The organism is Allobosea sp. ASV33, assembly GCF_016428755.1.
Lineage (GTDB): Bacteria > Pseudomonadota > Alphaproteobacteria > Rhizobiales > Beijerinckiaceae > Allobosea.
Genome location: NZ_JAELTI010000027.1, coordinates 1 through 53145, shown reverse-complemented (window position 1 = coordinate 53145; position 53145 = coordinate 1). Strand labels below are relative to the sequence as shown.

Annotated in this window: 43 protein-coding genes; 26 read left to right on the top strand and 17 right to left on the bottom strand. The window is 67.1% G+C overall.

All coding sequences use genetic code 11. The features are described from left to right. Positions 1-960: asparaginase (locus JHD80_RS10855; protein WP_199086931.1), on the bottom strand; the 960-nt coding region annotated here is incomplete at its 3' end. A gap of 137 nt (positions 961-1097) precedes the next feature. Between JHD80_RS10855 and JHD80_RS10850 the strand changes: the two genes are divergently transcribed. The 5 genes from JHD80_RS10850 to JHD80_RS10830 all read left to right on the top strand — a co-directional run bounded on the left by JHD80_RS10850 (position 1098) and on the right by JHD80_RS10830 (position 7620). Beyond that, a complete protein-coding gene (locus JHD80_RS10850) occupies positions 1098-1922 on the top strand; it encodes an alpha/beta hydrolase (RefSeq protein ID WP_199086929.1) in 825 nt (274 codons plus the stop codon). Positions 1923-1974: 52 nt separating this feature from the next. Next, complete coding sequence (locus JHD80_RS10845; RefSeq protein ID WP_038361355.1) at positions 1975-2211, top strand: Lrp/AsnC ligand binding domain-containing protein; 237 nt, start codon at positions 1975-1977, stop codon at positions 2209-2211. Between the two features lie 254 nt (positions 2212-2465). Continuing rightward, entirely contained in the window at positions 2466-4766 is a 2301-nt protein-coding gene (locus tag JHD80_RS10840; RefSeq protein WP_199086928.1) for an NADP-dependent malic enzyme, read from the top strand. Positions 4767-4910: 144 nt separating this feature from the next. Continuing rightward, on the top strand, positions 4911-6509 hold the full coding sequence (locus tag JHD80_RS10835) for a peptide ABC transporter substrate-binding protein (RefSeq protein WP_199086926.1): 1599 nt from the start codon (positions 4911-4913) through the stop codon (positions 6507-6509). A gap of 253 nt (positions 6510-6762) precedes the next feature. Then, the gene (locus tag JHD80_RS10830; protein ID WP_199086925.1) at positions 6763-7620 is read left to right on the top strand and encodes a D-amino-acid transaminase; all 858 of its coding nucleotides are present in this window, start codon (positions 6763-6765) and stop codon (positions 7618-7620) included. A gap of 232 nt (positions 7621-7852) precedes the next feature. Here JHD80_RS10830 and guaD read toward each other — a convergent pair whose 3' ends face one another. Beyond that, positions 7853-9163 (bottom strand): guanine deaminase, encoded by a 1311-nt coding sequence (gene guaD / locus JHD80_RS10825; RefSeq protein ID WP_349237251.1) that lies wholly within the window; start codon positions 9161-9163, stop codon positions 7853-7855. A gap of 117 nt (positions 9164-9280) precedes the next feature. On the opposite strand from guaD, the gene xdhA reads away from it, so the two are divergent. From xdhA to JHD80_RS10775, 10 genes are all read left to right on the top strand, one after another. Continuing rightward, positions 9281-10771, top strand: coding sequence for a xanthine dehydrogenase small subunit (xdhA, locus tag JHD80_RS10820; RefSeq protein WP_199086923.1), 1491 nt, complete (start codon positions 9281-9283; stop codon positions 10769-10771). Further along, positions 10764-13124 (top strand): xanthine dehydrogenase molybdopterin binding subunit, encoded by a 2361-nt coding sequence (xdhB, locus tag JHD80_RS10815; protein WP_199086921.1) that lies wholly within the window; start codon positions 10764-10766, stop codon positions 13122-13124. Before xdhA ends, xdhB begins: the two co-directional genes overlap by 8 nt. 226 nt (positions 13125-13350) lie before the next feature. Then, complete coding sequence (gene xdhC, locus JHD80_RS10810; protein ID WP_199086919.1) at positions 13351-14193, top strand: xanthine dehydrogenase accessory protein XdhC; 843 nt, start codon at positions 13351-13353, stop codon at positions 14191-14193. Beyond that, positions 14177-15721 (top strand): ABC transporter ATP-binding protein, encoded by a 1545-nt coding sequence (locus JHD80_RS10805; protein WP_199086917.1) that lies wholly within the window; start codon positions 14177-14179, stop codon positions 15719-15721. Before xdhC ends, JHD80_RS10805 begins: the two co-directional genes overlap by 17 nt. Next, positions 15714-16778 (top strand): ABC transporter permease, encoded by a 1065-nt coding sequence (locus tag JHD80_RS10800; RefSeq protein ID WP_199086915.1) that lies wholly within the window; start codon positions 15714-15716, stop codon positions 16776-16778. The genes JHD80_RS10805 and JHD80_RS10800 overlap by 8 nt, the downstream gene beginning before the upstream one ends. A gap of 166 nt (positions 16779-16944) precedes the next feature. Next, positions 16945-17868 carry an ABC transporter permease gene (locus JHD80_RS10795; protein ID WP_248311486.1) on the top strand — a complete coding sequence of 308 codons (924 nt, stop codon included), beginning with the start codon at positions 16945-16947 and terminating at the stop codon, positions 17866-17868. A gap of 32 nt (positions 17869-17900) precedes the next feature. Continuing rightward, positions 17901-18980, top strand: a complete 1080-nt coding sequence (locus JHD80_RS10790) for a BMP family ABC transporter substrate-binding protein (RefSeq protein WP_199086913.1) — start codon at positions 17901-17903, stop codon at positions 18978-18980. A gap of 324 nt (positions 18981-19304) precedes the next feature. Continuing rightward, entirely contained in the window at positions 19305-19577 is a 273-nt protein-coding gene (locus JHD80_RS10785; RefSeq protein WP_210339860.1) for an HU family DNA-binding protein, read from the top strand. A gap of 146 nt (positions 19578-19723) precedes the next feature. Continuing rightward, complete coding sequence (locus JHD80_RS10780) at positions 19724-20899, top strand: vWA domain-containing protein (RefSeq protein ID WP_091855760.1); 1176 nt, start codon at positions 19724-19726, stop codon at positions 20897-20899. Positions 20900-20910: 11 nt separating this feature from the next. Then, a complete protein-coding gene (locus tag JHD80_RS10775) occupies positions 20911-21504 on the top strand; it encodes a hypothetical protein (RefSeq protein ID WP_199086911.1) in 594 nt (197 codons plus the stop codon). A gap of 3 nt (positions 21505-21507) precedes the next feature. Here JHD80_RS10775 and JHD80_RS10770 read toward each other — a convergent pair whose 3' ends face one another. The 3 genes from JHD80_RS10770 to JHD80_RS10760 form a co-directional block, all read right to left on the bottom strand. Further along, positions 21508-21930, bottom strand: a complete 423-nt coding sequence (locus JHD80_RS10770) for a universal stress protein (RefSeq protein WP_199086909.1) — start codon at positions 21928-21930, stop codon at positions 21508-21510. Between the two features lie 261 nt (positions 21931-22191). Further along, on the bottom strand, positions 22192-22512 hold the full coding sequence (locus tag JHD80_RS10765; RefSeq protein ID WP_199086907.1) for a 2Fe-2S iron-sulfur cluster-binding protein: 321 nt from the start codon (positions 22510-22512) through the stop codon (positions 22192-22194). A gap of 85 nt (positions 22513-22597) precedes the next feature. Further along, on the bottom strand, positions 22598-22936 hold the full coding sequence (locus tag JHD80_RS10760; RefSeq protein WP_199086905.1) for an Hpt domain-containing protein: 339 nt from the start codon (positions 22934-22936) through the stop codon (positions 22598-22600). Between the two features lie 262 nt (positions 22937-23198). On the opposite strand from JHD80_RS10760, the gene JHD80_RS10755 reads away from it, so the two are divergent. Next, entirely contained in the window at positions 23199-29333 is a 6135-nt protein-coding gene (locus JHD80_RS10755; RefSeq protein ID WP_199086903.1) for an apolipoprotein A-IV repeat region-like domain-containing protein, read from the top strand. Positions 29334-29621: 288 nt separating this feature from the next. Here the strand turns inward: JHD80_RS10755 and JHD80_RS10750 are convergent, their stop codons facing one another. From JHD80_RS10750 to JHD80_RS10730, 5 genes are all read right to left on the bottom strand, one after another. Beyond that, positions 29622-30335, bottom strand: coding sequence for a DNA helicase (locus JHD80_RS10750; RefSeq protein ID WP_199086901.1), 714 nt, complete (start codon positions 30333-30335; stop codon positions 29622-29624). 359 nt (positions 30336-30694) lie between these two features. Beyond that, positions 30695-31300, bottom strand: coding sequence for an ABC-type transport auxiliary lipoprotein family protein (locus JHD80_RS10745; protein WP_199086899.1), 606 nt, complete (start codon positions 31298-31300; stop codon positions 30695-30697). 4 nt (positions 31301-31304) lie between these two features. Further along, positions 31305-32447, bottom strand: a complete 1143-nt coding sequence (locus tag JHD80_RS10740) for an MlaD family protein (protein ID WP_199086897.1) — start codon at positions 32445-32447, stop codon at positions 31305-31307. Between the two features lie 3 nt (positions 32448-32450). Then, positions 32451-33281, bottom strand: coding sequence for an ABC transporter ATP-binding protein (locus JHD80_RS10735; protein ID WP_465246516.1), 831 nt, complete (start codon positions 33279-33281; stop codon positions 32451-32453). A 2-nt stretch (positions 33282-33283) separates the two neighbouring features. Then, positions 33284-34426, bottom strand: coding sequence for an ABC transporter permease (locus JHD80_RS10730; RefSeq protein WP_199086893.1), 1143 nt, complete (start codon positions 34424-34426; stop codon positions 33284-33286). Between the two features lie 311 nt (positions 34427-34737). Between JHD80_RS10730 and JHD80_RS10725 the strand changes: the two genes are divergently transcribed. Next, on the top strand, positions 34738-35595 hold the full coding sequence (locus tag JHD80_RS10725; RefSeq protein WP_199086892.1) for a hypothetical protein: 858 nt from the start codon (positions 34738-34740) through the stop codon (positions 35593-35595). Between the two features lie 18 nt (positions 35596-35613). Here the strand turns inward: JHD80_RS10725 and JHD80_RS10720 are convergent, their stop codons facing one another. From JHD80_RS10720 to JHD80_RS10710, 3 genes are all read right to left on the bottom strand, one after another. Beyond that, on the bottom strand, positions 35614-36489 hold the full coding sequence (locus tag JHD80_RS10720) for an ABC transporter permease (protein ID WP_465246515.1): 876 nt from the start codon (positions 36487-36489) through the stop codon (positions 35614-35616). Further along, positions 36486-37250 carry an ABC transporter ATP-binding protein gene (locus tag JHD80_RS10715; protein ID WP_349237250.1) on the bottom strand — a complete coding sequence of 255 codons (765 nt, stop codon included), beginning with the start codon at positions 37248-37250 and terminating at the stop codon, positions 36486-36488. The genes JHD80_RS10720 and JHD80_RS10715 overlap by 4 nt, the downstream gene beginning before the upstream one ends. Positions 37251-37435: 185 nt before the next feature. Continuing rightward, a complete protein-coding gene (locus JHD80_RS10710) occupies positions 37436-38467 on the bottom strand; it encodes an ABC transporter substrate-binding protein (RefSeq protein WP_248311485.1) in 1032 nt (343 codons plus the stop codon). Positions 38468-38614: 147 nt separating this feature from the next. On the opposite strand from JHD80_RS10710, the gene JHD80_RS10705 reads away from it, so the two are divergent. Then, positions 38615-39415 carry a creatininase family protein gene (locus tag JHD80_RS10705; RefSeq protein ID WP_199086888.1) on the top strand — a complete coding sequence of 267 codons (801 nt, stop codon included), beginning with the start codon at positions 38615-38617 and terminating at the stop codon, positions 39413-39415. Between the two features lie 161 nt (positions 39416-39576). On the opposite strand, the gene soxR is transcribed toward JHD80_RS10705, so the two are convergent. Beyond that, positions 39577-40032: a redox-sensitive transcriptional activator SoxR gene (soxR, locus tag JHD80_RS10700; RefSeq protein WP_199086886.1), complete on the bottom strand. Its 456-nt coding sequence runs from the start codon at positions 40030-40032 to the stop codon at positions 39577-39579. A gap of 75 nt (positions 40033-40107) precedes the next feature. Here soxR and JHD80_RS10695 point away from each other — a divergent pair, with 75 nt between their 5' ends. Together JHD80_RS10695 and JHD80_RS10690 are read left to right on the top strand one after the other, a co-directional pair. Further along, complete coding sequence (locus JHD80_RS10695; protein WP_199086884.1) at positions 40108-40701, top strand: NADPH-dependent FMN reductase; 594 nt, start codon at positions 40108-40110, stop codon at positions 40699-40701. A 98-nt stretch (positions 40702-40799) separates the two neighbouring features. Continuing rightward, on the top strand, positions 40800-41564 hold the full coding sequence (locus JHD80_RS10690; protein ID WP_199086882.1) for an MBL fold metallo-hydrolase: 765 nt from the start codon (positions 40800-40802) through the stop codon (positions 41562-41564). A 108-nt stretch (positions 41565-41672) separates the two neighbouring features. Here JHD80_RS10690 and JHD80_RS10685 read toward each other — a convergent pair whose 3' ends face one another. The 3 genes from JHD80_RS10685 to otnK all read right to left on the bottom strand — a co-directional run bounded on the left by JHD80_RS10685 (position 41673) and on the right by otnK (position 45977). Next, positions 41673-43202 carry a malonate--CoA ligase gene (locus JHD80_RS10685; protein ID WP_199086880.1) on the bottom strand — a complete coding sequence of 510 codons (1530 nt, stop codon included), beginning with the start codon at positions 43200-43202 and terminating at the stop codon, positions 41673-41675. Positions 43203-43318: 116 nt separating this feature from the next. Then, positions 43319-44647 carry a malonyl-CoA decarboxylase gene (locus JHD80_RS10680; protein ID WP_210339859.1) on the bottom strand — a complete coding sequence of 443 codons (1329 nt, stop codon included), beginning with the start codon at positions 44645-44647 and terminating at the stop codon, positions 43319-43321. Positions 44648-44711: 64 nt separating this feature from the next. Then, positions 44712-45977: a 3-oxo-tetronate kinase gene (gene otnK, locus JHD80_RS10675; RefSeq protein WP_199086876.1), complete on the bottom strand. Its 1266-nt coding sequence runs from the start codon at positions 45975-45977 to the stop codon at positions 44712-44714. 292 nt (positions 45978-46269) lie between these two features. Here otnK and JHD80_RS10670 point away from each other — a divergent pair, with 292 nt between their 5' ends. The 6 genes from JHD80_RS10670 (at position 46270) to JHD80_RS10645 (ending at position 53098) form a co-directional block, all read left to right on the top strand. Continuing rightward, positions 46270-47775: an ABC transporter substrate-binding protein gene (locus JHD80_RS10670; RefSeq protein ID WP_199086874.1), complete on the top strand. Its 1506-nt coding sequence runs from the start codon at positions 46270-46272 to the stop codon at positions 47773-47775. A gap of 115 nt (positions 47776-47890) precedes the next feature. Continuing rightward, positions 47891-48835 carry an ABC transporter permease gene (locus JHD80_RS10665; RefSeq protein WP_199086872.1) on the top strand — a complete coding sequence of 315 codons (945 nt, stop codon included), beginning with the start codon at positions 47891-47893 and terminating at the stop codon, positions 48833-48835. Then, positions 48835-49716 (top strand): ABC transporter permease, encoded by an 882-nt coding sequence (locus JHD80_RS10660; RefSeq protein ID WP_199086870.1) that lies wholly within the window; start codon positions 48835-48837, stop codon positions 49714-49716. The genes JHD80_RS10665 and JHD80_RS10660 overlap by 1 nt, the downstream gene beginning before the upstream one ends. A gap of 17 nt (positions 49717-49733) precedes the next feature. Next, positions 49734-51533 (top strand): gamma-glutamyltransferase family protein, encoded by a 1800-nt coding sequence (locus JHD80_RS10655; RefSeq protein ID WP_199086868.1) that lies wholly within the window; start codon positions 49734-49736, stop codon positions 51531-51533. A 162-nt stretch (positions 51534-51695) separates the two neighbouring features. Then, the gene (locus tag JHD80_RS10650; RefSeq protein WP_199086866.1) at positions 51696-52424 is read left to right on the top strand and encodes a DUF1028 domain-containing protein; all 729 of its coding nucleotides are present in this window, start codon (positions 51696-51698) and stop codon (positions 52422-52424) included. An 83-nt stretch (positions 52425-52507) separates the two neighbouring features. Further along, on the top strand, positions 52508-53098 hold the full coding sequence (locus JHD80_RS10645) for a hypothetical protein (RefSeq protein WP_199086864.1): 591 nt from the start codon (positions 52508-52510) through the stop codon (positions 53096-53098). Positions 53099-53145: the final 47 nt, after the last annotated feature.

Here is a 53145-nt window from a genome sequence, read left to right as displayed (position 1 = left end):
GTTCCAGTTCTTCAGGACGGTCTCGCGCAGCGGCGCGAAGGCAGCCTGCGTGGCATCGTCCATCGGCAGGAAGCGCGCGATCAGGGCGCCGAGCGCGACTTCGGCGGCGCGGCCGGCGCCGTCATCGCATTTCAGGGCGATGCCGTAGCCCAGCTCGGGGAGCGCGGCGCAATAGACGCCCTCGGCCCCGGTCTTGGTGAAGGCGCGCGCGCCGAGCAGGTCCATCAGGCGCGTGTCGTAGCGACCGGTGCCGGCGACCATGAAGGGATGCGCCGCTGCAGCCGCCCGGATGCGCGCCGCCGCCTTCGCCCGCTCTGGCCCGAAGCCGCGGCCGGTGCCGAGCCGGGCGAAGCCCAGCGCCAGCGCCGAAAGCGGCACGGCGTAGGACGGGATCGAGCAGCCGTCGATGCCCATCCGGTCGGCGCTGTGGACAGCCCCGGTCACGGCCTCCAGCGCGCCGCGCACCGCCTGCTGCACGGGATGGCTCGCCTTCACATAGCCCGCCGGGTCCTCGTCCATGTTGCAGGACAGGCAGACGAAGCCGGCATGCTTGCCGGAGCAGTTGTTGTTGAGGGCGCTCGGCTCGGCACCCGACTTGGCGAGGGCGCGGGAGACGAGTTCGTTCGAGGGCCAATGCGCGCCGCATTCAAGGCAGCCCGCGTCGCGGCCGGCCTTGCGCAGCATCGCCAGCGACGTCTGGGCATGGAGCGGCTCGCCGGAATGCGAGGAGACGGCGAGCGCGATCTCGGCCTCGGTCAGCCCGTAGCGGTCGGCGGCGCCGCTCTCGATCAAGGGCAGGCCCTGGATCGCCTTGACGGCCGAGCGCGGGAAGACCGGGCGCTCGACATCGCCTGCGGAGAACACCACGCCGCCATCGGCATCGACGACGATCGCCGCACCGCGATGGCGCGATTCGACGACATTGCCGCGCGTGACCTCGGCGAGAACGGGATTTTCCATGGCGACCTCCGTTGCCCATTGCGATGGGCTTGCCGCCTTTTGGCGCCGGAGCAGGGTCCTGTCAAAAGCGCTGGCGCGAAACCCGCCGGGCTGCCACGGTGCGGCCCAACCAAACGCCCCTCAGCGATGGACGATCGATGTCGCAGGACTACGAGACCGAATACAACAACCGCGCCCGCGTGCCGGAACATCCCGGCATCATCGCCGGCTGGCAGAGCGATGCCGCCGCCTACCGCAGCGAGGCCCTGTGCGAGCTGGACGTCTCCTATGGCGAGGGCGCGCGCCAGGCCTACGACCTGTTCAAGCCCGATTCGATCCGGGGCAATGCGTTGGTGATGTTCATCCATGGCGGCTATTGGCAGGCGCTGGACCGCAGCTATTTCTCGCATATGGCGCGCGGGCTGAACCGGCTCGGCCTGCCGGTCGCGGTCGTCGGCTACGATCTCTGCCCGCAGGTCCATCTCGGCCATATCGTCTGGGAATTGCAGCAGGCGGCCGCGGCTCTGTGGCGGCGCTTCGGCCTGCCGGTGGTCGCGACGGGCCATTCCGCCGGCGGGCATCTCAGCGCCTGCACGCTCGCGACCAACTGGAAGAATGTCGACCCCGACCTGCCCGATCAGCTTGTGCCCGCCGCCTATGGCATTTCCGGCCTCTACAACCTGAAGCCCCTCACCGAGACCAGCATCAACGATGCGCTGAATCTCGGCCTCGCCGCCGCGGAGCTGGAAAGCCCGCTGTTCTGGCCGGCGCCTTCGCGATTGACGATGGACGCGGTCGTCGGTGGCGCCGAGAGCGACGAGTACCACCGGCAGAGCCGCCGGCTCGTCGATGTCTGGGGTCTGGAAGGCGTGACGACGCGCTACGAGGAAATCCCCGGCGCGAACCATTTCACAGTGATCGCCGGGCTGACCGATCCGGAAAACGCGATGACACGGCGCATCGCCACGCTCGCGGGCGCTTGATCTTTCCACGCCGAGGGCTCTATCCAGACCTGACAGAGTTTCGGAGCGCGCGATGCAGACCTTCTTCGTCGAGATCAAATGCAAGCTCGGCAAGACCTACGAGGTCGCCAGCGAACTGGCGGATCGCGAGATCGCCTCCGAGATCTACTCGACCGCCGGCAATTACGACATCCTGGCCAAGTTCCACGTCGCGGCCGATGTCGATATCGGCCATTTCGTGGCGCAGAAGGTGCAGTCGATCCCCGAGATCGCCGATACCCACACGATCATCACCTTCAAGGCGTTCTAAGCACCCGCGCAGGCGCCGGGCGAGTTGTCGAATCATTTCCGATGTTTGTGCGCGGCTCCTCGCGTGCCGATTCAACGCCTTGCCAAACTGATTCAAGTTGCGGTGCCCGGAGGCGCTCGATTACGGCCGGGCGCCATCGCCGCCGCGCCATCCTTTCCGCCGCGGCGAAACTGCTTGCAACGCCTCGACGGCTTGACGGGATGGGGCCTTTCGCGCGACCAGCATTGCTCGTACTGCGGGGATGAAAGCGCGCCATGAAAAGCACCCTCTCCACCGATCTGCGCTCGGGCGCGCTCGTCTATCATCGCCATCCTCGGCCCGGTAAGCTCGAGATCCAGGCGACCAAGCCGCTCGGCAACCAGCGCGACCTCGCGCTCGCCTATTCGCCCGGCGTCGCCGCCGCCTGCGAGGCGATCGTCGACGATCCCTCCGAAGCTGCCGAGCTGACCTCGCGCCAGAACCTCGTCGCCGTCATCACCAACGGCACGGCGGTGCTCGGCCTCGGCGATATCGGCCCGCTGGCCTCCAAGCCGGTGATGGAGGGCAAGGCCGTCCTCTTCAAGAAATTCGCCGGGATCGACTGCTTCGATATCGAGGTCGAGCAGAAGAACATCGAGAAATTCGTCGAGGTCGTCGCCGCGCTCGAGCCGACCTTCGGCGGCATCAATCTCGAGGACATCAAGGGGCCGGAATGCTTCGAGATCGAGGAGCAGCTCAAGGCCCGGATGAAGATTCCGGTCTTCCATGACGACCAGCACGGCACGGCGATCATCGTCTCGGCCGCCGTCCTGAACGGGCTCGACCTCGCGGGCAAGAAGATCGCCGACGTCAAGATCGTCGTCTCCGGCGCGGGTGCCGCGGCGCTGGCCTGCACCAACCTGCTGGTCGAGCTCGGCGCGCAGCGCAAGAACATCTGGGTCACCGATATCGACGGCGTGGTCTACAAGGGCCGCAACACGCTGATGGACCGCTGGAAGGAGGTCTACGCGCAGGAGACCGACGCCCGCACGCTCAACGACGTCATCGGCGGCGCCGACATCTTCCTCGGGCTGTCCGCAGCAGGCGTGCTGAAGCCCGAGATGGCCAAGCAGATGGGGCCCAAGCCGCTGATCCTGGCTCTCGCCAACCCCAATCCCGAGATCACGCCGGAGGACGCGCTCGCTGTCCGCCCCGACGCGATGATCTGCACCGGCCGCTCGGACTATCCGAACCAGGTCAACAACGTCCTGTGCTTCCCCTATATCTTCCGCGGCGCGCTCGACGTGCAGGCGACGACAATCAACGAGGCGATGAAGCTCGCCGCCGTGCGCGCCATCGCCGCGCTCGCCCGCGAGGCGACCTCCGACATCGCGGCCCGCGCCTATGGCGGCGAGGCCTCGACCTTCGGCGCGACCTCGCTGATCCCGAACCCGTTCGACCCGCGCCTGATCATGCGCATCGCGCCGGCCGTCGCCGAGGCTGCGATGGCGACCGGCGTCGCCCGCAAGCCGCTGGTCGATGTCGAAGCCTATCGCGAGCAGCTCTCGCGCTTCGTCTTCCGCTCCGGCTTCCTGATGAAGCCGCTGTTCCAGAAGGCCAAGGCGAATCCCAAGCGCGTGATCTATGCCGAGGGCGAGGACGAGCGCGTGCTGCGCGCCGCCCAGATCGCCCTAGAGGAAGGGCTAGCGATCCCGATCCTGATCGGCCGCCCGAGCGTGATCGAGACGCGCATCCAGCGCTTCGGCCTGTCGCTGAAGCCGGGCGTCGATTTCGAGGTGGTGAACCCCGAGGACGACCCGCGCTATCGCGACTATGTCCAGACCTATCTCGACATCGCCGGCCGGCGCGGCATCACCCCGGAAGCCGCCCGCGCGCTGGTGCGCACCAACAACACCGTGATCGCGGCGCTGGCCGTCGCCCGCGGCGATGCCGATGCGATGATTTCCGGCCTCGAAGGCCGGTTCATGTCGCGGCTGCGGCATATCAAGGACATCATCGGCCTGGCGCCGGGCGTCTGCGATCTCGCGGCGATGACGCTGATCATCACCAACAAGGGCGCCTTCTTCCTCTCGGACACGCATGTGAAGCATGATCCGACGGCGGAGGAGATCGCCGACATGACCGTGCTCGCCGCCGACCATGTCCAGCGCTTCGGCATCGATCCCAAGATCGCGCTGCTCTCGCATTCCGATTTCGGCGCGGCCGACACGCCCTCCTCGCTCAAGATGCGCAAGGCGCTGAAGCTGATCCGCGAGCGGGCGCCGCATCTCGAATGCGACGGCGAGATGGAGGCCGACACCGCCCTCGTCCCGATGATCCGCGAGCGCGTCCTGCCCTCCTCGACGCTGAAGGAGATGGCGAACGTCCTGATCTTCCCGAATCTCGACGCCGCCAACATCTCCTACCAGTTCGCCAAGGTGATGGCCGATGCGTTGCCTGTCGGGCCGATCCTGATCGGCACGGCCAAGCCCGCCCATATCCTCACCGGCTCGGTGACGGCGCGCGGCGTGGTCAACATGACCGCCGTCGCCGTGGTCGAGGCGCAGGAGAGCGCGGCCGCAGCGGCCGGCCGCTGAGCCTGTAGCCAGCTCCTGACAACCAAGGAGCGAAAACGGCGACGGCGTCGTCGTTTTCGCGCTTGGCAGACTCGATCCGACAGGGTCTACTTCCCTTCAAGTCGGGCATCGCTCGCAACGACGCCCGATTCGAGGGAGGTTGCCATGCTCGACGTCACGCGCCGCCGCGCGCCCTTGGCATTCGCCGCCATCCTGGCCGCGACCCGCGCCGCCGCCTCCCAGGGCCGCATCGTTTTCCATCGCGGCAATGACGGCGATCCCGAGACGCTCGACCCGCACAAGACCTCGACCGTCGCCGAAGCCCATCTGCTGCGGGACCTGCGCGAGGGCCTCGTCATCCACGACATGAAGGGCGAGGTCGTGCCCGGCGTCGCCGAGAGCTGGACGATGAGCCCGGACGGCAAAAGCTGGCGCTTCAAGCTGCGCGGCAACGCGAAATGGTCCAATGGCGACCCGGTCAAGGCCTCGGATTTCGTCTATTCCTTCCGGCGCATCGTCAATCCGGAAACCGGCGCCAAATACGCCAACCTGCTCTTCCCGATCCGCAATGCCGAAGCCATCCACAAGGCGACAGCCGGCTCCTCGCTCGAAGCGCTTGGTGTAACCGCTCCCGACGAGAGCACGCTGGAGATCGCGCTGGAGCAGCCGACCCCCTATCTGCTGGAGCTGCTGACCCATCAGAGCACCCTCCCCGTGCACCCGGCCAGCGTGGCCAGGGCCGCGCAGGAGCCCGGCCGGCCGGAAAACTGGATCACCAACGGCCCCTACATGCTCAAGGAGCTGGCGCCGAACTCGCATATCCGGCTCGACCGCAACCCGCATTTCCATGCCGCCGCCGAGGTCAAGATCGACACCGTGATCTTCTATCCGGCCTCGGACCTCGCAGCGGCGGCACGGCGCTTCCAGGCCGGCGAATTGCACCTGACGACGGACATCCCGGCCGACCAGTTCAAGAGCCTGAAAGACAAGCTCGGCGATCAGGTCCGGATCGGCCCCTATCTCGCGACCTATTTCCTGATCATCAACAGCGCCAAGGCCCCCTTCGACGACGAGCGCGTCAGGCGGGCGCTCTCGCTGCAGATCGACCGCGAGTTCATCGCCGACCGGGTCTGGGGCGGCACGATGCTGCCGGCCTATGGGGTGATACCCCCGCATATCGGCAATTATGGCGAGCGAGCCGAGCTCGATTTCCGCCATGCCTCGATCCTAGAGCGCGAGGACGAGGCGAAACGCCTGCTCGCCTCGGCCGGTTTCGGCAGCGTGCCGCTCCAGATCGAGTTCCGCTTCAACACCACCGACAACAACCGCCACACCGCCGAGGCGATCGCCGAGCAGTGGCGCGCCATCGGCGTGGAGACCCGCTTCGTCGAAACCGATTTCCGCACGCATTTCGCCTATCTGCGCGATGGCGGCGATTTCGACGTCGCGCGCTATGGCTGGATCGGCGACTATTCCGACCCGCAGAACTTCCTGTTCCTGTTCGAGAGCGACAATGCCGGCTTCAACATCGGCAAATACAAGAACGCCCAGTTCGATGCCCTGATGAAGCTCGCGACCGAGGAGCTCGACATCGCGCGGCGCGCCGCGATCCTGCGCGAAGCCGATAGCATCGTGATACGCGAGGAACCCTGGATTCCGGTGCTGCACTACTCGACCAAGAACCTGGTTTCGCCGAAGCTCGTCGGCTTCGAGCAGAACCTGCGCGGCGTGATCCCGACCCGGTTCCTGAGCCTGAAGGCCTGAAGCGGCCATTGATTCCGAAGCCCTCATCCTGAGGAGGCCTGCAGGGCCGTCTCGAAGGATGCTCCAGGAGGCTCCCGAACCATCTGGAACATCCTTCGAGACGCGCCTTCGGCGCTCCTCAGGATGAGGGCTCCGGAAATTGACTATGCCCTGCACCAGACGCCGAGCCGTTTCCCCGCCTTGAGGCTCGCAAGCAGCGCGAAGCTTCGCTAGGAAGGTCCGGCGTTCCCTTCCAATCAGCGAGTCCGCATCGATGAGCCGCATCGTCTACGTCAATGGCGCCTATCTTCCCGAGGAAGAGGCCAAGATCTCCGTTTTCGATCGCGGTTTCATTTTCGGCGACGGCATCTACGAGGTTTCGGCCGTGATCGGCGGCAAGCTCGTCGATTGCGAGGCGCATCTGGCCCGGCTCGAGCGCTCCTGCGGCGAAATCCGTCTTGCCCTGCCCTGGTCGAAGGCTGAGCTCGTCGCTGTTCATGAGGAGCTGATCAAGCGCAACGCTCTCGACGAGGGCGGCATCTACCTGCAGGTCTCGCGCGGCGCGGCCGATCGCGACTTCCCCTTCCCGAAGGATGTCCAGCCGACGCTGGTGATGTTCACCCAGGCCCGCAACTTCGTGAACGCGCCGGGCGCCAAGACCGGCATCAAGGTCGTCTCGACGCCGGACCTGCGCTGGGCCCGCCGCGACATCAAGAGCGTCAACCTGCTCGCACCCGTGCTCGCCAAGCAGTTCGCGCTGGAAAGTGGCGCGCAGGAAGCGTGGCTCACCGAGGACGGCGTGGTGACCGAGGGCGCCTCCTCCACCGCCTGGATCGTCAAGGGCAAGACGCTGATCTCGCGCCCGCTCTCCAACAAGGTGCTGCCGGGCATCACCCGCAAGGCGGTGCTGGCCTATCTCGCCGAATCCGGCTTCAGCTTCGAGGAGCGCGAGTTCACCCTTGAAGAGGCTCTCGACGCCGAGGAGGCCTTCATCACCTCCGCAACCAGCCTCGTCATGCCGGTGACCACGATCGACGGCCACACGATCCATAACGGCGCGCCCGGCCCGACCGCGCTGCGCCTGCGCGAGATTTATATCGACTACGCCCGCAAGGGCGGCGTTCTGGGCTGAACCCGTTCAACAGCCGTCATGGTCGGGCTTGACCCGACCATGACGGAAACCAGCCTTCTCGGCCTTGGCTACCGAAGCAGGCAATAGAGCTGCTTCTTGCCTCGGAACCACATCGTCATCCCGGACAAGCGGCCAAGCCGCGCAGATCCGGGATCCATCGTAGGGCGCAGAGCCTTACGGTGGATCCCGGGGCACGCCCGGGATGAAGGCGCAACGCGAAAGCCGAAGAGCTTTACGCGCCACCCGAAGCCAACTCCCCCATCACATAGGTCGCGGTGACATTGCGCTCGTCGCCCAGCGTGACGAGCACGAACAGTTCCTCCGCGAGATCGCGCACCGTTTCCAGGCGATGCGCCATCGCCCGCGTCGCGCCGGTATCGAGCACGACGATATCCGCCTCGCGGCCGGGCTCGAAGCTGCCGATCCAGTGATCGAGGCCGAGCGCCACGGCGTTGCCGCGCGTGATCGCATGCAGGGCTGCAAAGGCCGGCAGGCTTTGCCCTTGAAGCTGCAGCACCTTGTAGGCTTCGGCCATGGTCCTGAGCATCGAATAGGACGTGCCGCCACCGATATCGGTGGCGACCGCGACCTTGACGCCGCGCTGCCTTGCATGGGCCCAGTCGAAGAGCCCCGAGCCGAGAAAGAGGTTCGAGGTCGGGCAGAACACCGCGACCGCGCCGGTCTCGGCGAAGGCCTGCCATTCATTATGGGTCATGTGGATGCAATGGCCCATCAAGCTCTTCGGTCCGAGCAGACCGGAGCCGCGATAGATATCGGCGTAGTCGGCTGCGGCCGGGTAAAGCTCGCGAGCGAAGGCGATCTCAGCCCGGTTCTCGTCGATATGGGTCTGGACATGGCAGTCGGGATGCTCGGCTGCCAGCTTCCCCGCAGCCGCCAGTTGCTCCGGCGTCGAGGTGATCGCGAAGCGCGGCGTGATCGCATAGAGCTGCCGGCCCTTGCCGTGCCAGCGCGCGATCAGCGCCTTCGAATCGCGATAGCCGCTTTCGGCGGTGTCGGTCAGCGCCTCCGGCGCGTTGCGGTCCATCATCACCTTGCCGGCGATCATGCGGGTGTTGCGACGCTGCGATTCGGCGAAGAAGGCCTCGGCCGATTGCGGATGGACCGAGCAATAGACCGCCGCCGTCGTCGTGCCATTGGCCAGCAATTCGTCGAGGAAGAAGCGCGAAAGCTTCTCGGCATGGCCCTGCTCGCCGAGCTTCTGCTCCTCGACGAAGGTGTATTTGTTCAGCCATTCCATGAGCTGGGCGCCATAGGAGGCGACGACCTGCGTCTGCGGCATGTGGATATGGGCATCGATGAAGCCCGGCATGATCAGATGCGGGCGATGGTCGACGATTTCGGCATCGGCCGGCAGCGTCCGCAGCAAATCCCGGACCTCGCCCGCCGCCTTGATCAGCCCGTTCTCGATGACGAGCAGGCCATCCTCGACATAGCGATGCGCCGCCTCGCCTGCGGCCTGTGGATCATCCACGAACCAGAGCAGGCGACCACGCAGGGCGCGCAGGACGGTGGATGCAGTCACGTCGGGCAGCTCCGGCACAATTCCACATCACATCTGCACCAAATCGAAGCTTCCGGCCAAGCGCGGATCGTGCCTAATCTGCGGGCATGATTTGGCTTTGCGAAGGAAGTGGGCAGGATGCGTGAGAGCTTGCGCTTCCTGCTCGGCGACAGGCTGGTTGAGATCGACCGCTGCGACCCGACCCTGACGGTGCTCGACTGGCTGCGCCTCGACCAGCGCATGACCGGCACCAAGGAAGGCTGCGCCGAGGGCGATTGCGGCGCCTGCACCGTCGTGGTCGGGCGGCTGGATCGCGGAAGGCTGCGCTACGAGGCGATCAATGCCTGCATCCGATTCCTGCCGACATTGGACGGCTGCCAGATCCTCACTGTCGAGCATCTGAAGGGCGCTGATGGCTCCTTGCATCCGGTCCAGCAGGCGATGGTGGAATGCCACGGCTCGCAATGCGGCTTCTGCACACCGGGCTTCGTGATGTCGCTCTTCGCGCTCAGGCTCAACGAGGCGACCCCAGACACCGGCCGCATCGAGGATGCGCTCGCAGGCAATCTCTGCCGCTGCACCGGCTACGAGCCGATCATCGCCGCCGGCCGCCGCATGGACGAGATTGCTCCGCGCGAGGCGGATCGCTTTCTGGGGGAGCGCGAGGCCGTCGCAGTGCGCCTTGCAGAGCTGAATGATCCCGAGACGCTGGTCCTGCGAGGCGAAGCCGGGAGTTTCTACGCTCCCGCCACCATCGAAGCGCTGGCAGACTTGGTCTCAGCCCATCCGCAAGCGACGCTGGTCGCCGGGGCGACCGATGTCGGGCTCTGGGTCACCAAGGCGATGAAGCGGCTCGATCCGGTGATCTATCTCGGGCGGATCGGGGCATTGCGGACGATCAGCGACGAGGGCGATCATTTGCGCTTTGGCGCGATGGCCAGCCATATCGACGTCAGAACGGCGCTGGCCGCCCTCTCCCCACAGCTCGACGAATTGATGCGCCGGTTCGGCGGCGAGCAGGTGCGCAATGCCGGCACGATCGGCGGCAACATCGCCAACGGCTCGCCGATCGGGGACCTGCCGCCCGCGCTGATCGCGCTCGATGCGACGCTGGTGCTGGCACGGCGCTCGGAGGCCGGAATCGAACGCCGCAGCATCCCGCTCGAAAGCTTCTTCATCGAATACCGCAAGCAGGACCGGCACCCCGGCGAATTCGTCGAGGCCGTTCTGGTGCCGAAGCTGTCCGATGGCGTCCTGTTCCACGCTTCCAAGGTCTCGAAGCGCTTCGATGAGGACATCTCCGCCGTCTGCGGCGCCTTCCGGCTGACGCTCGGCAGCGATGGCCGCATCCACGAAGCCCGCCTCGCCTATGGCGGCATGGCCGGGATCCCGAAGCGGGCGGCAGCGGCCGAAGCCGCGCTGATCGGACGGCCGTGGGATGACGCCGCCGTCGCCGCCGCCGTCGCCGCCCTGCCGCAAGATTTCACCCCGCTCGACGACATGCGCGCCTCGGCGCAATATCGGCTCAAGATCGCCGGCAACCTGCTGCGGCGTTTCCTGATCGAGACGACGCAAGCTGAAACACAGACGCGGGTCGCCGGCCTGCTGGCGGAGGCCGCCCATGGCTGACGCGCGCCGCAAGCTCGATATCGGACTGGAGAGCGGGCCGGTCGGCAGCTCCCGCATCCATGATTCTGCGCCCAAGCATGTCGCGGGCGAAGCGCTCTATATCGACGACATCGCCGCGCCCGAGGGGCTGCTACACGCCTATCTCGGCACGGGCATGATCGCCCGTGGCCGGCTGCTCTCGCTCGATCTCGATGCCGTGCGTGCCGCACCGGGCGTCGTCGCCGTGCTGACGGCAGCGGATATCCCCGGCGCCAACGACATCTCTTCGACGCATCTGCATGACGAGCCGGTCTTCGCGACCGAATCCATCCTGTTCCACGGCCAGCCGATTTTTGCGGTGGTCGCCGAAACCCGCGGGCAGGCGCGCCATGCCGCGACGCTGGCGAAAGCCGACTATGCCGAGGAAGCGCCGCTGATCGATATTGCCGCCGCGCGCGAAGCCGGTGGCAAGCTGGTCACCGCCCCGCTCAAGCTGGAACGCGGCGACATCACCGCAGCCATGGCAGCGAGCCCGCGCCGGCTGAAAGGCACGATGACGATCGGCGGGCAGGAGCACTTCTACCTCGAAAGCCAGATCGCGCTCGCCATCCCCGGCGAAGACGAGGACATGGCCGTGCTCGTCTCGACCCAGCATCCGAGCGAGGTCCAGCATATGGTCGCCGCCGTGCTCGGCGTCGGCTCGCATGCGGTCACCGTCGAGGTCCGGCGTATGGGCGGCGGCTTCGGCGGCAAGGAGACGCAGGCCAATCTCTTCGCCTGCGTCGCCGCCATCGCGGCCCGCAAGCTGAAGCGACCGGTCAAGCTCCGGCCCGATCGCGACGACGACATGGCGATCACCGGCAAGCGCCACGATTTCGTCTGCGACTACGAGATCGGCTTCGACGACGAGGGCCGCATCCATGCGCTCGACGCCGTCTATGCGGCGCGCTGCGGCTGGAACGCCGATCTGTCGGGACCGGTGACCGACCGCGCCCTGTTCCACATGGACAATTGCTATTTCTACCCGGCGGTGCGCGCCCGCTCTGAACCGCTCTTCACCCATACCTGCTCGAACACCGCCTTCCGCGGCTTCGGCGGCCCGCAGGGCATGGTGGGCGCCGAGCGCTTCATCGAGGAGGTCGCCTACGCGACCGGTCTCGACCCGCTGGAGGTGCGCCGGCGCAATCTTTATGGCGGCCAAGCTTCCGGTGAAGGTCTTCGCCGCGACGTCACGCCCTATCACCAGACGGTCGAGGACAATATCGCGGCCGAGGTGATCGCCGAGCTGGAGCGGCGCTGCGATTATCAGGCCCGTAAGGTGGCGATCCGGGAGGTCAACAGGACCAGTTCGATCGTCAAGCGCGGCATCGCGTTGACGCCGGTGAAGTTCGGCATCTCCTTCACCGCGACTTGGTTCAACCAGGCCGGCGCGCTGGTGCATGTCTATACCGACGGCACGGTCGCGCTGAACCATGGCGGCACCGAGATGGGGCAAGGGCTCTACGTCAAGGTCGCGCAGGTGGTGGCGCATGCCTTCGGCATCGGGCTAGACCAGATCAAGATCACCGCGACGACGACCGGCAAGGTTCCCAACACCTCCGCCACCGCCGCCTCCTCCGGCTCCGACCTCAACGGCATGGCGGCTCTCGATGCCTGCGAGACGATCAAGAGGCGTTTGACAGAATTCGCCGGGAAACATTGGCAGGAACGGCCGGAGGACATCGCCTTCCTGCCGGGTCGGGTGAAGATCGGCGCCCGCGAGATCGCCTTCAAGGACCTGATCGCGGCGGCCTATATGGCCCGCGTCCAGCTCTCCGCGACAGGCTTTTACGCAACGCCCAAAATCCACTGGGACCGCAAGGCCGGGCGCGGCCACCCGTTCTACTATTTCGCCTATGGCGCAGCGGCGGCCGAGGTCGCGATCGACACGCTGACCGGGGAGTACAAGGTCGAGCGCGTCGATATTCTGCATGATTGCGGGCAGTCGCTGAATCCCGCGATCGACAAGGGACAGATCGAAGGCGGCTTCGTGCAGGGCATGGGCTGGCTGACGACAGAAGAACTGGTCTGGGATAAAAAAGGCCGGCTCTGGACCCATGCGCCCTCGACCTACAAGATCCCCGTCGCCTCCGACCGTCCGCGCATCTTCAACGTGCATCTGCTGGAAAGCGCGCCCAATCGCGAGCCGACGATCCATCGCTCCAAGGCCGTCGGTGAACCACCCTTGATGCTGGCGATCTCGGTGCTTCACGCGCTGTCGGACGCGGTGGCGAGCGTCGGCGACCACCGGATTTGCCCCCGGCTAGATGCACCCGCGACGCCGGAGCGGGTTCTGGACGCAGTCGAGCGGGTCAGGGCGGAGGCCGGACGATGAGGAGGCTTCGCCGCATCCTTCACCGAGAAAAGCGCGGGGAACCCTCTCCCATAGGGAGAGGGCAGGGTGAGGGGTCGGTCCTCGGACGCTTTGGCGGCGCCCTCCCCGCAGCGCCCCTGCAAATCCACCGCTTTACTGGTCCAGCGGACTACACCTCACCCCTGCCCCTCTCCTTACAGGAGAGGGGTTCCCCGCGCCCTTCGGGACAACCTCGCGGGAGAGCGACATGACCCTCGCGGCCTTCCTCACCGCCTATCACCGCGACGGCATCGTTCTCGTGCGGATCGAGGGCACCGAAGGCTCGACGCCGCGCGAGGCCGGCGCCTGCATGGCCGTCAGCCCAGGTGCCATCGCGGGGACCATCGGCGGCGGGCAGCTCGAGTTCCACTGCATCGACCTCGCCCGCCACATGCTGAGCGAGGGCGCCGAGGATCAGTTGCTCGACATCCCGCTCGGCCCGCAGATGGGGCAGTGCTGCGGCGGGCGCGTGCGCGTGTCGCTGCGCCACGCCGGCGCGGCCGAGATCGCTCTGTTCAGCGCCCGCGAGAAGGCCGAAGCCGCGGCGCGGCCGCCCGTCCTGATCTTCGGTGCCGGCCATACCGGCCGGGCTCTCGCGCAGGCGCTGGCGCCCCTGCAGTTCACCGTGTCGCTGATCGACGATCGCGACGACGTCATGAGCGGGCTGCCGGCGGCGGTCACCTGCATCCGCATGGCCGATCCCGTCGATGCGATCGCCAGCACGCAGGCGAATGCCGCTTTCGTCGTGCTCTCGCATAGCCACGCGCTCGACTACCGGCTGACGGAGGCGGCGCTGGCGCGCGGCGATGCCGCCTATGTCGGCATGATCGGCTCGGCCACGAAGCGCGTCCGTTTCGAGGCGAGCTTCCTGCGCAGCGGCGGGCGGCGCGAGACGCTGACCCGGTTGACCTGTCCGATCGGCGGTTCGGATGTGGACGACAAGCGGCCGGAGGTGATCGCGGCCTTGACGGCGGCCGAGCTGGTGCGTTGCTTGCTTGGCCGCCGGGAGCCGGCGAAAGGGAGACGGTCGCGACATGAATCAGCCGCGTGAGCAGGATGTGCCGCCGCGGCTGGCGCTCGCCCATGTTTCGAAGAGCTTTCCCGGCGTCAAAGCCAATGAGGACATCAGCCTGAGCGTCCAACCCGGCGAAATCCACGCCCTGCTCGGCGAGAACGGCGCCGGCAAGTCGACGCTGGTCAAGATCATCTACGGCGTCCAGCAGGCCGACGAAGGCACAATCTCCTGGAACGGCTCGCCCGTTGCGATCCCCTCGCCCACGGCCGCGCGCAAGCTCGGCATCGGCATGGTCTTCCAGCACTTCTCGCTGTTCGACGCGATGACGGTGATCGAGAACATCGCGCTCGGCCTCGACGAAGCCGTCGATCGCGAGAAGCTCAAGAGCCAAGTCGCTGCGATCCTGCAATCCTATTCGCTGCCGCTCGATCCGGAGCGGGAGGTGCATACGCTTTCGGTCGGCGAGCGCCAGCGCATCGAAATCGTGCGCTGCCTGCTGCAGAAGCCGAAGCTGCTGATCATGGACGAGCCGACCTCGGTTCTGACGCCGCAGGAGGTCGAGCGCCTGTTCGCGACGCTCAGGCAGATCGCGACTGAGGGCTGCTCGATCCTCTACATCTCGCACAAGCTGCACGAGATCAAAGCGCTCTGCGACAGCGCCACCATCCTGCGCGGCGGGCGCGTCGTCGCGACCTGCGATCCCAAGATCGAGACGACCAAGCGCATGGCCGAGCTGATGATCGGCGCGGAGCTGCGCAAGATCGAGCACAGCAAGACGGCGACCTCGGGCGCCGTCCGGCTGGAGATCAAGGGTCTCTCGCTCCCCGGCGAGCCGCCTTTCGGCACCGACCTGGAGAGTGTTTCCTTCGAGGCGCGGGCCGGCGAGATTCTCGGCGTTGCCGGCGTTGCCGGCAACGGGCAGGCCGAACTCCTGACCGCGCTCTCGGGCGAACAGCTCGCAGCCCATGCCGAAGCGATCAAACTCGACGGGAAAGCTGTCGGCCTGGAAGGCGCAGGCGCGCGCCGGGGGCTCGGCCTCGCCTGCGTGCCCGAAGAGCGCAACGGCCATGCCGCGGTGCCGGATTTCTCGCTCGCCGATAACGGCATCCTGACGGCGCGCCATCGCCTGCCGCTGGCGCCGCACGGCTTTATCAGCACGGGCGCCGTCCGGCGTTTCGCCGATGGGGTCATCAAGCTCTTCGACGTCCGGACCACCGGCAATGCTGCGCTCGCCCGCTCGCTCTCGGGCGGCAACCTGCAGAAATTCATCATGGGCCGCGAGATCGGCCAGCAGCCGGCCGTGCTCGTCGTCTCGCAGCCGACCTGGGGCGTCGATGCCGGTGCCGCCGCCGCGATCCGGCAGGAACTCGTCGACCTCGCCGCCAAGGGCTCGGCCGTGGTGGTGATATCGCAGGACCTCGACGAATTGCTGGAGCTTGCCGACCGGCTCTGCGTCATCAACGAGGGGCGTTTGTCGGCGCCGCGCCCGGTCGCCAGCCTCGGCATCGACGAGATCGGCCTGATGATGGGCGGCGTCCACGGCACGGAGGCAGCCCATGCTTGAATGGCGCCGCCGCCGCGAACCCAGCATGCTGATGCTGGCCTTGAGCCCGCTGATCGCGATCGCTCTCACCATGCTGATCGGCATGATCGTCTTCACCGCCATCGGCTATGACGGCTTTCACGCGGTCGAGAGCATCTTCCTGACGCCCTTCCTGGAGCCGCAGCGCTGGGGCGATATCGGGGTCAAGGGCGCGCCGCTGGTGATGATCGCGCTCGGTCTCGCCATCGGCTTCCGGGCCAATGTCTGGAATATCGGCGCCGAGGGGCAATACGTCATGGGCGCCATCGCCGGCACCGGCGTCGCGCTGCTGACCTATGACATGACGGGCTGGTGGATCCTGCCCGCCATGGTGCTGGCCGGCATCCTCGGCGGCATGGCCTGGGCGGCGATCCCGGCCTTTCTGCGCGTCAAGCTGCAGGTCAGCGAAATCCTGACCAGCCTGATGCTGACCTATGTCGCCGTGCAGTTCCTGTATTTCCTGGTGCGTGGCCCGTGGAAGGACCCGGGCGGCTTCAATTTCCCGCAGACGCGGATGTTCACGGCGGACCAGACGCTACCGACTGTGCTGGAGGGGACACTCGTCCATCTCGGTATCCCCGCCGCTCTCGCGCTCGCGGTCATCGCCTGGCTGCTGATGGAAAAGACCACCGCGGGCTATGCGATCAAGGTCGTCGGCCTCGCGCCGGCCGCGGCGCGCCATGGCGGCTTCAGCGCGGCGCGGACGACCTGGGCCACGATGCTGATCAGCGGTGCGCTAGCGGGCCTCGCCGGGTTGTTCGAGGCGGCCGGCCCGTTCGGCCAGCTCACGCCGCAATTCCCGGTCGGCTATGGCTTCACCGCGATCATCGTCGCCTTCCTCGGGCGGCTGAACCCGCTCGGCATCGTCTTCGGCGGCATCGTGCTGGCTGGAACCTATGTCGGCGGCGAGATCGCGCAATCGACGGTCCGGCTGCCGCAGGCCGCGACCGGCCTGTTCCAGGCGATGCTGCTGTTCATGCTGCTCGCGACCGACGTGCTGGTGAGGTGGCGGATCGTATTCAAGCGGAGGGCGGCGTGACAGCTTCGATGCGCACCCACCTTTGTCATTCCGGGGCGTCGCGGAGCGACGAACCCGGAACCTACGACCGGGTGGACCCTTTCAAACGGATGATCGCGAACGCTCGCCCAGTCGTGGGTTCCGGGTTCGCGCCTGCGGCGCGCCCCGGAATGACAGGGGACCAGCCATGACCTCCGCGATGCTCGTCTCCATCCTCATGACGCTGATCGCGGCTTCGACGCCGCTGCTGCTGGCCTCGCTCGGCGAGCTCGTCGCCGAGAAGGCCGGCGTGCTCAATCTCGGCGTCGAGGGCATGATGCTGTGCGGCGCGGTCGCGGGCTTCGCCGTGGCCTTCTCGACCGGTAGCACCGGCGTCGGCCTCGTTGCGGCGGCCTTCGCGGGCGTCGCTGCCTCGATGATTTTCGCGGTGCTCGCGCTCTCGCTGACAGCCAATCAGGTCGCGACGGGGCTCGCACTGACGATCTTCGGCATCGGCGCGTCGTCGCTGATCGGCGCCGGGTTCGTGGGGCGCACCATCACGCGGCTCCAGCCGGTGTTCCCGGCGGCGCTCTCCGACCATCCGATCCTGCGCGTGATCTTCGGCCACGATATCCTGGTCTATCTATCCTTCGCCCTGGTTGCGGGCGTGAGCTGGTTCCTGCGCCGGACGCGGCCGGGGTTGATCCTGCGCGCCGTCGGTGAGAACGACGCCTCGGCCCATGCGATCGGCTATCCGGTGGTCGCCATCCGCTATGCGGCGGTCGCCTTCGGCGGTGCGCTTGCTGGGCTCGGCGGCGCCTATTTCTCGCTGGCGCTGACGCCGATGTGGGCGGACCGGCTGACGGCGGGGCGCGGCTGGATCGCGCTGGCGCTGGTCGTGTTCTCGGCCTGGAAGCCGGGGCGCCTGCTGCTCGGGGCCTATCTCTTCGGTGCCGTCATGACGCTCGAATTGCAGCTCAAGGCAGCCGGCGTCAACTGGCTCGCGCCGGAGGTTCTGGCAATGGCCCCCTACCTTGCGACGATTGCAGTTCTGACCATGATGTCGCTAGGACGGAAGACCGGCCGGCTCGACGCGCCCGCCTGCCTCGGCAAACCTTTCTCGGCGTCCTGACGCCGCAACCCACAACGGGGAGTTCTTTGGAAATGACCAGCATCATCACCCGCCGCAAGCTGACCTTCGGCGCGGCCGCCGCCTCCACCTTGCCGATCCTCGGCCGCGGCGCCTCGGCGCAGGCCCCGCTCGGCGTCGGCTTCGTCTATGTCGGCCCGATCGGCGACCACGGCTATACCTGGACGCATAACCAGGGCCGGCTCGCGCTGGAGAAGGAATACGGCGCCAAGATCAAGACCAGCTTCATCGAGAACGTCGCCGAGGGCCCGGATGCCGCCCGCGCCATCCGCCAGCTCGCCCAGGCCGGCAACCAGCTGATCTTCACGACCTCCTTCGGCTTCATGAACCCGACGATCCAGGTCGCCAAGCAGTTCCCGAAGATCCATTTCGAGCACGCCACCGGCTATATGCGCGCCGAGAATGTCGCGACCTACGATGCGCGCTTCTATGAGGGCCGCGCGGTGATCGGCACCATCGCCGGCCATATGTCGAAGACCGGCCAGGCGGGCTATGTCGCCTCCTTCCCGATCCCGGAAGTCGTGATGGGCATCAACGCCTTCCACCTCGCCGCCCGCAAGGTGAACCCGAACTTCAAGACCAAGGTCGTCTGGTGCTCGACCTGGTACGACCCCGCCAAGGAGGCCGACGCGGCCAAGGCGCTGATCGACCAGGGCGCCGACATGATCACCCAGCATACCGATTCCGCCGCCCCGCTCCAGGCGGCCGAGCAGCGCGGCGTCTTCGCCTTCGGCCAGGCCTCGGACATGAGGTCCTTCGCGCCCAAGGCCCATCTCTCGGCCATCGTCGACGACTGGTCGGGCTACTACATCAAGCGCGTCAAGGACGTCATGGACGGCAACTGGAAGAGCGGCGCCGTCTGGCACGGGCTGAAGGAGGGCATGGTCAAGATCGCGCCCTATAACGACGCCGTCACCCCGGCTGCCCGCGCCGCCGCCGACGAGGTGACCAAGGGCATCATCGCCGGCACGCTCCACCCCTTCACCGGCGAATTGAAGGACCAGAAGGGCGAAATCCGCCTCAAGGCCGGCGAGAAGGCCAGCGACGAACTGCTCTCGAAGATGGACTGGTACGTCGACGGCATCCAGGCCTGAGGACGTTCCTCTGCCATGGTGGCGGCCCTGCCCGCCGCCATGGCGATTCGCAGGCTCGGAGCGCCTGACCTTGGTCAATCGCCACGCATCAGATTGCTTTGGTTCTCAACTGGCCACGTATCGGCCCAAAAACGGACGGAACGAAGCCGTTTCCTGTGCGTATCTACCGCCGTGGGCATCGTCTTTCCACGATAACCGTGGCAACTGCGTGAGTTGCGCGCCGCGAATGTCATCCATGTGTCGCGGTCGCTCGTGTCGGAAACGAGCATGAACGGCCGTCATCCAGCACGCGACGCCTGAAGCACCTTCTCAAGGAGGATTTTCATGACCAAGAACGAACTGATTGCCGCCATCGCCGAAGAGACCGGCAAGACCAAGGCCGACGTCTCGGCCATCCTGACCTCTCTCGGCGCGACCGTCGCCAAGACCCTGAAGAGCGGCGACGACGTCACGCTCGGCGGCATCGGCAAGCTCTCCGCCGCCAAGCGCGAGGCCCGCGAGGCCCGCAACCCGTCGACCGGCGCGACCATCAAGGTGCCCGCCAAGACCGTCGTGAAGTTCAAGGTCACCAAGGACCTCGCCGACGCGGTGGCGTAACAGCCAACGTTCGGGTTCGAGCAGCGTCTGCACCTAAAGCGCGGACGCTGCTTGAGGCTCGTCGTCATGCTCGGGCTTGACCCCGGCATCTCTTCGGCGAGATTCTCGGGTCCACGCTTCGCTCCGCCCGAGAATGACGCCGTCTCATGTTCCTTCGCCTCTTCACCGATCTGCGCGCCGCCAAGGTCCCGGTGACCTTGCGCGAATACCTGACGCTGCTCGAAGGGGTCGAGGCCGACCTCGCCGAGCATCGGGTCGACGAGTTCTACTATCTCGCCCGCGCCACCCTGGTGAAGGACGAGCGCCATCTCGACAAGTTCGACCGCGTCTTCGCCCAGGTCTTCAAGGGCATGGAGACGCTGCAGCAGGCGATCGAGGAAGCCGGCATTCCCGAGGAATGGCTGCGCAAGCTCGCCGAGAAATTCCTGACCGACGAAGAGAAGGCCCAGATCGACGCGATGGGCTGGGAGAAGCTCTGGGAGACGCTGAAACAGCGGCTCGACGAGCAGAAGGGCCGCCATCAGGGCGGCAACAAGTGGATCGGCACCGCCGGCACCTCGCCCTATGGCGCCTATGGCTACAATCCCGAAGGCATCCGCATCGGCCAGGACAAGAACCGCAATTTCCGCGCGGTGAAGGTCTGGGACAAGCGCGAGTTCAAGGATTTCGACGATACGCGCGAGCTCGGCGTGCGCAACATGCGGATCGCGCTCCGGCGCCTGCGCCGCTTCGCCCGCACCGGCGCGGCCGAGGAACTCGATCTCGACAACACGATTTCCGAGACCGCCCGGCACGGCTATCTCGACGTCAAGCTGCGGCCTGAACGCCGCAACGCCGTGAAGGTGCTGCTCTTCCTCGATGTCGGCGGGTCGATGGACTGGCATATCGAACTGGCCGAGGAGCTGTTCTCGGCGGCGCGGGCCGAGTTCAAGCATTTCGAGCATTTCTACTTCCATAACTGCCCCTATGAGCGGGTCTGGAAGGAGAACCGGCGCCGCCACGACCAGCAGATCGCGACCTGGGACGTGCTCCGGACCTACCCTTCCGACTACCGCCTCGTCTTCGTCGGCGACGCCTCGATGAGCCCCTATGAAATCGCGATGCCCGGCGGCTCGGTCGAGCACTGGAACGAGGAGGCCGGCGAGGTCTGGATGGAGCGTCTGGCGACCAAGTTCCCGAAATCGGTCTGGCTCAACCCGGTGCAGCAGAATCTCTGGAACTACACCCAGTCGATCCGCCAGATCGGCGGGCTGATGGGCGGGCGCATGTTCCCACTGACGCTCGACGGGCTCGATGGCGCGATGAAGGTTCTGGCGCGGTGACGCATACGATCATGACCGAAGACGACGACGGCCCTGCCCCGAGCTGGCGCCAGCGGCCCAAGCCTGTCGGCTTCGAAATCGCCTACAAGCTCGATGGCGAGACGCTGGAGGTCGACCGGACGCGCCGGGTCGACAGCATCCGCCTCAGCGCGGTCGAGCAGGTGCGCTTCGTCTATGCGCCCGGCAACATCTCGTCGAAGGGCTACAAGACGCAGCTCAGGCTCAGCGACGGACGGACGGTGACCTTCGGCAACCTGTCCTGGCGCTCGCTCACCGATATCGACCGCGACGATCCGCGCTATCATCGCTTCGTCACGGCGCTCTCGGCCGCGATCGCGCGGGCCAATCCGCGCGCGCGCTTCGTCGCTGGGCGGCCGAAGCCGATCTGGCTCGGCGTCGCCGTCGTCGGCGCGCTGTCCTTGCTGATGCTCGCGGCCTTCACGCTGCGCGCCTTCCAGCAGGGCGCGACCAATGCCGGCCTGCTCGGGGTGCTGTTGATCGCCGCCTCGTTCTGGCAGGTCTGGCCGCTGGTCAAGCTCAACCGGCCGCGCGAACTCGCGACCGGCGAGGTGCCCGACAGCCTTGTCCCGGGCGGGACAGCCTGAGGCTCAGCGGACGACCAGCACCGAGCATTTCGCCCGGCGCACGATCGCAGAGGCGTTCGAGCCGATGACATAGGCGAGCATGCCCGGCTCATGCGAGCCGATGACGATGAGGTCGATCCCGCCGGCATCGGCCTCGGCCAGGACCTCGCCATGGACCGAGCCGATCAGCACCTTGGCCGAGACCTGCTCGGCCGGGAGATCGACCTTCGCCGCGATCTCGGCGAGCTTCGCCTCGGCATCCTCCTGCTGCTCGGAATCGAAATCGGCCGGTACGAATTCCATGTAGGTGACCGGGACGAGCGAGCGGACATAGACCAGTCGCACGCGCCCGCCCGAAATCTTGGCGAAGGATACGGCTGCCGCGATCGCCGGCTGCGCCAGCTCGGCCTCGGCGAGATCTACGGGGACCATGATCGATCTATACATCGCATCCTCCTAGGCTGGTTGTGCAACCATCATGGAGTTTGCCAGCACCCGCGCCATGATCCAGCGCAAAATGCACGGTGCGGCGCAGCGCCGCGCGGCGGAGCCTGAAGCTAGCCGGTTTCTGGTAGAAGCATGCCGTCATCCCGGACGAGCTGCGCAGCAGCGCCGATCCGGGATCCATCGTAGAGCTCCGGAGGCCTTCGATGGATCCCGGGGCAAGCCCGGGATGACGAAGCGGTTCCGGTGGAAGTCAGTATGGCTTCAGCCCTGGCGCGCGGGCGTGCGGACCACGAGCCCGTCGAGATCGGCGCGGATGCGGATCTGACAGGAGAGGCGCGAGTTCGGGCGGACGTCGAAGGCGAAGTCGAGCATATCCTCTTCCATATGCTCGGCTGGGCCGACAGCGGCAGTCCAGGCATCGTCGACATAGACATGGCAGGTGGCGCAGGCGCAGGCGCCGCCGCATTCCGCCTCGATGCCGGGCACCGCGTTGCGGATCGCCGCCTCCATCACGGTCGAGCCGACTTCCGCCTCGACGGTGCGGCTCTCTCCATGAGCGTCGATGAAGGTGATGTTCGGCATGGGAAACTCCGGCGGCACGATCTTCGGCACCGCTTAGAGCATTTCAAAGCGGCACGGAACGGGATTTCGCGCCGCAGCCGCCTGCTCAGGCGGCACAATCGAAGCGGGCGATGACCGCCCTCGCCTCCGCCGCGGCCAAAGCCAGGGCATCGAGCGCGGTTTCGCTCGCCTTCTGCTCCGGACCGGCGAGCCCCTCCTCGATGCGGTCGGCGGCCTCTGCGACCTGCCAGGCGCCGATGGCCCGCGCCGCCCCCTTCAAGGTGTGGGCGGCATCCATCCGCACCTGCCGGTCGGCCGCGGCATGGATGGTCCGCAGATGGGCGACGCATTGCTGGGCGAAAAGCGCGAGCAGTTCGCGCTCCAGCTCGTGGTCGCCGGCAGTCTGGCTGGAGAGATAGGCGAAATCGATGGCCTTCTCGGTCATGTCCGGAGCTCTTGGAAACGGGTCATCACATGGCCGCCTGGGTCGGTCTCTTGCTCCTCAGGAAGCGCCCGGATGGTAAACGAGGCGTTAACGACGTTTGTGAATCGCGCAGTCAAATGGGTTTCCAAGGGTCCTGGGGTCCACTACCCTTCCAATTGGTAAATGATGGGCGCAGTGTCTCCGTTCACCCGGCCAGAGGCGGCATGGGGCAGCGGATATCACCTTATGCGCCCATGTTCAGTAGCGTGGCGAGGCGGCAACGATGAATCGACCCAAGAAGCTCCAGGATCCCACTGAAGCTGCGATGTCGGCGATCGAAGAGGCGCTTCGCCTTGACCAGCCCAAGGACAGCACAGAGACGCCGGTCGAGACCGAGCCCAGGCTGCCCGCGACCAGCGAGAACGACCTGAAGCTCGAGCTGCCGCGCGTCGAGCCGGCTCCGGCCTCGCCTCCGCCCGCCTCCGCTCCCGCCCAGCAGCAGCCCGCGCCGCCGCGCGCCGCGATCGCGCCCGATACCAGCCGCGTCGCCAATGACGACCGCCGCGATTCGAGCTCGCTTGTCCAGGCCTTCGCCGTGCGCCCCTCGCGCAAGCCCTATTGGTTCGCCGCACTCGCCTCGCTCGCCTGGCTCGGCGGCGCCGCCTTCGTCCTGCTCGGCCGCTACGGCTCGTTCAGCAACGGCCTGCCCGAGCCTGTCGCCAGCTTCGGCATCGGCGAGTGGACGCTGCTCGCGCTCTCGATCGGCGCGCCGGTCGTGTTCTTCTTCGTCCTGGCGGCGCTCTATCGCCGCACCCAGGAGATGCGCCTGATCTCGCGCGCCATGACCGAGGTCGCGCTGCGCCTGGCCGAGCCGGAGGTTGCCGGCGCGGATTCCGTGCTGTCGCTGAGCCAGACCATCCGCCGCGAGGTCGCCGCCATGGGCGACGGCATCGAGCGTGCGGTGGCGCGTGCCGGCGAGCTGGAAACCATCGTCCGCGGCGAAATCTCGACGCTCGAGCGCGCCTATGCCGACAACGAGATCCGCCTGCGCTCGCTGATCGACGAGCTCGTCACCCAGCGCGAGGCCGTGGTCGGCAACGCCGAGCGCGTCAAGCTTGCCATCAGCGGTGCCCATGACGGGCTCGCCAAGGACCTCGACAGCGCCAGCCGCGCCATCGCGGAAGCGGTCTCGCAGGCCGGCGACCGCGTCACCGGCTCGCTCGGCGCCAAGGGCGACCAGATCACGCAGGCGCTCGGCCGCGCCGGCGAGAAGATGATCGAGGAGATCAGCGGCCGCAGCCACGACCTCGTCGAGCGCCTGCAGATCACCTCCGGCGAAGTTTCCGAGCGCCTGGCCGGCGCCAGCGGCAACCTGTCGGAGATGCTCGATGGCCGGGCCAAGGAGATCGCGAGCTCGCTGGAGCGCACCGGCGCCGTCCTCACCGAGGGCCTGACCGCCGGCGCCCAGGACGTCACCCGCGCCATCAGCGAGACCGGGAACCAGGTCGCGGAAACGCTGACCGGCCGCGTCGAGACCGTCAACGAACTGCTCAAGAATACCGGCGAGACGCTCGCCCGCGACATCTCGGCGCGCGGCACGGAAGCCGCAGAGCGCTTCGAGGTCAGCAGCCGCAACATGGTCGCGCTGATCGAGAGCCAGAGCGAAGCCCTACAGGCGCGCCTGGCGGAATCCGGCGAAGCGCTGCGCAGCGCCCTGTCCGACGAGGGCGAGAGCGTCACCACCCGCCTCGCCGAGGTCGGGCGCGGGGTCAATACCCTGCTCATCCGCCAGAACGAGGCCATCGCCACCCGCCTGACCGAGGTCGGCGAGAGCGTCCACGGCCTGATCGGCACGCATGGCGACACGCTGGTCAGCCGCCTCAACGAAACCGCCCGCACCGTCGACGACGTGCTGCGCGAGCGCAGCGAGGCGATCATCCTACGCGTCAACGACGCCAGCCAGTCGCTCAGCGAATCCGTCGCGCAGCATGGCGACATGCTCACCGGCCGCATCACCGATGTCGCGGGCCAGGTGAACGGGCTCTTCACCGAGCAGGGCAGCAAGCTCGTCGACCGCCTCAACGAGACCGGCCAGACCGTCCACACCCTGCTCGACCAGCAGGCCGAGAAGCTCGTCGGCCGCGTCTCCAGCGCCGGCAACGAGCTCGCCGATCTGGTCGGCCAGCAGAGCGACGGCGTCGTCGAGCGCGTCGCCGAAGCCGGCCGCAACCTCGCCAGCCTGATGGGCGAGCACAGCGACGCCACGGTCGCGCGCGTCTCGAACGCCGGCGCCGATATCGCCAAGCTCCTGTCGGAGCGCAGCGAGGCGCTGGTCTCCAGCGTGTCGGGCGCCGTCAATACCGTCGAGACGCGCCTGCGCGACGAGAGCGAGCTGCTCGTCAGCCGCCTGACCCAGGCCGGCCAGGAGGTCGGCGTCATCGTCGGCAACGAGAGCGAACGCCTGATCACCGGCCTCTCCGAGACCGGCATGCGCGTCAGCGCCCTGCTCGAGGAGCAGGCCGGCGCGATGACCGTGAAGGTTTCGCAGGCCGGGCTCGAGATCAAGGACCTGCTCGGCAACGAGAGCCAGGCCCTGGCCAGCCGCGTCGCCGATGTCGGCCGCTCGGTGCACGGCATCCTGGCGGAGCGCTCGAACGCGCTGATCACCCGCCTCGCCGAGACCGGCGCCGGCATCGACCAGCAGCTCGACGAGCGCGGCGCGACGCTCGCCGCCCAGGTCACCGGAAGCATCGAGGCGGCCAAGAACGCCCTCGAACAGCAGCAGACCGGCTTCCTCGCCAGCGTCAGTGACACCGCAGAGAAGGTCGGCGCCCTACTCGGCGAACAGCGCGAGACCATGGTGCGCGACCTCGTCAGCACCGGCCGCGAGGTCCATACCCTGCTCGGCGAGCAGAGCGAGGACCTGGCGCGCCGCATGACCGAGGCGACCCGCACGCTGACCGAGACGATCAATGTCGACGGCCGCCATGTCGCCGACCGCGTCTCCGAGGCGACGCAAGGATTGCGCGACACCTTCACTGTCCATGCCGAGGACGCCCGTACCATGCTCGCCGGCACCGGCCGCGAGATCGTGCTGGCGCTGACCCAACAGGGCGGGCGCGTCAACGAGGCGCTCTCGGCCAATGCCGAGTCGATGCTGCGTTCGGTCGAGGGCCGCGCGCAGGCGCTGAACGAGGCGCTGGCGCTGCGCCACGACGCGCTGACCAGGCTCTTCGACGAGCGCGGGCACGAGATCGAGACGGCGCTCGGCGGACGCCTGGCGGCGTTCTCGTCCCTGTTCGATACCCAGGGCCGCGATGTCGAGAATGCGCTGGCCGCGCGTCTCGGCGCCTTCGAGGATCTCATCGTCAACCAGGGCGGCACGCTGACCGCCAAGATTTCCGGCGACGCGCAGCAGCTCACCGCCGCGCTCCATGCCGGCATCGCGCAGGTCGAGAAGCTGATCTCCGAAGACAGTGTCGTGCTGGCCGACAAGGCCGGCGCCCGCGCGCTGGAAGCGGCCGAGCTGCTCGCCACCCGCACCCGCGAGGCGGCGGAGGCGATGGAGAGCCAGATCAAGCTGTTCGAGGACCGCTCGGGCGCCAAGAGCGCCGAGATCGCGGGCACGCTCGACAGCCTGATCGCGCGCATCGACGGCAGCCTGGGCTCGCGCGCCACCGCCCTCAACGAGGCGCTGGTCGAGCGCACGGTCGATATCGCCCGCGTGCTCGCCGAAGGTGGGCGCGAGGTCACCAAGGCGCTCGCGGCCAAGGCCGACGAGATCGGCGAGGTCGTCACCTCCAAGAGCGAGTCGCTCACCCGCACGCTCAGCGACAAGGCCGACACGATCAACGCGACGCTGGGCGGCCGCGCCCTCCAGATCGCCGATACGCTCGACCAGAGCGTGGCCCGCTTCGAGGAGCGCGTCGTCGGCCGGCTCGACACCGTCTCGCACACGCTCGACACCCGTGGCGACGAGATCGCCGCCACGCTGCAGGGCCGTTCGGAGGCCATCGCGGCCGTTCTCGCCGAGCGGGCGCAGGAACTGCGCGCCCTGTTCGACGACCAGGGCGGCGGCATGGTCTCGGCGCTCGCCGGCCAGAGCGAAGCCATCGCGGCGGCGCTCTCCGAGCGCGCCGAGCAGTTGCGCACCCTGTTCGACGATCGCGGCCTCGGCATCGTCGCGGCGCTCGGCCGCCGCGGCGACGCGATCACCGGCGCGCTCGACCAGCGCGCAGAGCAGTTGCGCGCGATCTTCGAAGGCCAGGGCGCCGGCATCGTCACCGCGCTGGAGCGGCAGGGCACGGCGATCACGAACTCGCTGGACGAGCGGACCGACGCCATGCGCGCCGCCTTCGACGCCAAGGGCCACGGCCTCGTCGAATTGCTCGGCCGCCAGGGCGAGACGATCACCCAGTCGCTCGATGAGCGCGTGGAAACTTTGCGCGGCGTCTTCGAGGCCAAGGGCAGCGGCCTCGTCGCGGCCCTCGGCGAGCAGGGCGCGACCTTCACCCAGGCGGTCGACGAGCGTGTCGAGGCCCTGCGCGCCGTGTTCGACGCCAAGGGCAACGGTGCCGTCGAGGCCCTGAACGAGCGCGGCGAAGCGCTCGCCAGCGAGTTCGCCTCGGTCGGCGAGACCGTGGTGCGTGCCCTCGAAAGCCGCGGCAACGCCATCGTCGCCGGCCTGCGCGACCGTGGCGCGGCCATCGCCAACGCGGTCGAGGCTTCGTCCAATGCGCTGCGCGAGACGCTCGAATCGGGCTCGCGCCAGTCGATCGACGCGCTGGTCGGCACCAACGAGCAGCTCCGCGAAGAGCTCGGCGGCATGCTGGGACGCCTCGGCGAAGCCAACAAGCTGATGCAGCAGATCGTCAACGGCGCGAACAAGAACCTCGCCGCCGTCGAGAACAGCCTGTCGACCCGCGTCGGCGAATTGCAGACCGTGATCGGCACCGTGATGTCCGAGGCCGGCTCGGCCTCGCAGCAGGTCACAACGCAGATCGCCGAGCTGAAGAGCTTCTCGGAAGGCACGCTGCGCGAGACCGCGGCGCTGGTCGCCCAGCTCGACGATCGCGGCACCTCCCTGAACGAGGTGACCCAGGCAAGCAGCGCGGCGCTCAACGCCGTCGCCGGCCGGTTGGAGCAGATCGAAGCGCGCGTCGGCAAGGCCCTCTCCGAGCGTCGCGAGGCGCTGGAGCAGTTGCACGGGCTGATTGCCCACCGCACCGACGATGTCGAAACGATCACCCGTTCCTTCGCCTCGCTGATCGACGACTCGCTCAGCACGGCGGAGGCGCGTGCCCGCCAGATCGGCACGGTTCTCTCCGACTCGGCGGAATCGACCACGAACGCCATCGCCCAGCAGTTCGAGGCGATCCGCTCGGCCACCGGCCAGGAGCGCGAGCGCACGGCGGAAGCGCTGCGCGCGGCCTATGCCCAGGTCTCCTCGGAGATCGGCGGCGAGATCGCCAAGGTGACCGAGCGCTTCCAGAAGGCGGCGCAGGAGATGCGCGGCATCACCGGCGATATCCAGCGCGAGCTGGAGGCGACCCGCGCCGAATTGAAGCGCGGCGTGCTCGAGCTGCCAGCCGAAGCCCAGGAATCGACCTCGGCCATGCGCCGGGTCGTGGCCGAGCAGATCAAGGCGCTGAACGACCTCACCGAGATCGTGACGCGGGCCGGCCGCCGCGGCGACGTCTCGCTGCCGATCGACCATGTCGCCAGCCGGCGGCCTGTCGCGGCTGCGGCCGTCGCCGCCCCTGCCCAGGCGGCTCCGGCACGGCCCGCGCAGACGTTCACGCCGGCTCCGCAGCCTGCGCCCGTCGCGGAAGAGCCGCTGCTGCGGCCGTCCATCGACGCGGCGAGCGAGCCCGAGCAGCCTGCTGCGCCGCGCGCGAATGCCCGGATCGAAACGGCGACCGTGCCGACCCGCCCGGCGCCCGTGCCGGAGGCGCAGCGCCGTCAGCCTGAGCCTGCCCCGCAGCAGCAGCCGGCCAAGGCCGGCTGGCTCTCGGACCTGCTGACCCGCGCCTCGCGGGAGGACAAGCAGCCCGAGCCGAGCAAGCCGACGACGCATTCGATCGAGAAGCTCGATTCGCTCTCCGTCGACATCGCGCGGATGATCGACCATGACGCCGCCGTCGAATTGTGGGACCGCTACAAGCGCGGCGAGCGCAACGTCTTCACCCGCCGGCTCTACACGCTGCAGGGCCAGCAGACCTTCGACGAGATGCGTCGCAAGTATCGCCGCGACGCCGAGTTCAAGGACACGGTCGACCGCTATATCGACGAGTTCGAGCGTCTCCTCGGCGAAGCCGCCAAGGACGACCGCGATTCGATGGTGGCCAAGACCTACCTGACCTCGGAGACCGGCAAGGTCTACACGATGCTGGCCCATGCCAGCGGCCGCTTCGAGTAAGCTCTGCACTCAATCGAAACGAGAAAGGCCGCCCAAAAGGGCGGCCTTTCCTTTTGGTGGGATGCATAAGGGGCCTGCGGCCGCCTGGCGGGTACTGGATTTTCACGGAAGCACCGCCGTCATTCCGGGGCTTCGCGTTAGCGAAGAGCCCGGAATCCAGAACCGATACCGCTCTAAATTCGATGGTAACCCGATCCCAGCCCGTTTTCCGGAAAGGGCATCGGTTCTGGGTTCCGGGCTCAGGCCTGCGGCCTGCCCCGGAATGACGAGGAGACGGTCCAGCAGACCCTAAGCCGCCGCCCGGAAGCGCGCCTCGCCTCTGCTCATGAAGCAGGCCTTGTCGAACAGGGCGAGGTCGAGCGGGTTGGGCAAGCGCACATCCGCGATCTCGGGAAACGGCTTGCCCGAGCCCTCATAGGAGCGATCGATCTGGGAGAGAAAGACGAGGATCAGGCCCCTCTGCCGCGCGAAAGCCTTCAACGTTCCGACCTGCTGCGCCAATTCGGGCGTATCGCGGCGCTGGTCAAGCAATTGGAGGTAATCGATGACCGCAACGGTGCCACGAGGCGCATCGGCCAGCCTTGCGGCGATATAATCGGCGCTGATCACGTCCGAGCAATCGCATTCGAACCGATCCGCGAACTCCGCCGGCTCGATCTGGAGGGCGCGCAGGCGGGAGAGAACATCCGCCGGCGTGTACTCCAGCGTGAGGAAGACGCCTCGGCGGCCGGCTCGCATGGCTTCCGCCAGTAGCGCGAGACCAGCCAGCGTCTTGCCCTGTCCCGGACGTCCCGCCATCAGCATGAGATCGCCCGGGTCCGGCAAAGGCCAGAGCGCGCGCATCGATGCCATTCCCGGCTGCTTGGCGGCGAGCAGACTCCAGCTGCGATAGCCTTCCTCGCTTGCGACACGGTCGAGCGCGGCGTGGAGCGGGATACGCTCTGCCCGGCTCAAGAGCCGCGCTTTACGCTTCAACCGATGGATCGGGGCCGACAACATCATGACGTGAACCTCCTATCGCGAGCAGCTGGCGCAATCCCTCCTCATGCGTGATGCCCGGACAGTCGGTCGGTTCGTCGGAAATGCCCCGCATGATGATGCTGCCCCGGCTGTAGGGGGGAGGCTCGGGCCGAGCCGGAATCACAGCCTAGCGCAGCAGCGAGCGGAAGAAAATCACCGGTGGCAGCCGGACGCGCTCCGAGCCTGTTTGGAAACTCCCCAAGCCCTCATCCTGAGGAGCCATTTCGTCAGAAATGGCGTCTCGAAGGATGCTCCCGAAGTTTCGGATGCCCGCTGGAACATCCTTCGAGACGCCGCTATCGCGGCTCCCCAGGATGAGGGCTGCATTTCCAGACGGGCACTCAGCGCGCCCAGCGCACGATCTCGACGAGAACCTGCGACAATGCCCGGTCGAGCGCCTGGGTCGCGCCCGGCCCGTCGACCGCGCCGGCCGGCACGCGCGCAGCGAACAGCCGCGCCCGCTGGATCTGCCCGGTCCGGTCGCCGACGATCCGCGCCGTGATCTCGACCACCGCCGTCCCGCTCGCTGCCTCGATGTTGAAGCTGCGGATATTGGTGTTGAGCTGGACGTCGGGGGAGATGCGCTGGCCCGGACCCGAGACCGAACCGACGCGGCCGGCATTCTCGAAGGTCTGAATCAGCCGCGCCTGCACCAGCGCCGGAACCCGGTCGGCCCATTGCGCGCCGCCGACGAAGGAGAGCGCGCCGCTCGAATCCTTGACGATGACGCGGTCGGAATCGAGCGCCTGGACGGCCGTCGGCTCGGCCACGACCATCGCGCCCCGCGAGCCGCCGACCTTGCCGAACCCGCCCGGCGCCGAGAGGTCGAAGGTGGTCGGCGTCGCCCCGCCGCCGCAGCCGGCGAGCAATGCGGCCGAAGCCACGGCCAGGACCGGAAGGAAGCGGCGTATCCGGCGTGCCGAAGGAAGGCGAAGCTCGGTCGTCATGGGGCTAGCGCGATCCATTGTATTGGGGAAGCGGCGGCTTGCCGCCGAAAATGAACTGCTGCGGGTTGCGTTCGAAATTCCGCAAGGTGCGGTTGAGTTCCGTCAGGGTCTTCCTGCCGTCCGATGCCAGCGTCTCGACATCGCGCAGCCCCGGCCCGGTAAAGCGGCTGATGCCGGCGGTAATCTCGGCGGTGCGCTTGTCGAGATTGTCCGCGAGCGTGCGGATCGACTTGGCGGCGTCCGCGACCTCCTGGAAGGCGCTGCGGCCATCAGGTCCCGATCCGGATTCGAGGAAGCCCTTCGCCGCCTGGAGCACGCCTTCGACCTGATCGGCGGCGCGGTCGAGCTTGGCCGAGATCGAGGCCGCGTCCTTCACCACCTTGGCGACATCGGCGCTGGAGCCGCCGAGCGCGCCGGTGAACTTGTCGACATTGTCGATGATGCTGGCGACCTTGTTGCGGTCGACCGAACGGACCACGCCCGTCAGCTCCTCGCTGAGCGATTGCAGCTTCTGCGAGAGCGGCTGGATCGTCTCGGCGATGTTGCCGAAGCCGGCCATCAGCTTGTCGAGCCCGGCGGCATTGTTGCCGAGCGCCTGCGAGAATTTCTCGACATTGCGGACGGTGTTGTTGATCGGCTCGCGGTTCTGCTTGATCAGCCCGTCGAGCGAGGTGAGCATCCCGTCCGCCCTCTGCGCCACGTTGCGCACGGTCTCGATGATGTCCTGCAGTTCGGAGCGCTCGGCGATGATCGTCGGCATCGGCTCGCCCGGCTTGGCCTTCAGGACCGGTGCGCCGGGATCACCGCCGATGAGCTGCAGGGCGACCACGCCCGCCAGCCCCTGCGCCTCGATCCGGGCGCGCGTGTCCTCGCGCAATGGCGTGGTGTTGGCGACCTGGACCACCGCGTAGATGCGGCGCGGATCGTCCGACTGGAGCTCGATGCTGGTGACTTCGCCGACGCGCAGGCCGTTGAAGAGCACGCTCGACCCGCGCCCGAGCCCGGTCACCGTGCCGGTGAAGATGACGCGGACGTTCTCCTTGCGCCCGCTCCCGCCGCTGTTGAACCAGTAGACGAAGCCGAAAGCCGCCGCGAGGACCGCGAGCGTGAACAGACCGACGAGTGCGTAATTGGCGCGCGATTCCATGGTCTAGCCGCTTCGTCCCTGCTCTCCCGCCGGCAGCCTGGCCATGGCGCGCTCCCCGCCGAAATAGGCCTTCAACCATGGATGATCGGACGCCAGCATCGTCGCCAGCGTGCCGACCGCGATCACCTTCTTGTCCGCCAGAGCGGCGATTCGGTCACAGGCATGATACAGGCTGTCGAGATCGTGGGTTACCATGAAGACGGTGAGACCCAGAGTTTGCTTGAGGGTCATGATCAGATCGTCGAACTCGGCAGCACCGATCGGATCCAGGCCCGAGGTCGGCTCGTCCAGGAAGACGATCTCGGGATCGAGCGCGAGCGCGCGGGCGAGCGCCGCGCGCTTGATCATGCCGCCCGAGAGTTCCGACGGCGCCTTGTCAGCGGCGTCGCGCGGCAGGCCGACGAGATCGAGCTTCACCATCGCCAATTCGTCGAGCAGGTCGGGCGAGAGATGGAGGTACTCGCGCATCGGCACCTGGATGTTCTGCTTGACCGTGAGCGCGGAGAACAGCGCGCCCTGCTGGAACATCACGCCGAAGCGCCGCTCCAGCACCCGCCGCTGCTGCTGGTTGAGCTCGTCGACATCCTCGCCGAAGACCTCGATCGTGCCGCGCCGCTTGCGGACGAGGCCGAGGATCGTGCGCGTCAGCACCGACTTGCCCTGGCCGGAACCGCCGACGAAGCCGAGGATCTCGCCGCGGAGCACGTCGAGATCGAGCCCGTCCATGATCACCTTGTCGCCGAAGGCGACCTTGAGGTCGCGGACGCGGATCACGGCCTCCGGCTCGCCGGGGGGCTGAGTGCGATCGGTATGGGAGAGGTCCTGCTGCATCATCCTCAGAACGCGATCGAGGCAAAGAACATGGCGAAGAGTCCGTCGACGACGATGACCATGAAGATCGCCTTCACCACCGAGGCCGTGACCTGACGGCCGAGCGATTCCGCCGAGCCCTTGACCGCGAGCCCCTCGATCGAGGCGATCAGCCCGATCACGAAGGCCATGAACGGCGCCTTGATCAGGCCGACGGCGAAATGCTTCCAGGTGATCACCGATTGCAGGCGCGCGAGGAAGGTGTCGACGCCGATGCCGCCATAGAGCCATGACACGAGCCCGGCGCCGACAAGGCCGGCCATGGCCGAGATGAAGCTCAGGATCGGCAGCGAGATGATCAGCGCGAGGATGCGCGGCACGATCAGCACCTCGATCGGGTCGAGCCCCATCACGCGCAGCGCATCGATCTCCTCGCGCATCTTCATCGAGCCGATCTCGGCGGTGAAGGCGGAGCCCGAGCGGCCGGCGATCATGATCGAGGTCAGCAGCACCGCGAGCTCGCGCAGGATCAGAATGCCCGTCAGGTTCACGACGAAGGCGGAGGCGCCGAACTGCTGCAACTGGAAGATGCCCTGCTGCGCGACGATGCAGCCGACGAGGAACGAGATCAGCATGATGATCGGCGCGCCGTTGAAGGCGATCAGCTCGATCTGGTTGACCAGAGACGGCCCCCGGAACTTGCGCGGGCCAAGGACGACGCTGGCCGAGCCGACCACGACCTCGCCGAGGAACATCGCGCCGCCCACCATGTCGCGGCCGAAGCGCACGACGCTCTCGCCGATATCGACGAGGATGTCGACGACGCCGACATGCCGGTGCGGCTTCGGCGGGTCGTCGTCATGAACCTGGACTTCCGCCAGGAGGAGGCCGTGCTCGGGCTTGCTGCTGACGAGCTCGACATCGACGCCGTCCCGCTCCTGCCGGGCCTTCAGGCGGTTGAGAACATAGGCGCCTAGCGTGTCGAGCCGCGTCACGCCGGAGAGGTCGATCCGGGCGCCGGCCTGCGTGAGGCTTTTGGTGATCTCGCCGACCAATTCCTCGATGCGCGGCGCACGGTCGGCGCTCCACGACCCCGCCAGCGCTACCGCGAGAGCGCCCGCATCATCGCGGATGGTCGCCTGCGGTTCGGCGGTATCGACGCTCGCCATGTCGCCGTGAGGTCCTTGTTCCCCTGGCCGTAACGGCCTTGCAGCCGGGCGCGACCGCAGATCGTCGATCGCACCAGCTTCCACCCCCAGCCCTGTATTGCCGCGCCGCGCCTGCTTGGCAAGCACCGGCCGCTCCAACGGTTCCGGCTGCGCCGCAGAAGCCACGCCAGAGCCGAGAAAGGCGGCTTTGCCGACCGATTGTTCCAATTCGGGGCGAAGACAGCAATTCCTTAAGAAATCGCAAGGCAGGCTCGAACCATACCGCCACGACCGCCCGCTGATTCGGCCGGTCCTTCGAAAGCAGATCCGTCATGGGCGATGCGCGCTCGCTGACTCCGCTGAGCCAGGCCGACTACGAGGCGATCGAAGCCGCGGTGATGGAGACGGCGCGCGGCCGCTGGTTCATGGTCGAATATGCCAAGCGCAACCGGCAGGCGGACACGCTGCAACTGCTCGGCGCCATCCAGCGGATCGAGCGGGTCGTCGGGCTCGGCGTGCAGGAGACAAGCCGCGAAACCAACCTGATCGAGGCGGCCGCGCTGATCAGCGACCTGCGCACCGATCTCGAACGGATCAGCGGCAGGGCCGAGACACGCTCCTCGGGGCTCGCAGCCCAGATCGAGAAGGCGGCGGGCACCGTGCTCGCGGCGTCCGAAAGCATCCAGGAAGCCGCCTGGGGCCTGCGCGAGGCCGGCGCGGACCAGGAAGCCTGCGATGCGCTCGACCGCCGCGCCGCCGAAATCTCGACGGCGATCGGCATCATCGACGGCGTGGTCCAGCGCATCGACAAGATCGCCGATACGGTCGCGATGCTGGATTCGAGCCTGCGGGCCTTCGGCGAGGTCTCGCGTGAGAGCAGCGTCAGCTTCGCCGCCATGGCGGCCAGCGCGGAAACGCTGACCGTGCCACCGCCTTCCGGCGCGCCGCGGCATTACGACGACCTAGAGATCGCAAGCGACGGCCGCCGGCCCGTTCCGCTCGAACGCAACGACCGGCCGGCGGATGAGGCGCGCCTCGCCACCGCCCCGCTGCTGGACGACGATATCGTCTTCAGCGATGCCGATATTCCGATGCCCGAAGCGATGCGCCTGGCGGCGAGCCCGTCGGAGACCGCTCTGCGCGAGATCGACGCCCTGCCGGCCGAGCGCAAGCTCGCCTATTTCGTCTAGGCTCCCCGCCCCGACCGCTCAGTTCTCGCGGCGGATGGCGCTTTCGTGCCAGCGGCGCAGCAGCAGGTACGAGATCAGGCTCGTCGCCAGGAAGATCGCGATCCCCGACAGCGAGATCATTACCAGCGCCGCGAAGACGCGCGGGATCTTGAGCTGGTAGCCCGCTTCCAGAATGCGATAGGCCAGCCCCGAGGCACTGCCGCCGGTGCCCGCGACGAATTCGGCCACCACCGCGCCGATCAGCGCGAGCCCGCCCGAAATCTTCAAGCCTGCCAGGAAATAGGGCAAGGCCGCCGGCAGCTTGAGATAGCGCAGCGTCTGCCAGCGCGAGGCGCCGTAGAGCTCGAACAGGTTGACGAGGTTATGGTCGGCCGAGTTCAGCCCGAGGATCGTGTTCGACAGGATCGGGAAGAAGGCGACGATCCAGGCGCAGATCAGCAGCGACAGGTCGATATCGTTGGCCCAGATGATGATCAGCGGCGCGATGGCGACGATCGGCGTGACCTGCAGGATGACCGCATAGGGCAGGAGCGCCATCTCGAGCCATTTCGACTGGCTGAACAGCACGGCAAGCGTGACGCCGACGACGACAGCAGCCGCCAGCGCCATGAAGGTGATTTTCAGCGTCACCCAGAGCGAACCGGAGAGCGTGCCCCAGTCAGCGATCAGCGTCTGGCCGACAAGGATCGGCCCGGGCAGCACGTAATGCGGGATATCGTTCCAGCGGACCGCGAACTCCCAGAGCGCCAGCACGATCACGCCGATCACGATCGGGGCGAGGATGCGCGGCCAGATGCTGGCCGGCAGGCCGAGGATGCGGGCCTCCGCCATCGCGACGGGCAGCGCCTGCGCATCGGTGCCATCGGAGCGAAGCGTTTCGACGGGCGCGCTCATCGGCCGATCGCCTCCTTCAGCGTGGTGGAGGCGACGCGGCAGAGACGGGCGTATTCGCCGGAGGTCCGGAACAGCTCGTCACGGGGATAGGCGGCATCGACCGAAAGATCGGCCATGACGCGGCCGGGCCGGGCCGCCATCACCACGATGCGCTGCGAGAGATAGACGGACTCGAAGACCGAATGGGTGACGAAGACAGCAGTGAAGCGCTCGCGCTCCCACAGCGCCAGGAGGTCGTCGTTGAGGCGGTGGCGGGTGATCTCGTCGAGCGCGGCGAAGGGCTCGTCCATCAGCAGGATCTTCGGCCGCATCACCAGCGCGCGGGCGATCGAGACGCGCATCTTCATGCCGCCGGAAAGCTCGCGCGGATAGGATGTCTCGAAGCCCTTGAGGCCGACCAGCGCCAGCATCTCGGCGGCCCGCGCCTCGGACTCGGCCCGGGCCACGCCCTTGAGCTTCAGCGGCAGCATGACGTTGGCCAGCGCATTGGCCCAGGGCATCAGCGTCGGGTCCTGGAAGACGAAGCCGAGATCGCGCGCGCCACGGCCGGCGCTGCCTTGCGCGGCGCCGGTCTCGCCCGGCCAGGCGATCGTGCCGGAGCTCGGTGCGCCGAGGCCCGCGATCATGCGCAGCAGCGTCGATTTCCCGCAGCCGGAGGGGCCGAGCAGGCTGATGAACTGCCCTGCCCCCAGTTCGAGATCGACGTCGCGCACGGCGAGCGTGCCGTTGGCGAAGCGCTTCGAGACCTGCCGGATCGCCACCAGCGGGGTGCCGGCGCTTTGGTTGCCCGGGGGTGTGCTTAGATAGGCCGTGTCCAAAGCCTGATGATCCGATCTACGAAATGCCGTCATTCTCGGGCGAAGCGGAGCGCAGACCCGAGAATCTCATGACGAGAGCGCGCTGGTTTCCGAGATGCTCGGATCAAGCCCGAGCATGACGCTACCCCTCAGCCCTTGCCGATGCCCTTGTTGACGAAGTCGAGGCTGTAGGCCTTCTTCACGTCGACGCCGGCCGGAACGACGCCCGCCTCGCTCATCGTCTTGTAGAAGCTCGCCCAGCGCGCATCGGTCATCGCGCCGATGCCGAGCGTCTTGGCGTCGCCGGAGACGACGATGCCCCGCTCGTTCATCACCTTGAGCGCGTAATCGATCTTCTCCTGATCCATGTCGGGATTGTCCTTCAGGATCTGGGCATTGGCGGCAGCATTGCCGGGGCCGCCCTTCATGTATTCGGCCCAGCCTTCCAGCGTCGCATCGGTGAAGCGCTGCACGACGTCCTTCTTCTCCTGCGCCATCTTCCGGGAGAGCGTGATCGTGGTGTTGTAGTTCTCGAAGCCGGCATCGGCGAGGAGATGCACGACCGGGTCGACGCCGGCCTTGCGGATGACGAAGGGCTCGGAGGAGAGGAAGCCCTGCTGCGTCAGCTTCTTGTCGGCCAGGAACGGCGCCATGTTGAAGGTATAGGGGCGGATCTGCTCGTCCTGGTAGCCGAACTTGAGCTTCAGGAAGGGCCAGAAGCCGACGCGGGCCTGCGCCGCGATCAGGATCGGCTTGCCCTTGAGATCGGCGAGCGTGTCGTTGCCCTGGCCGGGATGCGAGATCAGGACTTGCGGGTCCTTCTGGAAGATCGAGGCGATGCAGAGGAAGGGCAGGTTCTCATGCGCGAAGCTGAGCGCCTCCAGCGAGTTGCCCATGATCATGTCGACGCGGCCGCCGAGCAGGAGCTGCGTCGGGTTCTGCTGCGGGCCGCCGGGGCGGATCTCCACGTCGAGGCCGTATTTCTTGTAGATGCCGTTGGTGGCGGCGAGATAGAAGCCGCCATGCTCGGTCTGGGCCCGCCAGTTGGTCTGGTAGCTGACCTTGTCGAGCGTCTGCGCGTTGACGCGCGCGCCCGGCACCGGGATCAGCAATGAGGCGGTGGAGCCGCCGATCAGCCCGAGTGCGGCACGCCGGTTTACGCGATATTTCATCGTCGTCATCTCGCTCTCTCCCCTCATCCTGCAGCCGGGCAGCCACTGGCCCGTCTCCTTATCCCATGCGATAGGACGGCGGGACAATGCAACGCCGCATCGCCGGGTTTCTGCACAGAAACAAGGCGATGACATCGGCTCCTGACAGGCCTGATCATGACCGCACGTTTCTGGGGCGACCTGAAGAGCTCCGACTTCGCCGGGCTTTCGCCCGATCGCACCGTGGCGGTGCTGCCGCTGGCGGCGATCGAACAGCACGGCCCGCATCTGCCGGTCTCTGTCGACACCACCGTGATGAACGGGATGCTGGCCGAGGCGATGCCGCTGGTACCGGCCGATCTTGACGTACTCGTCCTGCCGACGCAGGCCGTCTGCAAGTCGAACGAGCACCTGCATTCGCCGGGCACGGTCACGATCGGCTGGGAGAGCGCGATCCGCTCCTGGCTGGAGATCGGCGAGAGCGTGAAGCGGGCCGGCCTGCGCAAGCTCGTGCTGGTCACCTCGCATGGCGGCAATGTCGACCCGATGAAGATCGTCGCGCGGGAGCTACGCGTCAGCCATGGCATGCTCGCCGTCTGCACCGCCTGGATGTCCTTCGGCCTGCCGGAGGGGCTTTATGGAGAGCTCGACATCCGCCACGGCATCCATGGCGGCGATGTCGAGACCTCGTTGATGCTGCATTTCCGGCCTGATCTCGTCGATATGGGCCAGGCCGCGCTGTTCAAGCCGCATACGGTGACGATGGCCGAGGAAGGCTACACCCATCTGCGCCCGACCGGCCCGCATGCCTTCGCCTGGATGGCGCAGGACGTCAACCGCGCGGGCGCGGCCGGCGATGCCAGCCTCGCGACCGCTGCGAAGGGCAAGGCGACGGCCGCATTGCAGGCGAAGGGCTTCGTCGCCCTTATGGCCGATGTCGCGCGGATGCCGCTCGATACGCTCTACAAGGCGGATTGATCGATAGAGCTCGACCACCCCACCCGCGTCATCCCGGGCTTGACCCGGGATCCATCGGAGGGCTCCGGAGCTCTACGATGGATCCCGGATCGGCGCTGCTACGCAGCTTGTCCGGGATGACGGCGCGGTCTTTCGATGGACAGCGCTTCTCTTGGAACTCCTCACTCGGGATCGAGGAGGCGTGGCCCCGGCCCCTCCTCGGCCAGGCGGTCGAGCGGGTTGTGCAGCGGGCAATCCCGCACCGAGAGACAGCCGCAGCCGATGCAGCCGTTGAGGTGATCGCGCAATCGCGTCAGCCGGTCGATGCGGCGCTCCAGCTCCTGCTTCCAGCCGGATGACAGCCGCGCCCAGTCCGCGACGGTCGGCGTGCGCTCCTGCGGCAAAGCCTTGAAGGCTTCGCGAATGGTCTTCAGCGGGATGCCGGCGCGCTGCGCCACCTTGATGATCGCGACGCGCCGCAGCACCTCGCGGGCATAGCGGCGCTGGTTGCCCGCCGTGCGATGGCTGCGGATCAACCCTTCCGCCTCGTAGAAATGCAATGCCGAGACGGCGAGACCGCTGCGGCGAGCGACTTCGCCGACGCTGAGTTCGATCGGCAAATGCGGCTGTCGGGACATCCGAACGCCTCTTGACCTTAACCTTACTTGAGGTTCTATAAGCCGCGCTCCCGTGATGCAAACCGGAGCGTTTCCATGCACCAGAAGGTCGATACGCGGATCAGGCTCGCCCTGATCTATGGCAGCAGCCGCGAGGGCCGCTTCTGCGACAAGGTCGCCGGCTGGGCGATCTCGCAGATCGCAGGCGACGGCCCCTTCGATCTCGCGGTCGTAGACCCCGGCGAGATCGACCTGCCGCCCCGTCATGTCAGCGGCAAGCACCCGGCGCTTGAAGAGCTCAGGACCATCATCGGCTGGGCCGACGGCTTCGTCGTGGTGACGCCCGAGTACAATCGCGGCTATCCGGCGATCCTGAAATTCTTGATCGACGCGGTCGGGCCGGAATGGCGCGGCAAGCCGGTCGGCTTCGTCTCCTATGGCGGCATCTCCGGCGGCCTGCGCGCCGTCGAGCAATTGCGCCTCGTCTTCGGGGAATTGCATGCCGCGCCGATCCGCGACGGCGTCGCCTTCGCCGATGTCTGGAGCCGCTTCGATACGGAGGGCAAGCTGCTCGATGCCGACCGCGCCGAACAGGCGATGGCGACGATGCTGGCGCAGCTCCATTGGTGGGCGAGCGCGCTCCGCAAGGCGCGCGCGGAGGTGCCCTACGGCCAGTTCGCGGCGGCGTGATACGTCACGCGAACGTGGAAAGAGCTTCACAAATCCGAACTGGTCTCCGCGTGGCGGGATGCGGGACAATGCCCCTCCCTGACGAGGAGCCGACGGATATGAAGCTCAAACTTCTCCGCAACGCGACGCTGAAGCTCACCTATGGCGGCAGGACCTTCCTGATCGACCCGGATTTCGGCCCGCGCCATAGCCGTCGCTCCTTCACAGGGCGTTCGGAGAACCCGATGGTCGATCTGCCCGAGCCGATCGAGGACATCATCGCCGGCGTCGACACCGTGATCGTGTCGCATCTCCATGCCGACCATTTCGACGAGGTCGCCAAGGAGCGCATCCCGAAGAATCTGCCGATCATCTGCCGGCCCGGCGACGAGGCGGCGATCGCGCAGGCGGGCTTTTCCTCGATCACGGCGATCGATTGCTTCATCCGGCTGGGCCAGATCATCCTGAAGCGGCATCCGGCCCAACACGGCACCGGCGCCGTCGTCGAGAAGATGGGGCCGGTGATGGGCCTGAGCTTCGAGGCGCCGGGCGAACCGACGCTCTACTGGTGCGGCGACAGCGTGCTCTATCCGCCGCTGCGCGATGCCGCGACGGCGACGGGGCCGGATGTCATCGTCACGCATTCCTGCGGGGCGAAATGGGACGACACGCTGATCGTGATGGACGACGAGCAGACGCTCGATCTCGCCGAAGCCTTCCCGCTGGCGACGGTGATCGCGACGCATATGGAAGCGCTCGATCACGCCACGGTCAGCCGCACTGCTTTGCGCAAGGCGGCGAAGGAGCGTGGCGTCGACACGCGGCGCCTGCGCATCCCACCCGACGGCGAGACGATCGAGTTCGGCGTGCCGGCGCTGGTGTGAGCCGTTTCAGCCAGGCGTCCCGAGCATCTCTGGAAAGAGAGGCGCCTCATCCTGCATGAGATTCTCGGGTCGAAGCTGCGCTTCGCCCGAGAATGACGGTGCGGGCCGTTACTCCCCCGCCTTCAGCTGCTTGGCGTAGATGTCCTTGTATTGCTCGCGCAGCAGGTTCTTCTGGACCTTGCCCATGGTGTTGCGCGGCAGCTCGGCCACGACGAAGACCTGCTTGGGCTGCTTGAACTTGGCGAGCCGCTGCTCCAGCACTGTCGCGATGCTCTTCGCGGTGACATCGGCGCCGGGCTTGCAGACCACGACCGCGGTGACGCCCTCGCCGAAATCGGGATGCGGGCAGCCGATGACGGCGCTCTCGATGACGCCCGGCATCTCGTCGATCTCAGTCTCGACTTCCTTGGGATAGACGTTGTAGCCGCCGGTGATGATCAGGTCCTTGCCGCGCCCGACGATATGGATGTAGCCGGCGGGATCGATCTTGCCGAGGTCACCGGTGATGAAGAAGCCGTCGGCCCTAAACTCCGCGGCTGTCTTCTCCGGATTGCGCCAGTAGCCCTTGAAGACGTTGGGACCCTTGACCTCGATCATGCCGATCTCGTCGCGGGCGAGCTCCTTGCCGGTCTCGGGATCGACGACACGCGCCGAGACGCCCGGCAGCGGGAAGCCGACCGTGCCCGCCACCCGATCGCCCTCATAGGGGTTCGAGGTGTTCATGTTGGTCTCGGTCATGCCGTAGCGCTCGAGAATGGCGTGGCCGGTGCGGGCGCTCCACTCGCGATGCGTCTCGGCCAGAAGCGGCGCCGAGCCGGAGACGAAGAGGCGCATATGCCTGGTCGCCTCCTTCGTCAGGCGGGCATCCTGAAGCAACCGGACATAGAAGGTCGGCACGCCCATCATGCTCGTTGCCTGGGGCAGGTATTTGAAGACCTGATCCGGATCGAACTTCGGCAGCAGGATCATCGAGGCGCCGGACAAGAGGATCACATTGGTCGCGACGAAGAGGCCGTGGGTGTGGAAGATCGGGAGCGCGTGCAGCAGCACGTCGCCCTTCGCGAAACGCCAGTAGTCGACCAGCGCCAGCGCATTCGACGACAGGTTGTCGTGGCTGAGCATCGCGCCCTTGGAGCGGCCGGTCGTGCCGGAGGTGTAGAGGATCGCAGCGAGATCGTCCGACCCGCGCGCAATATCGGTGAAGTCGCTCGAGGCGGCGTTCGCCTTGTCGAGCAGGCTGCCGGTTCCAATGCCGAGGGTCTCCAGCTTGGCGCCGGCCTTCTCGGCATAGGGACGCAGGGCGTCAGCCTTGGCGGGATCGCAGACGAAGACGGCGGGCTCGGCATCGCCGAGGAAATATTCGATCTCGGCCGGGGTATAGGCGGTGTTTAGCGGCAGGAAGATCGCGCCGGCGCGTACCGTGCCGAGATAGAGCATCAGCGCCTCGAAGCTCTTCTCGACCTGGACGGCCACACGGTCACCCGGTTTGACGCCGAGCCCGGTGAGCGCAGCGGCGAAGCGGGCGGAGACCGCGATCATATCGCCATAGGAGAGCTGCCGGCCGTCATCGAGCAGCGCGAAGGGCGCGTCCGGCGCCGGCATGCGCGAGCGGATCAGGTCGAAGAGATGATTGCCCATGATTTCGGGTCCTTTCAGGCGTTTCCGTGTCAATGTCGTTCAATATGAGCCTTCATCCTGAGGAGCCGCGTGAGCGGCGCCTCGAAGGATGAGGGCTGAGGGGGATCGCATCGCGCTCAACTCGCCGCCGGGCGCAGCAGCTTGCGCACGCCGGAGGAGGCCACCACCGTGTTGCGGGTGGCGAAGGCCTCGTGGTTGGTCTCGATGTCGTCGAGCTCGTAGCGGTAATTGACCATCACGCCATGGGACTCGCGCAGGCCCCGCGCCGAGAGGTTGCCGCCGACATTGATGCGCTCCAGCCGGGCGCCGTTGCCGAGGTGGAAGCGCGCGACCGGGTCGATGACGCGGCCGGAGGCGGTGCGCGCCCGCAGCATGTATTCCGCCGTCATCTGGCCGAGCAGCTTGTCGCGGCGCGCCTTCGTGGCTTCGTCGAGCGAAATCGTCTCGCCGGCCGGGCGGGCCAGCTCGGCGCGCTCTTCATTGGTGAGAACGAGATCGCCAGGCTCGGCCGCGATGCCGGCGAGCCAGCGCGCGAAGCCGGGCACCGGCGAGAGCGTGACGAAGGTGTCGAGCCCCGGCAATTCGCGCTTCAGGTCCTCGGCGACCTGCTTGATCAGGAAATTGCCGAAGGAGATGCCGCGCAGGCCCTCCTGGCAGTTCGAGATCGAATAGAACACCGCGGTCGTCGCGGCCTGCGCCGGCAGGATCGCGCGCTCCGGCTCCAGCACTTCGCCGATGCTGCGCGGGATGGCGCCGGTCAGCGCGACCTCGACGAAGATCAGGGGGTCGTCGACGAGCTGTGGGTGGAAGAAGGCGAAGCATCGCCGGTCGGCCGGCTCCAGCCGGCGCCTCAGATCGTCCCAGCCCTGGATCTCATGGACCGCCTCGTAGCGGATGATCTTCTCCAGCACGTTGGCCGGTGTGCGCCAGTCGATGCGGCGCAGGACGAGGAAGCCGCGGTTGAACCAGGAGCCGAAGAGATGGCGAAAATCGTCGTCGATGCCCTTCAGCTCCGGCTCCGCCGACATCGCCTCGAACAGGGCCTCGCGCATCCGCACCAGCACATGCGTGCCTTCGGGCGCCAGGTTCAGGCGGCGCAGTAGCTCCTGCCGCCGGGGCTCGGCCGCATGATGCAGAGCCGCCACGGTCGCGGGGTCGGGCTTGGCGCGGTAGGCCTCGATCGCCGCGTCGAGACGGTCGTGATCGGGGCCGAAGCGCTCCCGCAGCACATTGAAGAAGGCGAGCCGGCCGGGCTTGTCGAGCCCTTGCCAAGCTTCGAGCACGGCCTGCGCCAGCGCCATGCCCGAGGCTTCGCCGCGGCCGGAGAGCAGGTCTTCGCAGAGCTTGTCGATCGGGCGCGAGCGATTGCCCAGGAAACGTTCGAAACCGATCAGCGCGCGGCCGCGATCCGCCACGTTGGTGAGAAGTTCGCCCAGAAATGCCATGTTCACGCCGGCTCCCAGTTCGCAGCCTGATCCTATACGAGATTCAGCGCAGGCAAATCGGGCATCAGCGCAGCAGGCTCCAGGCCTTCAGGAAGAAATCCGGCGTGCCGAAATTGCCGGATTTCAGCGCGACGACCATCTCCGGCCCGTCGACGACGCGCGTCCAGGGCACGCCGGGATCGATCTCCGGGCCGATCCCCAAGGTGCGGATGCCGAGGCCCAGCACGGTCGCGCCCGAAGTCTCTCCACCCGCGACGAGAAGCCGCGTCACGCCGCCGTCCGAAAGCCGGCGGGCCAGCTCGGCGAAAGCATGCTCGACGATGCTGCCCGCCTTTTCGCGACCGAGCTTGTCCTGCACCGCCGCAACCTCGGCCGGATCGTCGCTGGAATAGACGAGGAACGGCTTGTCCGCCGGCTGCGCCAAGGCCCAGGCGGCGATGCCCGCGGCATCCTGCCGGCCATCGGCGAGCGCGAAGGGATCGACCTTGAGTGCGGGAAAGCCCGCTTCCAAGGCCACCTTGATCTGGCCGCGCGTCGCGGTCGAGCAGCTACCGGAGATGATGCCGGCGCGCCCGGCCGGCGCCTTCAACTCTGCCGGGCCGGGACGCTCCTGCAGGAGGCCGGCGCGGCGGAAATTCTGCGGCAGGCCCATCGCGATGCCGGACCCGCCGGTGAGCAGGACATGCTCGGACACGGCGTGGCCGAGCGTCATCAGGTCCTCGTTGGTCAGCGCGTCGGTGACGGCATAGCGGACGCCGTCCGCCTCGAGCTTGGCGAGGCGCGCCCTCACTGCGGAAGGCCCGGCGAGCACGGTGGCATAGTCGACCAGGCCGGTCTCGGTCTTCGCCTGCGCCGACATCAACCGCATCAGGTTGGAATCCCGCATCGGCGTCAGCGGATGATCCTTCATCGAGCTTTCGTGCAGCGGCACGGCGCCGACGAAGAGATAGCCCTGATAGATCGAGCGGCCGTTCGCCGGGAAAGCCGGGCAGACGATGGCGAGCTTCGAGCCCAGCCGTTCGGCCAGCGCATTGGCCACCGGCCCGATATTGCCCTCGGCCGTCGAATCGAAGGTGGAGCAGTATTTGAACAGGATCTGGCGCGCGCCGGCCTTCAGCAGGGCCTCGCAGGCGGCGAGCGAATCCGCGACGGCCTCGGCGACCGGATTGGTCCGCGATTTCAGCGCGACGACGACCACATCGGCCTCGGGCAGGGTCGAGCCGGCGGGAGGCACGCCGATCACCTGGACGGTGCGCATGCCGGCCCGGTTCAGCATCAGCGCGACGTCTGTCGCGCCCGTCATGTCGTCGGCGATCACGCCCAGCAGCATGCTCGATCTCCCCTTTTAGCCCTGTCGAGCGTCGTTCTAGTGACTGCCGCCCGGTGAGGCGACCGCTATCGCCGCATCGTGCACGTCCGCCGCGGACATGGAACCCCGGCCTCCCGCAAGTCGACCTCTGCCCACGCGATGGGCAGGGCTGCCTCAGAATTGGTGCGGCGCGTCATCGACGGCGGGCGCGATCTGAGTCAGTTTAGTGCCACAAGGAACGAATTGAGCAGGACGACCCGCGTGCCAAGCGGCGGGAACGTTCGCCGACAACGTCCGGAACGAGGGGACAATCATGAATCTGCTGAAGGTTGCGATTTCGGCCGCCGCGCTCGCGCTGGCGACATTGCCGACACTGGCCCAGACCCCGTCGACCTTGCGGATCGGGGTGCAGGAAGACCCTGACATGCTCGACCCGCACAAGGCGCGGACCTTCGTCGGCCGCATCGTCTTCATGGGGCTGTGCGACCGGCTGCTCGACATCACCCCGGAGCTGAAGCTGGTGCCGCGGCTGGCGACGGAATGGGGTTTCTCCGCCGACGGGCTGACGCTGACCATGAAGCTGCGCAGCGACGCCAAGTTTCATGACGGCGAGAGCTTCAATGCCGAGGCCGCCAAGGCCAATCTCGAACGCGCGATGACCCTGCCGGACTCGCTGCGCAAGTCGGAGCTCGCCTCGGTCGACAAGGTGGAGGCGCCGGATGCGACGACGCTGGTGCTGAAGCTGAAGCGGCCGGATGCCACGCTGCTCGCCCAGCTCACCGACCGCGCCGGGATGATGCTCTCGCCCAAGAGCCTCTCCGGCGACGTGACGGCGAAGCCGATCTGCTCCGGCCCCTACAAGTTCGTCGAGCGCGTCCAGAACGACCGGATCGTGCTGGAGAAGTTCAAGGAACATTGGGAAGCCGACAAATACAGCTTCGACCGTGTCATCTACCGGTCGATCCCCGATACCACGGTGCGCCTCGCTAATCTGCGCTCGGGCGAGCTCGACATTCTGGAGCGGCTGGCGCCGACCGACGTGAAATCCGCCCAGGCCGACAAGTCGCTCAAGGTCATGAGCATCGCCAATCTCGGCTATCAGGGCATCACCGTGAACACCAATAATGGCGAGGCGGCGAAACAGCCGATGGGCCTGGACAAGCGCATCCGCCAGGCGCTCTCGCTCTCGATCGACCGCAAGGTGCTGAACGACGCCGTGTTCGACGGACTCTACGAGCCGATGATGCAGCCCTTCAATCCCGGCAACCCCTATCTCAGCGCCGATTTCCCCGTGCCGCCGCGCGACGTCGCCAAGGCCAAGGCGCTGATGAAGGCGGCGGGAACGGAAAAGCTGTCGGTCGAGCTCTTCGTCACCAACAATCCGGTCCAGGCGCAAGTCGGCCAGGTGATCCAGGCGATGGCGCAAGAGGCCGGCATCGACGTCCAGATCCGCTCGACCGAGTTCGCCAGCCAGTTGCGCGACCAGCAGCAGGGCAAGTTCCAGCTCAGCCTGATCGGCTGGTCCGGCCGGATCGACCCGGACGGCAACATCCACGCCTTCGTCACCACCAAGGGCAGCCAGAACGACGGCAAATACTCCAACGCCGAGGTCGACAAGCAGCTCGACGAGGCGCGCACGATCTACGACCCGGCCGAGCGCAAGAAACACTACGATGCCGCCCAGAAGATCCTGCTGGACGAATTGCCGATCATCTATCTCTACAACGACAAGCGCTATTTCGCGCTGCGCGCGAACATGCAGGGCTTCGTGATCAATCCGGACGGCATGATCCGGCTCGCGGGGCTGAAGCGCTCGTGAGGGCAGCTTCCGACGTCACAACCGCGCCGTCATCCCGGGCGGCCGAAGGCCGACCCGGGATCCATCGTAGAGCGCAGTTCCCTACGATGGATGACGGCGCCGTTCCGAGCGCGCCATGGCCACGCTGATCCTCCGCCGCATCCTGATCGCGATACCGACGCTGTTCCTGGTATCGCTCTTCGTCTTTGCCCTGCAGCGCGCGCTGCCGGGCGACCCCTTTCTCGTCATCGCCGGCGAGGAACGCGATCCCGAGGTGATCGCGCGGCTGCGCGAGATCTACCGCATGGACGATCCGATCTTCGTCCAGTTCTTCGCCTGGCTCGGACAGGTCGTGCAGGGCGATTTCGGCCGCTCGCTGCGCACCGGCGAGCCGGTCCTCGGGCTGATCCTGCAGAAGCTGCCGGTGACGATCCAGCTCGCCACCGCCTCAATCCTCGTCGCAGTGGCGATCGGCATTCCGATCGGCATCCTGGCCGCTCGGCACAAGGGCACGATCATCGACTATTCGGCCAGCGCGGCTGCGTTGTCCGGCCTATCGATTCCGAATTTCTGGTTCGGGATCATGCTGATCCTGCTGGTCTCGGTGCACCTGAAATGGCTGCCGGCCTCCGGCTATGAATCGATCTTCGTCCACCCCTGGGAGGCGATCCAGCGCCTGATCATGCCGGCCTTCGTACTCGGCAACGGGCTTGCCGCCTTCCTGATGCGCCATACCCGCTCGGCGATGCTGGAGGTGCTGCGCTCCGACTATGTCCGTACCGCCCGCGCCAAGGGGCTCGACGAGGATACGGTCATCCACCGCCATGCGCTGCGCAACGCGCTGGTGCCGATCATCACGCTGACCACCCTGCTCTTCGGCGAGTTGCTGGCGGGCGCGGTGCTGACCGAGCAGGTCTTCACCATCCCCGGCTTCGGCAAGCTGATCGTGGATGCCGTGTTCAACCGCGACTATGGCGTGGTTCAGGGCGTGGTGCTTTGCACGGCGATCGGCTTCATCCTGATGAACCTGATCGCCGACATCCTCTACGTCCTCGTCAATCCACGCTTGAGGACCGGCTGATGGCATCGCTCGATTCCATCGCCTCGGCTGGGGCTACGAGCGGCGTGAAGGCACGCCCGGGCGTGCTTTCCCGCCTCCTGCGCAACAAATCGGCGCTGATCGGCGGCAGCATCGTGCTGCTCTTCGTGCTGATGGCGGTGCTGGCGCCGGTCCTGCCGCTGGCGGACCCGTTCAAGTCGAACTTCCTCGCCATCCGCAAGCCGCCGTCCGAGCTCTACTGGTTCGGCACGGATGAGCTCGGGCGCGATCAGGTCACGCGGCTGTTCTTCGGGGCGCGGGCCTCGCTGCTCGCCGGCATCGTCTCGGTGCTGATCGCGGTCGTGATCGGCCTGCCCTTCGGCCTGCTTGCCGGCTGGTATGGCGGATGGGTCGACATCGTGATCTCGCGCGTCACCGAGGCCCTGCTCGCCTGCCCCTTCCTGATCCTCGCCATCGCGTTTGCCGCGGTGCTCGGGCCATCGCTGACCAACGCGATGATCGCGATCGGTCTTTCGGCCGTGCCGATCTTCATCCGGCTGATCCGCGGCCAGGTGATGAGCGTGAAGGCGGAGGATTTCGTCGAGGGCGCGCGGGCGGTCGGCGCGCGCGATCTCAGGCTGATGTTCCGCCATGTCCTGCCCAACACCCTGTCCCCCATCGTGGTGCAGTCGACATTGTTCATGGCGCAGGCAATCATCCTGGAAGCCGCCCTCTCCTTCCTCGGCCTCGGCCAGCAGCCGCCGGCGCCCTCCTGGGGACAGATGCTCAACGTCGCCAAGAACTTCATGGAGCAGGCGCCCTGGATGTCGGTGGCGCCGGGCGTCTGCATCTTCCTCGCCGTGCTCGGCTTCAACCTGCTCGGCGACGGCCTGCGCGACGCGCTCGATCCGAAAGAAAACTAGACTCCAGGGACACGGCCATGTTCACCACCCGCCCCGAAATCCTCGGCACGTTCGGCGTCGTCACTTCGACGCACTGGCTCGCCACCGCATCAGGCATGGCGATGCTGGAAAAGGGCGGCAACGCCTTCGACGCCTGCGCGGCTGCCGCCTTCGTGCTGCAGGTGGTAGAGCCGCATCTCGTCGGCCCGGCCGGCGACATGCCGGCCGTGTTCTATTCGGCCGAGACCGGAAAGGTGGGGACGCTCTGCGCACAAGGGCCGGCCCCACAGGCTGCGACCATCGCCGCCTACAAGGCGCTGGGCCTCGACCTGATCCCCGGCTCCGGTCTGCTCGCAACCGTCATCCCCGGCGCCTTCGGCGGCTGGATGACGCTGCTGCGCGACCATGGCCGGCTGAAGCTGCGCGACGTTCTCGAACCGGCGATCGGCTATTTCGAGAACGGCCATCCGATGCTGCCGCGCGTCTCGGATTCGATCCGGGAGCTGACCGATCTCTTCACCAACGAGTGGTCGACCTCGGGCGACGTCTACCTGCCCGGCGGCAACGTGCCGGAGGCGCGCAAGCTCTTCGCCAACAAGGCCGCGGCCGAGACCTACAAGCGCATCCTCGCCGAGGCGGAAGCCAAGGGCGGCGACCGCCAGGAACAGATCCAGGGCGCCTATGACGCCTGGTACAAGGGCTTCGTGGCCGAGGCGATGGACCGTTTCTGCCGCACGCAGGAGGTGATGGATTCCTCCGGCCGGCGCAACAAGGGCCTGCTCACCGCGCAGGACATGGCGAACTACAAGCCGACCTACGAGACGCCGACCTCCGTGACTTACCATGACTGGGAGGTCTTCAAGATCGGTCCCTGGGGCCAGGGTCCGGCCTTCCTGCAGACGCTGAAGATCCTGGAGGGTGTCGACCTTGCGGGAATGGGGCCGGCGAGCCCTGAGTTCGTCCACCATGTCGTCGAGGCGATGAAGCTCGCCTTCGCCGATCGCGAGGCCTATTACGGCGACCCGGATTTCGTGAAGGTGCCGCTCGCGACGCTGCTCTCCGAGGATTACGCGGCCGGGCGGCGCGGGCTGATCGGCGAGCGCGCCTCGCTGGAGCTGCGGCCGGGCGTCGTCTCCGGCTACGAGGCGCAGGTCGCGCATGCCATGAAGGCGCTCGGTGCCATCGCCCAGCCGACTCAGGGCGGCGCCAGCGTCGGCGAGCCGACCATGGCCTCGATGGTCGCGGCCGGGCGCAAGGGCGACACGGTCCATATCGACGTGATCGACAAATGGGGCAACATGATCGCGGCGACGCCGTCAGGCGGCTGGCTGCAATCCTCGCCGGTCATCCCGGAGCTCGGCTTCCCGCTGAATTCCCGTGCCCAGATGTTCTGGCTGGAAGAGGGCCTGCCCTCTTCGCTCGCGCCGGGCAAGCGGCCGCGCACGACGCTGACGCCCTCGATCGCCTTCGAGAACGGCAAGCCCCGCCTCGCCTTCGGCACGCCGGGCGGCGACCAGCAGGAGCAATGGCAGCTCGGCCTGTTCCTGCGCCGCGTCCATCACGGCCTCAACCTGCAAGAGGCGATCGACCTGCCGCTGTTCCACACGCAGCATTTCCCGTCCTCCTTCTATCCGCGCTCGTCGCGGCCGGGCCACATGATGATCGAGGAAAGCATCGGCGCTGCCGCGCTGGCCGAGCTTGAGCGGCGCGGCCACAAGCTCGAGAAAGCCCCGGCCTGGACGGTCGGGCGCCTGACCGCAGCGGAACGCGGCGATGACGGGCTCTTGCGCGCCGCCGCGACGCCGCGTCTGATGCAGGCTTACGCCGCCGGGCGGTAGGCTCTGCCGCCTTTTGCCATCATTCCGGGCGAAGCGAAGCGCAGACCCGGAATCCATCATAGAGGGCCTCGCCCTTCGATGGATCCCGGATCAGCGCGGCTTCGCCGCTTGTCCGGGATGACGGAAAACGACTGAGATCGACCGGATAACGAGGAACCGCATATGACCTGGTCCATCGTCGCCCGCGACGCCGCGACCGGCGCCTATGGCGTCGCCGTTTCGACCTGTGCCTTCGCCGTGGGCGCCCGCGTGCCCTATGGCGGCGGCCGGGTCGGCGCGATCGCGACGCAGGCCTTCGTCAATCCGCTCTACGGGATCGACGGCCTGAGGCTGCTGCAGGAGGGACGCTCGGCGGTCGAGATCATCGCGACGCTGACGGCGGCCGACGAGGGGCGCGCCCATCGCCAGCTCCATGTCATCGACCGCGACGGCAAGATCGCCTCCCATACGGGCGCCGCCTGCATCGACTGGTGCGGCGCGGTTGACGGGCCGCAGGTTTCGGTCGCCGGCAACATGCTGGCCGGGCCGGAGGTCGTGCAGGAGACGCTGAAGGCCTATATCGCCGCCTCCGCGCTCGATTTCGATGAGCGCCTGCTGGTCGCGCTGGAGGCCGGCGAGAAGGCCGGTGGCGACAAGCGCGGCAAGCAATCCGCCGCCATCCGCATCTGGAGCGGCGAGCCGGTGCCGAGCATCGACATCCGCGTTGACGACCACGCCGATCCACTGAAGGAATTGCGGCGGCTCTGGCGCGTCGCGCATCAGCGCTCGGTACCATTCCAGCAGGCTTCGCCCTCGCGTGGGCGCCCTTCCGGCGTCACCGACCGGGCCGAGCTCGACCGCCTCTGCGCGGAATATGCCGCCGGCTGGAACGCCCGGCACCCGGAAAGCTGACCGGCCAGACGCATTCTCGCCGCGCCCGTCGCATGATAGGCTGATGCTTCGTCACCCTGTCATACGCAGAAGCGGAGACGGCAATGGCCAATCCGGAGCACGAAGCCCTCCAGAGGCGCATCGCTGCGCTGGAGGCGCAGATCGAAGCCCTGCTGCAAGCGATTTCGGCGGACCGGGGCGGCAATGTCGTCATCAACGCTCCGGGTTCCCTGACCATCAATTGCGGGATGGGCATCGCGTTGACCGCCGGCAGCGCAATGACGCTGACAGCGGGCGCCAACCTCGCCGTGACGGCGGGGGCCAATGCCAATCTCGTCATCGGCAATCGCCTGCGCGTCAGCAGCGGCCATGAAGCCGCGTTCGAAACGCGGAGTTTCACCGTCAGCGCGGCCGTGGGATGCGCGATCGACAGCGGGCAGAACTTCGCCGTCACGGCGGGCAAGGACATGGCCATGAGCGTCGGGAAGGACATGACGCTGCGCGTCGGCAAGGCGCTCGCCATCGAAAGCGCCGACGGAACCACCCTGAAGAGCGGCGACGCCAAGCTGAACATGAAGAAGGACGGCGGCGTCGAGCTGCAAGGGCACGACATCACGATCAGGGCTTCCGGACGCCTCGAAGCCAAGGCGTCCGGCAATGTTACGATCAAAGGATCGAAGATCCTGCAGAATTGAGCCTGCAAAAATTAGAGGCCGCTCTCTGCTCAGCCCTCGTCCTGAGG

Excerpts from the sequence above, each read along its gene's own strand:
- JHD80_RS10850 (WP_199086929.1), top strand. The coding sequence starts at position 1,098 with ATGTCGCAGGACTACGAGACCGAATACAACAACCGCGCCCGCGTGCCG.
- JHD80_RS10845 (WP_038361355.1), top strand. The coding sequence starts at position 1,975 with ATGCAGACCTTCTTCGTCGAGATCAAATGCAAGCTCGGCAAGACCTAC.
- JHD80_RS10840 (WP_199086928.1), top strand. The coding sequence starts at position 2,466 with ATGAAAAGCACCCTCTCCACCGATCTGCGCTCGGGCGCGCTCGTCTAT.
- JHD80_RS10835 (WP_199086926.1), top strand. The coding sequence starts at position 4,911 with ATGCTCGACGTCACGCGCCGCCGCGCGCCCTTGGCATTCGCCGCCATC.
- JHD80_RS10830 (WP_199086925.1), top strand. The coding sequence starts at position 6,763 with ATGAGCCGCATCGTCTACGTCAATGGCGCCTATCTTCCCGAGGAAGAG.
- xdhA (WP_199086923.1), top strand. The coding sequence starts at position 9,281 with ATGCGTGAGAGCTTGCGCTTCCTGCTCGGCGACAGGCTGGTTGAGATC.
- xdhB (WP_199086921.1), top strand. The coding sequence starts at position 10,764 with ATGGCTGACGCGCGCCGCAAGCTCGATATCGGACTGGAGAGCGGGCCG.
- xdhC (WP_199086919.1), top strand. The coding sequence starts at position 13,351 with ATGACCCTCGCGGCCTTCCTCACCGCCTATCACCGCGACGGCATCGTT.
- JHD80_RS10805 (WP_199086917.1), top strand. The coding sequence starts at position 14,177 with ATGAATCAGCCGCGTGAGCAGGATGTGCCGCCGCGGCTGGCGCTCGCC.
- JHD80_RS10800 (WP_199086915.1), top strand. The coding sequence starts at position 15,714 with ATGCTTGAATGGCGCCGCCGCCGCGAACCCAGCATGCTGATGCTGGCC.
- JHD80_RS10795 (WP_248311486.1), top strand. The coding sequence starts at position 16,945 with ATGACCTCCGCGATGCTCGTCTCCATCCTCATGACGCTGATCGCGGCT.
- JHD80_RS10790 (WP_199086913.1), top strand. The coding sequence starts at position 17,901 with ATGACCAGCATCATCACCCGCCGCAAGCTGACCTTCGGCGCGGCCGCC.
- JHD80_RS10785 (WP_210339860.1), top strand. The coding sequence starts at position 19,305 with ATGACCAAGAACGAACTGATTGCCGCCATCGCCGAAGAGACCGGCAAG.
- JHD80_RS10780 (WP_091855760.1), top strand. The coding sequence starts at position 19,724 with ATGTTCCTTCGCCTCTTCACCGATCTGCGCGCCGCCAAGGTCCCGGTG.
- JHD80_RS10775 (WP_199086911.1), top strand. The coding sequence starts at position 20,911 with ATGACCGAAGACGACGACGGCCCTGCCCCGAGCTGGCGCCAGCGGCCC.
- JHD80_RS10770 (WP_199086909.1), bottom strand. The coding sequence starts at position 21,930 with ATGTATAGATCGATCATGGTCCCCGTAGATCTCGCCGAGGCCGAGCTG.
- JHD80_RS10765 (WP_199086907.1), bottom strand. The coding sequence starts at position 22,512 with ATGCCGAACATCACCTTCATCGACGCTCATGGAGAGAGCCGCACCGTC.
- JHD80_RS10760 (WP_199086905.1), bottom strand. The coding sequence starts at position 22,936 with ATGACCGAGAAGGCCATCGATTTCGCCTATCTCTCCAGCCAGACTGCC.
- JHD80_RS10755 (WP_199086903.1), top strand. The coding sequence starts at position 23,199 with ATGAATCGACCCAAGAAGCTCCAGGATCCCACTGAAGCTGCGATGTCG.
- JHD80_RS10750 (WP_199086901.1), bottom strand. The coding sequence starts at position 30,335 with ATGATGTTGTCGGCCCCGATCCATCGGTTGAAGCGTAAAGCGCGGCTC.
- JHD80_RS10745 (WP_199086899.1), bottom strand. The coding sequence starts at position 31,300 with ATGACGACCGAGCTTCGCCTTCCTTCGGCACGCCGGATACGCCGCTTC.
- JHD80_RS10740 (WP_199086897.1), bottom strand. The coding sequence starts at position 32,447 with ATGGAATCGCGCGCCAATTACGCACTCGTCGGTCTGTTCACGCTCGCG.
- JHD80_RS10735 (WP_465246516.1), bottom strand. The coding sequence starts at position 33,281 with ATGATGCAGCAGGACCTCTCCCATACCGATCGCACTCAGCCCCCCGGC.
- JHD80_RS10730 (WP_199086893.1), bottom strand. The coding sequence starts at position 34,426 with ATGGCGAGCGTCGATACCGCCGAACCGCAGGCGACCATCCGCGATGAT.
- JHD80_RS10725 (WP_199086892.1), top strand. The coding sequence starts at position 34,738 with ATGGGCGATGCGCGCTCGCTGACTCCGCTGAGCCAGGCCGACTACGAG.
- JHD80_RS10720 (WP_465246515.1), bottom strand. The coding sequence starts at position 36,489 with ATGAGCGCGCCCGTCGAAACGCTTCGCTCCGATGGCACCGATGCGCAG.
- JHD80_RS10710 (WP_248311485.1), bottom strand. The coding sequence starts at position 38,467 with ATGACGACGATGAAATATCGCGTAAACCGGCGTGCCGCACTCGGGCTG.
- JHD80_RS10705 (WP_199086888.1), top strand. The coding sequence starts at position 38,615 with ATGACCGCACGTTTCTGGGGCGACCTGAAGAGCTCCGACTTCGCCGGG.
- soxR (WP_199086886.1), bottom strand. The coding sequence starts at position 40,032 with ATGTCCCGACAGCCGCATTTGCCGATCGAACTCAGCGTCGGCGAAGTC.
- JHD80_RS10695 (WP_199086884.1), top strand. The coding sequence starts at position 40,108 with ATGCACCAGAAGGTCGATACGCGGATCAGGCTCGCCCTGATCTATGGC.
- JHD80_RS10690 (WP_199086882.1), top strand. The coding sequence starts at position 40,800 with ATGAAGCTCAAACTTCTCCGCAACGCGACGCTGAAGCTCACCTATGGC.
- JHD80_RS10685 (WP_199086880.1), bottom strand. The coding sequence starts at position 43,202 with ATGGGCAATCATCTCTTCGACCTGATCCGCTCGCGCATGCCGGCGCCG.
- JHD80_RS10680 (WP_210339859.1), bottom strand. The coding sequence starts at position 44,647 with ATGGCATTTCTGGGCGAACTTCTCACCAACGTGGCGGATCGCGGCCGC.
- otnK (WP_199086876.1), bottom strand. The coding sequence starts at position 45,977 with ATGCTGCTGGGCGTGATCGCCGACGACATGACGGGCGCGACAGACGTC.
- JHD80_RS10670 (WP_199086874.1), top strand. The coding sequence starts at position 46,270 with ATGAATCTGCTGAAGGTTGCGATTTCGGCCGCCGCGCTCGCGCTGGCG.
- JHD80_RS10665 (WP_199086872.1), top strand. The coding sequence starts at position 47,891 with ATGGCCACGCTGATCCTCCGCCGCATCCTGATCGCGATACCGACGCTG.
- JHD80_RS10660 (WP_199086870.1), top strand. The coding sequence starts at position 48,835 with ATGGCATCGCTCGATTCCATCGCCTCGGCTGGGGCTACGAGCGGCGTG.
- JHD80_RS10655 (WP_199086868.1), top strand. The coding sequence starts at position 49,734 with ATGTTCACCACCCGCCCCGAAATCCTCGGCACGTTCGGCGTCGTCACT.
- JHD80_RS10650 (WP_199086866.1), top strand. The coding sequence starts at position 51,696 with ATGACCTGGTCCATCGTCGCCCGCGACGCCGCGACCGGCGCCTATGGC.
- JHD80_RS10645 (WP_199086864.1), top strand. The coding sequence starts at position 52,508 with ATGGCCAATCCGGAGCACGAAGCCCTCCAGAGGCGCATCGCTGCGCTG.